This is a genomic window from Streptomyces sp. NPDC006365 (assembly GCF_042870755.1).
Taxonomy (GTDB): Bacteria; Actinomycetota; Actinomycetes; order Streptomycetales; family Streptomycetaceae; genus Streptomyces; species Streptomyces xiangluensis.
Map to the genome: position 1 here is coordinate 57672 of NZ_JBIAHS010000020.1, position 57671 is coordinate 115342.

At 68.9% G+C, this 57671-nt stretch carries 47 protein-coding genes, 1 other RNA gene and 2 pseudogenes (2 of these 50 cut by a window edge); 32 read left to right on the forward strand and 18 right to left on the reverse strand.

All coding sequences use genetic code 11. The annotated features are described in order from the left end of the window. The 4 genes from ACFYO0_RS37495 to ACFYO0_RS37510 form a co-directional block, all read left to right on the forward strand. Positions 1-1004 carry the 3' portion of a serine/threonine-protein kinase gene (locus tag ACFYO0_RS37495; protein ID WP_388685343.1) on the forward strand. Its footprint begins 676 nt before the window's first position, so the window shows 1004 of its 1680 coding nt (coding positions 677-1680); its start codon lies off the left edge, out of view; it ends in the stop codon at positions 1002-1004. Between the two features lie 265 nt (positions 1005-1269). Next, the gene (locus ACFYO0_RS37500; protein WP_388685346.1) at positions 1270-2502 is read left to right on the forward strand and encodes a serine/threonine-protein kinase; all 1233 of its coding nucleotides are present in this window, start codon (positions 1270-1272) and stop codon (positions 2500-2502) included. A 259-nt stretch (positions 2503-2761) separates the two neighbouring features. Continuing rightward, a complete protein-coding gene (prfB, locus tag ACFYO0_RS37505) occupies positions 2762-3868 on the forward strand; it encodes a peptide chain release factor 2 (RefSeq protein ID WP_388685348.1) in 1107 nt (368 codons plus the stop codon). Positions 3869-4172: 304 nt separating this feature from the next. Next, complete coding sequence (locus tag ACFYO0_RS37510) at positions 4173-4826, forward strand: hypothetical protein (protein WP_388685351.1); 654 nt, start codon at positions 4173-4175, stop codon at positions 4824-4826. Positions 4827-4962: 136 nt separating this feature from the next. On the opposite strand, the gene ACFYO0_RS37515 is transcribed toward ACFYO0_RS37510, so the two are convergent. Beyond that, complete coding sequence (locus ACFYO0_RS37515) at positions 4963-5154, reverse strand: hypothetical protein (protein WP_033328281.1); 192 nt, start codon at positions 5152-5154, stop codon at positions 4963-4965. A 259-nt stretch (positions 5155-5413) separates the two neighbouring features. Here ACFYO0_RS37515 and ftsE point away from each other — a divergent pair, with 259 nt between their 5' ends. From ftsE to ssrA, 5 genes are all read left to right on the forward strand, one after another. After that, positions 5414-6103: a cell division ATP-binding protein FtsE gene (ftsE, locus tag ACFYO0_RS37520; protein WP_328771202.1), complete on the forward strand. Its 690-nt coding sequence runs from the start codon at positions 5414-5416 to the stop codon at positions 6101-6103. A gap of 45 nt (positions 6104-6148) precedes the next feature. Further along, on the forward strand, positions 6149-7066 hold the full coding sequence (gene ftsX, locus ACFYO0_RS37525; protein WP_388685355.1) for a permease-like cell division protein FtsX: 918 nt from the start codon (positions 6149-6151) through the stop codon (positions 7064-7066). Between the two features lie 68 nt (positions 7067-7134). Then, positions 7135-8328, forward strand: coding sequence for a S41 family peptidase (locus tag ACFYO0_RS37530; RefSeq protein ID WP_388685357.1), 1194 nt, complete (start codon positions 7135-7137; stop codon positions 8326-8328). Between the two features lie 18 nt (positions 8329-8346). Then, the gene (gene smpB / locus ACFYO0_RS37535) at positions 8347-8826 is read left to right on the forward strand and encodes an SsrA-binding protein SmpB (protein ID WP_344387312.1); all 480 of its coding nucleotides are present in this window, start codon (positions 8347-8349) and stop codon (positions 8824-8826) included. Positions 8827-8942: 116 nt separating this feature from the next. Then, positions 8943-9339, forward strand: a transfer-messenger RNA (tmRNA) gene (gene ssrA, locus ACFYO0_RS37540). 159 nt (positions 9340-9498) lie between these two features. On the opposite strand, the gene ACFYO0_RS37545 is transcribed toward ssrA, so the two are convergent. From ACFYO0_RS37545 to ACFYO0_RS37580, 8 genes are all read right to left on the reverse strand, one after another. Next, positions 9499-10584, reverse strand: coding sequence for a class I SAM-dependent methyltransferase (locus tag ACFYO0_RS37545; RefSeq protein WP_388685360.1), 1086 nt, complete (start codon positions 10582-10584; stop codon positions 9499-9501). Between the two features lie 110 nt (positions 10585-10694). Further along, the gene (locus ACFYO0_RS37550; RefSeq protein WP_388685363.1) at positions 10695-13385 is read right to left on the reverse strand and encodes an ATP-binding protein; all 2691 of its coding nucleotides are present in this window, start codon (positions 13383-13385) and stop codon (positions 10695-10697) included. A gap of 126 nt (positions 13386-13511) precedes the next feature. After that, complete coding sequence (locus ACFYO0_RS37555) at positions 13512-16415, reverse strand: glycoside hydrolase family 3 C-terminal domain-containing protein (RefSeq protein ID WP_388685366.1); 2904 nt, start codon at positions 16413-16415, stop codon at positions 13512-13514. 110 nt (positions 16416-16525) lie between these two features. After that, a complete protein-coding gene (locus ACFYO0_RS37560; protein ID WP_388685368.1) occupies positions 16526-17530 on the reverse strand; it encodes a LacI family DNA-binding transcriptional regulator in 1005 nt (334 codons plus the stop codon). Beyond that, positions 17524-19839: an alpha-xylosidase gene (gene yicI, locus ACFYO0_RS37565; RefSeq protein ID WP_388685370.1), complete on the reverse strand. Its 2316-nt coding sequence runs from the start codon at positions 19837-19839 to the stop codon at positions 17524-17526. Before yicI ends, ACFYO0_RS37560 begins: the two co-directional genes overlap by 7 nt. Before the next feature lie 11 nt (positions 19840-19850). After that, positions 19851-20675 (reverse strand): carbohydrate ABC transporter permease, encoded by an 825-nt coding sequence (locus ACFYO0_RS37570; protein ID WP_388685373.1) that lies wholly within the window; start codon positions 20673-20675, stop codon positions 19851-19853. Positions 20676-20712: 37 nt separating this feature from the next. Beyond that, positions 20713-21678 (reverse strand): carbohydrate ABC transporter permease, encoded by a 966-nt coding sequence (locus ACFYO0_RS37575; RefSeq protein WP_388685376.1) that lies wholly within the window; start codon positions 21676-21678, stop codon positions 20713-20715. Further along, positions 21675-22970, reverse strand: coding sequence for an ABC transporter substrate-binding protein (locus tag ACFYO0_RS37580; RefSeq protein WP_388685379.1), 1296 nt, complete (start codon positions 22968-22970; stop codon positions 21675-21677). The genes ACFYO0_RS37575 and ACFYO0_RS37580 overlap by 4 nt, the downstream gene beginning before the upstream one ends. A 341-nt stretch (positions 22971-23311) precedes the next feature. Between ACFYO0_RS37580 and ACFYO0_RS37585 the strand changes: the two genes are divergently transcribed. Next, positions 23312-24172 (forward strand): calcium-binding protein, encoded by an 861-nt coding sequence (locus ACFYO0_RS37585; RefSeq protein ID WP_388685382.1) that lies wholly within the window; start codon positions 23312-23314, stop codon positions 24170-24172. 79 nt (positions 24173-24251) lie between these two features. On the opposite strand, the gene ACFYO0_RS37590 is transcribed toward ACFYO0_RS37585, so the two are convergent. Further along, positions 24252-24764 carry a GNAT family N-acetyltransferase gene (locus tag ACFYO0_RS37590; RefSeq protein ID WP_388685384.1) on the reverse strand — a complete coding sequence of 171 codons (513 nt, stop codon included), beginning with the start codon at positions 24762-24764 and terminating at the stop codon, positions 24252-24254. Between the two features lie 145 nt (positions 24765-24909). Here ACFYO0_RS37590 and ACFYO0_RS37595 point away from each other — a divergent pair, with 145 nt between their 5' ends. Continuing rightward, positions 24910-26346, forward strand: coding sequence for a cytochrome P450 (locus ACFYO0_RS37595; protein ID WP_388685387.1), 1437 nt, complete (start codon positions 24910-24912; stop codon positions 26344-26346). Between the two features lie 34 nt (positions 26347-26380). Here ACFYO0_RS37595 and ACFYO0_RS37600 read toward each other — a convergent pair whose 3' ends face one another. Next, positions 26381-26770, reverse strand: a complete 390-nt coding sequence (locus ACFYO0_RS37600; RefSeq protein ID WP_388685390.1) for an alpha/beta hydrolase — start codon at positions 26768-26770, stop codon at positions 26381-26383. Positions 26771-26862: 92 nt separating this feature from the next. After that, the gene (locus tag ACFYO0_RS37605) at positions 26863-28215 is read right to left on the reverse strand and encodes an MFS transporter (RefSeq protein WP_388685392.1); all 1353 of its coding nucleotides are present in this window, start codon (positions 28213-28215) and stop codon (positions 26863-26865) included. Between the two features lie 83 nt (positions 28216-28298). Between ACFYO0_RS37605 and ACFYO0_RS37610 the strand changes: the two genes are divergently transcribed. The 5 genes and pseudogenes from ACFYO0_RS37610 to ACFYO0_RS37630 form a co-directional block, all read left to right on the forward strand. Further along, positions 28299-29291: a LysR family transcriptional regulator gene (locus tag ACFYO0_RS37610; protein ID WP_388685395.1), complete on the forward strand. Its 993-nt coding sequence runs from the start codon at positions 28299-28301 to the stop codon at positions 29289-29291. Between the two features lie 294 nt (positions 29292-29585). Further along, positions 29586-30527, forward strand: coding sequence for a hypothetical protein (locus tag ACFYO0_RS37615; RefSeq protein ID WP_388685398.1), 942 nt, complete (start codon positions 29586-29588; stop codon positions 30525-30527). Continuing rightward, a complete protein-coding gene (locus ACFYO0_RS37620) occupies positions 30527-32740 on the forward strand; it encodes a glycosyltransferase (RefSeq protein WP_388685401.1) in 2214 nt (737 codons plus the stop codon). Before ACFYO0_RS37615 ends, ACFYO0_RS37620 begins: the two co-directional genes overlap by 1 nt. Then, on the forward strand, positions 32737-34245 hold the full coding sequence (locus ACFYO0_RS37625; RefSeq protein ID WP_388685403.1) for an acyltransferase: 1509 nt from the start codon (positions 32737-32739) through the stop codon (positions 34243-34245). The genes ACFYO0_RS37620 and ACFYO0_RS37625 overlap by 4 nt, the downstream gene beginning before the upstream one ends. 105 nt (positions 34246-34350) lie before the next feature. Then, positions 34351-34572: pseudogene (locus tag ACFYO0_RS37630) on the forward strand (alpha/beta hydrolase); the annotation flags it as partial. Between the two features lies 1 nt (position 34573). Here ACFYO0_RS37630 and ACFYO0_RS37635 read toward each other — a convergent pair. Both ACFYO0_RS37635 and ACFYO0_RS37640 read right to left on the reverse strand, forming a co-directional pair. After that, positions 34574-35794: an FAD-dependent monooxygenase gene (locus ACFYO0_RS37635; protein ID WP_388685405.1), complete on the reverse strand. Its 1221-nt coding sequence runs from the start codon at positions 35792-35794 to the stop codon at positions 34574-34576. Next, on the reverse strand, positions 35791-37188 hold the full coding sequence (locus ACFYO0_RS37640; protein ID WP_388685408.1) for an MFS transporter: 1398 nt from the start codon (positions 37186-37188) through the stop codon (positions 35791-35793). Before ACFYO0_RS37640 ends, ACFYO0_RS37635 begins: the two co-directional genes overlap by 4 nt. Positions 37189-37477: 289 nt before the next feature. On the opposite strand from ACFYO0_RS37640, the gene ACFYO0_RS37645 reads away from it, so the two are divergent. The 3 genes from ACFYO0_RS37645 (at position 37478) to ACFYO0_RS37655 (ending at position 40289) form a co-directional block, all read left to right on the forward strand. Next, positions 37478-38110 (forward strand): TetR/AcrR family transcriptional regulator, encoded by a 633-nt coding sequence (locus ACFYO0_RS37645; RefSeq protein WP_388685411.1) that lies wholly within the window; start codon positions 37478-37480, stop codon positions 38108-38110. A gap of 482 nt (positions 38111-38592) precedes the next feature. After that, positions 38593-39255 carry a hypothetical protein gene (locus ACFYO0_RS37650; RefSeq protein WP_388685413.1) on the forward strand — a complete coding sequence of 221 codons (663 nt, stop codon included), beginning with the start codon at positions 38593-38595 and terminating at the stop codon, positions 39253-39255. Next, positions 39252-40289, forward strand: coding sequence for a hypothetical protein (locus ACFYO0_RS37655; RefSeq protein WP_388685416.1), 1038 nt, complete (start codon positions 39252-39254; stop codon positions 40287-40289). The genes ACFYO0_RS37650 and ACFYO0_RS37655 overlap by 4 nt, the downstream gene beginning before the upstream one ends. 223 nt (positions 40290-40512) lie before the next feature. Here the strand turns inward: ACFYO0_RS37655 and ACFYO0_RS37660 are convergent, their stop codons facing one another. Further along, a complete protein-coding gene (locus tag ACFYO0_RS37660) occupies positions 40513-40707 on the reverse strand; it encodes a DUF397 domain-containing protein (RefSeq protein WP_388685418.1) in 195 nt (64 codons plus the stop codon). Positions 40708-40720: 13 nt separating this feature from the next. Beyond that, complete coding sequence (locus tag ACFYO0_RS37665) at positions 40721-41575, reverse strand: helix-turn-helix domain-containing protein (RefSeq protein ID WP_388685421.1); 855 nt, start codon at positions 41573-41575, stop codon at positions 40721-40723. A 233-nt stretch (positions 41576-41808) separates the two neighbouring features. Here ACFYO0_RS37665 and ACFYO0_RS37670 point away from each other — a divergent pair, with 233 nt between their 5' ends. The 3 genes and pseudogenes from ACFYO0_RS37670 to ACFYO0_RS37680 all read left to right on the forward strand — a co-directional run. Next, positions 41809-42264 (forward strand): ATP-binding protein, encoded by a 456-nt coding sequence (locus ACFYO0_RS37670; RefSeq protein ID WP_388685423.1) that lies wholly within the window; start codon positions 41809-41811, stop codon positions 42262-42264. Positions 42265-42366: 102 nt separating this feature from the next. Then, entirely contained in the window at positions 42367-43368 is a 1002-nt protein-coding gene (locus ACFYO0_RS37675; protein ID WP_388685426.1) for a hypothetical protein, read from the forward strand. A 46-nt stretch (positions 43369-43414) separates the two neighbouring features. Beyond that, a pseudogene (locus ACFYO0_RS37680) lies at positions 43415-43513 on the forward strand (IS5/IS1182 family transposase); the annotation flags it as partial. A gap of 126 nt (positions 43514-43639) precedes the next feature. Here the strand turns inward: ACFYO0_RS37680 and ACFYO0_RS37685 are convergent. Beyond that, positions 43640-44236, reverse strand: a complete 597-nt coding sequence (locus tag ACFYO0_RS37685; RefSeq protein ID WP_388685428.1) for a TetR/AcrR family transcriptional regulator — start codon at positions 44234-44236, stop codon at positions 43640-43642. Positions 44237-44323: 87 nt separating this feature from the next. Between ACFYO0_RS37685 and ACFYO0_RS37690 the strand changes: the two genes are divergently transcribed. The 9 genes from ACFYO0_RS37690 (at position 44324) to ACFYO0_RS37730 (ending at position 55769) form a co-directional block, all read left to right on the forward strand. Further along, entirely contained in the window at positions 44324-45055 is a 732-nt protein-coding gene (locus tag ACFYO0_RS37690) for an SDR family NAD(P)-dependent oxidoreductase (RefSeq protein ID WP_388685430.1), read from the forward strand. 331 nt (positions 45056-45386) lie between these two features. After that, the gene (locus ACFYO0_RS37695; protein ID WP_388685432.1) at positions 45387-46769 is read left to right on the forward strand and encodes a nitrate/nitrite transporter; all 1383 of its coding nucleotides are present in this window, start codon (positions 45387-45389) and stop codon (positions 46767-46769) included. A gap of 135 nt (positions 46770-46904) precedes the next feature. Beyond that, on the forward strand, positions 46905-48065 hold the full coding sequence (locus ACFYO0_RS37700) for a uroporphyrinogen-III synthase (protein ID WP_388685434.1): 1161 nt from the start codon (positions 46905-46907) through the stop codon (positions 48063-48065). Positions 48066-48184: 119 nt separating this feature from the next. After that, positions 48185-48787: a CGNR zinc finger domain-containing protein gene (locus tag ACFYO0_RS37705; protein WP_388685436.1), complete on the forward strand. Its 603-nt coding sequence runs from the start codon at positions 48185-48187 to the stop codon at positions 48785-48787. A gap of 452 nt (positions 48788-49239) precedes the next feature. Next, positions 49240-49761, forward strand: a complete 522-nt coding sequence (locus ACFYO0_RS37710) for a sigma-70 family RNA polymerase sigma factor (protein ID WP_037675339.1) — start codon at positions 49240-49242, stop codon at positions 49759-49761. Positions 49762-49799: 38 nt separating this feature from the next. Further along, the gene (locus ACFYO0_RS37715) at positions 49800-50576 is read left to right on the forward strand and encodes an anti-sigma factor family protein (RefSeq protein ID WP_388685438.1); all 777 of its coding nucleotides are present in this window, start codon (positions 49800-49802) and stop codon (positions 50574-50576) included. A gap of 91 nt (positions 50577-50667) precedes the next feature. Continuing rightward, positions 50668-53235, forward strand: coding sequence for a HelD family protein (locus tag ACFYO0_RS37720; protein WP_388685439.1), 2568 nt, complete (start codon positions 50668-50670; stop codon positions 53233-53235). 396 nt (positions 53236-53631) lie between these two features. Next, positions 53632-55065, forward strand: coding sequence for an NAD-dependent malic enzyme (locus tag ACFYO0_RS37725; protein ID WP_388685441.1), 1434 nt, complete (start codon positions 53632-53634; stop codon positions 55063-55065). A 422-nt stretch (positions 55066-55487) separates the two neighbouring features. After that, positions 55488-55769 (forward strand): HU family DNA-binding protein, encoded by a 282-nt coding sequence (locus ACFYO0_RS37730; protein WP_054220032.1) that lies wholly within the window; start codon positions 55488-55490, stop codon positions 55767-55769. A 172-nt stretch (positions 55770-55941) separates the two neighbouring features. On the opposite strand, the gene murA is transcribed toward ACFYO0_RS37730, so the two are convergent. Beyond that, positions 55942-57288 carry a UDP-N-acetylglucosamine 1-carboxyvinyltransferase gene (gene murA / locus ACFYO0_RS37735; RefSeq protein WP_388685444.1) on the reverse strand — a complete coding sequence of 449 codons (1347 nt, stop codon included), beginning with the start codon at positions 57286-57288 and terminating at the stop codon, positions 55942-55944. 291 nt (positions 57289-57579) lie between these two features. On the opposite strand from murA, the gene ACFYO0_RS37740 reads away from it, so the two are divergent. Continuing rightward, on the forward strand, positions 57580-57671 hold the 5' end (the start) of the coding sequence (locus ACFYO0_RS37740; RefSeq protein WP_344387269.1) for a YqgE/AlgH family protein. The gene runs 481 nt beyond the window's last position; the window shows 92 of its 573 coding nt (coding positions 1-92); it begins with the start codon at positions 57580-57582; the stop codon falls past the right edge of the window.

The window sequence follows — 57671 nt, forward strand, 5'->3', positions numbered from 1 at the left end:
CACTCGAGGTGCTCCACCAACACCTGAACGCCGAACCGCGCCGCCCCTCCACGATCCCCGACCCCCTGTGGACGGTCATCGAGCGCTGCCTGCGCAAGAACCCGGACGAACGGCCCAGCGCCGAGAACCTCGCCCGCGGCCTGCGCACGGTCGCCGAGGGCGTCGGCGTGCACGCGACCTCCGCGCAGATCGCCGCCGCCGAGGGCGTGGCCGCGCTGCTCGCCCCGGATCCGGCACCCGCCACCGTGCCGGGCGAATCCTGGGCCGCCGACCCCACGCAGGTGCTGCAGCACGGCGCCGGCTCCTACGACCCGAACGGCGCGACCAGCGTCCTGCCGCACACCGGCACCGGTGACGCCGACCCCACCTCCGTACTGCCCCACCGCGGCGCCTCCGACCCCACCTCGGTGATGCCGCCGGTGCCGCCGAACCAGCCGCCCTCCGGCGGCCCGGAAGACCCGCACCCCTGGCAGAACCAACTGCGTGCGGCCCGCGACCGCAACGAGCAGACGCAGGTCCAGTCGTATCTCGACCCCGGCGAGGACCCGCTCAGGCGACGTCCTCAGCGACAGGTCGCACGCCCGCAGCAGCAGCCGCGACAGCGGCCCCAGCAGCGACCGCAGCAGGGCTATCCGCCCCAGGGCCAGCCGCAGCAGTACGCGCCTCAGCGCCAGCCCCAGCAACAGCCGCAGCGATACGCTCCCGCGCCGCCTCCGCCGCAGCAGCCGGCGGCGCGGCCGCCTCGCGAGCCCCGGCCGCCGCGTGAGCCGCGCCAGCGCAGCGCCAACCCGATGAAGATCCCTGGGCTCGGGTGCCTCAAGGGGTGCCTGTTCACGATCATCATTCTCGTTGTGGCGGGGTGGCTGATCTGGGAACTGAGCCCGCTCCAGGACTGGATCGGGACGACCAAGGGGTACTGGGAGCAGCTCACGGACTGGTTCCAGACGGCGACGGACTGGGTGGGGGAACTGAACTCGGGATCGGGTTCTGGTTCCGGCCAGTAGGCCCGTCTACCTCTCTTCGTCCCTCCTTGTCTCTTCCCTGTGCCGTTAGATCACTTGAGATCCGTTTGAGCCTGTCCGGGACTATTCGGGCCCGTTGGGCACCTTCATGCCTGTACTGGCCTCCTCGGCTCTCCTCCGAATCCCCAGAACCGCGGTGCGGTTCTGGGGATTTGTCGACACCTGGCGGGTGATTTCTGTCTCCGGAGTGAAGGTTGGGTCTGCGGGCGCGTAGCTTTAGCGACAACACGCGTCCGTAGGAGCAGTCTTGGCACGGAAGATCGGAAGCCGGTACACCGCGCACCAGATTCTGGGGCGGGGCAGCGCCGGGACGGTGTGGCTGGGCGAGGGGCCGGAGGGGCCCGTCGCCATCAAGCTGTTGCGTGAGGACCTCGCCTCCGACCAGGAGCTCGTGGGTCGCTTCGTTCAGGAGCGGACGGCGCTGCTCGGGCTCGATCATCCGCATGTCGTCTCCGTGCGTGACCTGGTGGTCGACGGCAACGACCTCGCGCTCGTCATGGATCTCGTACGAGGGACGGATCTGCGTACCCGTCTCGACCGCGAGCGGCGGCTGGCTCCCGAGGCCGCGGTCGCGATCGTCGCGGACGTCGCGGACGGGCTCGCTGCCGCGCACGCGGCCGGTGTCGTCCACCGGGACGTCAAGCCGGAGAACGTACTGCTCGACATGCAGGGACCACTCGGGCCCGGCGGCTCGCATCCGGCGCTCCTGACGGACTTCGGTGTGGCCAAGCTCATCGACTCGCCGCGGCGGACCCGGGCGACGAAGATCATCGGTACGCCGGACTATCTGGCGCCCGAGATCATCGAGGGGCTGCCCCCTCGGGCGGCCGTCGACATCTACGCGCTGGCGACCGTGCTGTACGAGCTGCTCGCCGGGTTCACGCCGTTCGGCGGCGGTCACCCCGGAGCGGTGCTTCGGCGGCATGTCACGGAGACGGTGGTCCCGCTTCCCGGGATTCCCGACGAGTTGTGGCAGCTGCTCGTGCAGTGTCTGGCGAAGGCGCCGGCGTCGAGGCTGCGGGCGTCCGAGCTGGGGGCGCGGCTGCGGGAGCAGCTGCCCGAACTGGCGGGGATGCCGCCGCTGGATGTGGACGAGCCGGAGCCGGAGTCCGACGCGGCTCCTGCGGAGCCGGAGGCTCCGCGCGACGTCGAGCGGGTGCGGCGGGGTGCTGTGCCGCTGGTGCCGGGGCGCGCCGCGCCGGACTCGAACCGTGACACGCATACGAGCATGCGCGTGCCGGGGCCGGACGAGCTGGCGGGCGGCGCCAGGGGCACCGCCCGCGCGCCCCGCGCCGCCGGTGCCCCGCGGCCCGGCTCCGCCCGCAACCGTGCCGCGGCCCGGCGCCGACGCCTCACGCTCAGCGCGGTGGCCGTCGCCCTCGCGGCAGCGGTCGGCATCGGCACGTGGCTCGCCACGACGGGCGACAACGCGGACGCGAAGCCGCAGGGTCCGGGGGCGTCTGCTCCGGCTACGCCGTAACCGTCGCCCCCCGGCGGGGTGCCCCGTCAGGGGCGCGGGGAACTGCGCGAGCAACCCAAGACAACCCGTAGCCGACACACGACCTGCGAAGGGGGCAGGGGCCGCAGCCCTCAGTTTTCGGTAAGGGACGGGGCTGGGGAAAAGAGCGCCTGCACGCCGGCCTCCACCCGCCCGCGGCCGCAAAACCGACCGCCCCCCACCACCACAGGCGCCCCGCTCATCCGGCGGAGCCACTTGGCGGAGCCGTTACGCTGGGGGTGTGGCAGTTGTCGATGTATCCGAAGAGCTCAAATCCCTCTCTGCGACCATGGAGTCGATCGAGGCCGTCCTGGACCTCGACACGCTGAGGGCAGATATCGCCGTGCTCGAGGAGCAGGCGGCAGCGCCGTCCCTGTGGGACGACCCGGAAGCGGCGCAGAAGATCACCAGCAAGCTGAGCCACCTCCAGGCGGAGGTCCGCAAGGCGGAAGCCCTGCGCAGCCGGATCGACGATCTGGGCGTGCTCTTCGAGATGGCCGAGGAGGAGGACGACCCGGACACCCGCGCCGAGGCCGAGACGGAGCTCACCGCGGTCAGGAAGGCCTTGGACGAGATGGAGGTCCGGACGCTGCTGTCGGGGGAGTACGACTCCCGCGAGGCGCTCGTCAACATCCGCGCGGAAGCCGGCGGCGTCGACGCCGCCGACTTCGCCGAGAAGCTCCAGCGCATGTACCTGCGCTGGGCCGAACAGCAGGGCTACAAGACCGAGGTCTACGAAACCTCGTACGCGGAAGAGGCCGGCATCAAGTCGACCACCTTCGCCGTCCAGGTGCCGTACGCCTACGGGACGCTGTCGGTGGAGCAGGGCACGCACCGGCTCGTCAGGATCTCGCCGTTCGACAACCAGGGGCGCCGGCAGACCTCGTTCGCGGGCGTGGAAGTGCTGCCCGTCGTCGAGAAGACCGACCACATAGAGATCGACGAGTCCGAGCTGCGGGTGGATGTGTACCGCTCGTCCGGTCCCGGCGGCCAGGGCGTCAACACCACTGACTCCGCGGTGCGGTTGACCCACCTCCCCACGGGAATCGTCGTCTCCTGTCAGAACGAGCGGTCGCAGATCCAGAACAAGGCGACCGCCATGAACGTACTGCAGGCGAAGCTGCTGGAGCGGCGCCGGCAGGAGGAGCAGGCCAAGATGGACGCCCTCAAGGGCGATGGCGGCAACTCCTGGGGCAACCAGATGCGTTCGTACGTCCTGCATCCGTACCAGATGGTCAAGGATCTGCGCACGGAGTACGAGGTGGGCAACCCGGAGGCCGTGTTCAATGGCGAGATCGATGGCTTTCTGGAGGCCGGAATTCGCTGGCGCAAGCAGCAGGCGAAGTAAGCGACTTTCGTAGACGTCGTTTTGTCGACAGGGCAACTGCCGTCTTATGGGCGGCAGTTGCCCTTTCTGCAGTCCAATGTCTGGGTTTTACGTCACACTCACATTGAGTATCGGCCGTCATATGACCTTGATCTGGACATCACGGTCGCAACGACCTTGACGATGCTTTGAAGAACAGGAAGGCTGACGCGCGGCATGCGTATCTCTGGGGCGCATGTGAACCGGGGGGCTTCGAGAGCGTCCCTGATGTCGTCGCCCCAGGCGCTGCTCCATTCACGATGAGCTATCTGGGGGTAGCAGGCAGATGACCAAGAAGACGCGGATCCGTGTCGCGCGGGTGGCCGCCGGTGCGGTGATCGCCGCCGGTGCTTCGCTGACCGCCGCGGGTGCCGCTTCGGCCCTTGACGTCGGCGTCGAGGTGGGCGGTCTGAGCGTCGGTGCCAGCGCCGACGAGAACGGTGTTGGTGTCGGCCTCGGTGTCGAGGACCCGTCCGACCCGCCTACGGAGATCCCGACCGACGAGCCGCCCACCGACGAGCCGCCGACCGACGAGCCTCCGACCGACGAGCCGCCCACGGACGAGCCGCCCACGGACGAGCCTCCGACGGACGAGCCGCCCACGGACGAGCCCACCGAGGACCCGACCAACCCGGGTAACGGTAACGGCAACGGCGGTGGCAACGGCGGTGGCGGCAACGACACCGACCCCGACGGCGGCTCGCAGCCCGTCGAGCAGAGTGAGGGCAAGGAGAGCCTGACCGAAACCGGCAGCGGTACGGGTACGGGTACGGGTGCCTCGGACACCTCCGCCCAGGGCACCGGCGGTGGCGGTGAGCTCGCCGAGACCGGCGCCGCCGAGACCACCTTCCTGCTGGTCGGTGCGGCCACGATGATCGCCGGCGGTATCGGCTTCCGTCTGCTGCCCCGCCTCATGAACGGCCGCGGCGCCGCCGCCTGACGCATGTCAGAGGCTGACCTGCCGTAGGCGTACGAACGCGAGAAGGGCCCGGAGTCCAGTCCAGGACTCCGGGCCCTTCTCGTCGTACACGTAACGCCTCTTGCTGGGCTTGCTGTGCGAAATGCCTCGCCGCTCGCTACGCGGTCTGGTGCGCCAGCAGGGCCACGGCCGCGATCAGCACGGCCAGCAGCGCGATCAGCGCCATGGGGTTCAGGCCCGCGAACGGGCTCTCCTGCTGCAGTCGCTCCCTGTTCGCACGGCAGACGGGGCAGCGGCCTTCATTCACGGGCGCGGCACAGTTCGCGCACACCAACCGGTCGTACGTCATGCGCTCGCCCTCCTTGCACCGGTTCCACGTAGACAACGCTCTCAACGCTCTCAGGAACGAGAACGTTCCCCCTCCACTGTGCCAGGTTCCCCGGATTTAGGCTCGCGTCCCCTTATCCTTCGCGGTCCTGGCGCATTCGAGCCCTTCCCATGTGCGACAAAACGTGCAACCCTCGCGCAACCCCGACCGGCGACTGCGCCCGCCCACCGGGTTCGCGTATGGTCACGCTCACCTACCCCCGCTGACTCGTGGTGCATCCGTGATCCGATTCGACAACGTCTCCAAGGTCTACCCAAAGCAGACCCGCCCCGCACTCAGGGATGTCTCCCTGGAGGTCGAGCGCGGCGAGTTCGTGTTCCTGGTGGGCTCCTCCGGCTCCGGAAAGTCCACCTTCCTGCGGCTGATCCTGCGCGAGGAGCGCGTCAGCCACGGCCAGGTCCACGTCCTGGGCAAGGACCTCGCGCGCCTGTCCAACTGGAAAGTGCCGCACATGCGCCGCCAGTTGGGGACGGTGTTCCAGGACTTCCGGCTGCTGCCGAACAAGACGGTCGGCGAGAACGTCGCGTTCGCGCAGGAGGTCATCGGCAAGTCCCGCGGCGAGATCCGCAAGTCCGTGCCCCAGGTGCTCGACCTCGTCGGGCTCGGCGGCAAGGAGGACCGGATGCCGGGCGAACTCTCCGGTGGAGAGCAGCAGCGTGTCGCCATCGCGCGCGCCTTCGTCAACCGGCCGAAGCTGCTCATCGCCGACGAGCCGACCGGAAACCTCGACCCGCAGACCTCCGTCGGCATCATGAAGCTGCTCGACCGCATCAACCGGACGGGCACCACCGTCCTGATGGCGACCCACGACCAGAACATCGTGGACCAGATGCGCAAGCGCGTCATCGAGCTGGAGCAGGGCCGCCTCGTCCGCGACCAGGCACGCGGCGTCTACGGCTACCAGCACTGACCGCCCCCGCCCGCAGCTGTCCATGGAAAGGCCTGAGTAGACGCCATGCGCGCCCAGTTCGTCCTGTCGGAGATCGGCGTCGGTCTCCGCCGCAATCTGACGATGACCTTCGCGGTCATCGTCTCCGTAGCCCTCTCCCTCGCCCTGTTCGGCGGCTCGCTCCTGATGAGCGATCAGGTCAGCACGATGAAGGGCTACTGGTACGACAAGGTCAACGTCTCGATCTTCCTCTGCAACAAGAGCGACGCGGAGTCCGACCCCAACTGCGCCAGGGGAGCGGTCACCACCGAACAGAAGAAGCAGATCGAGACCGACCTCGAGAAGATGTCCGTCGTCGACACCGTCGCACACGAGTCGTCGGACCAGGCGTACAAACACTACAAGGAGCAGTTCGGCGACTCCCCGCTGGCCAGCTCGCTCACCCCGGACCAGATGCAGGAGTCCTTCCGCGTCAAGCTGACGGACCCGGAGAAGTACCAGGTCATCGCCACCGCCTTCGACGGCCGTGACGGGGTGCAGTCCGTGCAGGACCAGAAGGGCATCCTGGACAACCTCTTCGAGCTGCTCAACGGCATGAACTGGGCGGCCCGCGCGCTGATGGCGATGATGCTCGTCGTCGCGCTGATGCTGATCGTCAACACGGTGCGCGTCTCGGCGTTCAGCCGCCGCAGGGAGACCGGCATCATGCGTCTCGTGGGCGCTTCCGGCTTCTACATCCAGGCGCCGTTCATCATGGAGGCCGCCGTCGCCGGACTCATCGGCGGAACGGTCGCGTGCGGGTTCCTGGTGGTCGCCAGATACTTCATCATCGATCACGGACTCGCCCTGTCGGAGAAGCTGACTCTGATCAACTTCATCGGCTGGGACGCGGTGTTGAAGTATCTGCCGCTCATCCTCGCCACAAGTCTGCTGATGCCGGCGCTGGCCGCGTTCTTCGCGTTGCGCAAGTACCTGAAGGTGTGACGCATGCCAATGGGGGCCGTACTGCCAACGAGGCGTACGGCCCCTTGCCTTGTCCTAGACTCACCGGCATGTCAGGCCGAGACCTGTTCTGTCCGCCCCGCCGTATCCGCCGCGGGGCGGCCCTGACGTTGGTCTTCGCGAGCGTCCTCGCCACCGGTGCCGCGACCGGCTCTTTCAGCGCGTCCGACGAGAAAGCCGCTTCCCAGAGCGCCCGAACCGCGACGGTCGGGTCCGCCGACTCCGCCGACTCCGGCGGCCGCCAGGAGGACGTGTCCGAGGCCGCCGCCGAGGCGATGGCCGACGGCAAGTCGCCCGTGGAGGCGGCCGAGCGCGCGGTGAGCCGCAGCGGCGACCGCTGGGGCGCGATCTACTCCGAGGGCGAGTACGAGGAGTTCGAGGAGGCCCTCGACGGCGCCTACACAGGCGTCGGCCTGTGGGCCCGGCGCGAGCACGACGGACGTATCGCGGTGGCCCGCGTGCGGGACGGCTCGCCCGCGGAAGCCGCCGGGATCCGCAAGGGCGACCGACTGCGCAGCGTCGACGGCAAGCGCGTCGACGGCCGGCCGGTGACCGAGGTCGTCGCGTTACTCCGCGGCGACGCCATCGGCGCCGCCGCCGGTACGGCCGTCTCCCTGGGCCTGGAGCGCGGCACGCGCGCGTGGACCGAGACGGTGCGCCGGGCGAGGCTGTCCACGGAGCCCGTGACGGTACGCGAACTCGCCGGCGACGTCACCGTGATCGGGGTCGCCGCCTTCACCAAGGGCTCCGGCGAACTCGTACGGGCCGCCGTGGCCGGGACCCCTGCCGGCGCCCGGATCGTCCTCGACCTGCGCGGCAACTCCGGTGGCCTGGTCACCGAGGCCGTCACCGCCGCCGCCGCCTTCCTCGACGGCGGCCTGGTGGCGACGTACGACGTACGCGGCGATCAGCGCGCCCTGCACGCCGAGCCGGGCGGCGACACCTCCAGACCCCTGGTCGCGCTCGTCGACGGCGGCACGATGAGCGCGGCCGAACTCCTCACGGGCGCCCTGCAGGACCGTGGACGCGCGGTCGTCGTGGGCTCCAGGACCTTCGGCAAGGGCTCGGTCCAGATGCCGAGCCGCCTCCCCGACGGTTCCGTCGCCGAGCTGACCGTCGGGCACTACCGCACTCCTTCCGGGCGCAGCGTCGACGGCAGGGGCATCAGCCCCGACCTGGAGGTCGAGGAAGGCGTCCTGGAACGGGCCGAGATGGTATTGAGTGGCCTCGGGGACCCCTCGTAGTGCGAAAATGGCCGCACTATGGCTAAGGAAAAAGGGCGCAAGCTGATCGCGCAGAACAAGAAGGCGCGGCACGACTACCACATCCTCGACACCTACGAGGCCGGTCTGGTCCTCATGGGAACCGAGGTGAAGTCCCTGCGCCAGGGCCGGGCGTCGCTGGTCGACGGGTTCGTGTCCCTGGAGGGGCACGAGGCGTGGCTCTACAACGTGCACGTCCCCGAGTACAGCCAGGGCACGTGGACCAACCACAGCGCCCGGCGCAAGCGCAAGCTCCTGATGCACCGCGAGGAGATCGACAAGCTGGAGCAGAAGTCCCAGGAGACGGGCCACACCATCGTGCCCCTCGCGCTGTACTTCAAGGACGGCCGAGCCAAGATCGAGATCGCGCTGGCGAAGGGCAAGAAGGAGTACGACAAGCGCCAGACCCTGCGAGAGAAGCAGGACCGGCGCGAGACGGAGCGCGCGGTGTCGGCGGTACGGCGCCGGCAGCAGGCGTAGGGGTTCCCGGATCCCGGGGAATAGGTTGGCACCGACCTGCGTTGGTCACGTACGATGGCGGCTGCACCCCACAGCGGGTGCGGGCCCCTCTCCGGAGGGGATTGAAAAATCAACATGGGGATGATCGGTTTCGACAGCGGATGTCGAAGCAGGGGAAGCGTGTCGAGGAAGCGGCCATGATCTCGTAAACCACAGGCCGAAAAAAATAATCGCCAATTCTAAGAGCGATTCTCCCCAGGCTTTCGCCCTCGCTGCCTGATTCAAGTAGCGAAACGAAGCCTCTCTGATGGGAGTGTCAGCCCGGGCTCGTTCCCGACCCGGATCCTGGCATCAGCTAGGGAACTAAACCTCTAAGCCCGGTCACGGGGCGTAGAGGGAAATCAAACAGTGACTGGGCCCGTCGGCGACTTGTTCGCGTGATCGCCGGGGCCGAGAAAAGCGCAGCGAACTGCACACGGAGAAGCCCTGGTTCTGCACCGTTGGACGCGGGTTCGATTCCCGCCATCTCCACGAGCTGGAGGGTGGACTGTGCTTGCGGACAGCGCGAGCACAGTCCACCTCGTTTGTATCTCTGGGGGCATGCCCCCAGACCGCCCTCATCCCATGTGAGACGAAGGCCCGGTGGTCATGACGACCACCGGGCCTTCGTCGTTTCCGGTCACACCACTCTGGTCACACCCGTGCTTGAAGGACCATGTTGAGCGGGGTTTCGGCGGCGGTGCGTACGTCGCTGAAGCCCGCCTCGGACAGCAGGCCGCGCAGGGTCCTTCCGCCCGCCTGGGCGCCGAGCGCGTCGCCGCCCTGGGAGATCGCGTTCGGAACGCACATGTAGGTGGAGGCGGCGTAGTACATCCGGCCGACGGGGTTCAGGTTCTCCGCCAGGGTGTCGCCGGACTGCGGTTCGACGATCATCCAGCTGCCGCCGGGTACCAGGCACTCGCGGACCCGGCGGGCGGCGGCCACAGGCTGCCCGTAGTCGTGCAGGGCGTCGAACGTGCAGATCAGGTCGTAGCCGAGCGCCGGGAACTGCGTGGCGTCGCACACCTCGAAATGGGCACGGTCCGCTACGCCTGCCTCGGCCGCCGCCGCCCGGGCCCGCTCGATCGATCCGGTGTCGTAGTCGAATCCGTGGAAGGTGGAGGCGGGGAAACGCTGCGCCATGAGGATCGTGGTGACCCCGTACCCGCAGCCGACGTCGGCGACGCGGGCGCCCGCGGAGAGGCGCTCGGGCACGCCCTCCAGCGCGGGGATCCAGTCGTCGAGCAGGTAGGCGCCGTAGGCGGCGCGGAAGACCTCCGCGATCCCGTGGATCACGCCGTGGTCCTGCTCGCTGTAGCCGATGCCGCGTCCGGACCGCATGACCCTCTCCAGGCGGTCGAGCCCGCGCAGTGCGCTGACCGCAAGACCGAACAACGCACCCGCGTTCACCGGGCCGTCGGGGTCGAAGGCGAGCGCCTGCTCCGGCGCGAGGCCGAAGCGGTCGTCGGCGGCCGAGGTGCCCGGGTGGTGGGTCAGGTAGCCGCCCGCGGCCTGCGAGCGGGCCCACTCCCGTACGTACCGCTCGTGGGTGCCGGTGCGTGCGGCGAGTTCGGCCGAGGTGAGCGGGCCGTCAGCGAGTGCTTCGTAGAGGCCGAGCCGGCCGCCGAGCACGACGAGGCCCGCGGCCATCGTCGCGCCGTAGTCGCTGATCGCGGCGCCCAGCAGCTGATCGAGGCGGGCGGTGTCGATGGCGGTGCCGGTGTCTGTCGTGGTGGTCATGGTGGGTCTTCCCGTCGGGTGCTTGCTCTGTCACCCGAGAAGGCGTGAGATGCCGTCGTACGCCGGAAGATCGGCCCTTACGGGGTTCGGTGAAGGTGGCCTTACGCGTCTTACGTGCCCCAGCGGACCGGGGCGTCCGGCCGGTAGGCACACCAGGTACCCGTGCTGACGGCGGCCCGGAGATGCCGTGCCAGCGCGGGGTGCAGCGCGTCGAGCCGCCGCAGGACCGCGCGGATGCGCTGGGTGACGGCGGAGCGGGCGCGGTCTGCGTTGCCGCCGCCTCGGCGGTCGCGGCCGCCGAGGCCGGTGGCGGCGGTGAGTTCCGCGAGCAGGAACTCCATTTCGGTACGTGCCGCCTCGACGCGACCGGTGTCGCCGAACTCCTCGGCCTCCTTCAGGTCAGCCTGGAGCTCGACGATCCTGGCCTCGTACTCCCGCCGAGCCTGCGAGTCGATCACCGGACCCGTGTCGGACTGCTCGACGGCCGCCCCCATCAGTTCCGTGCAGTGCACCTCGCGGCCCGGACGGGAGAGCAGTACGGACAGGTCGTGCAACCCCTTCGCGTCGGGCAGGCGCACTGTGACACCGTCGAAGGCGGCGGTCCACACCGAGCCTTCCAACCGGAAGACGTTCCTGGCGCGCTCCGGGGGCGTGGGCTCGGTGCGGCTCACGCGTCCCGCATCTGCCGGGCCTGCGGCAGCCGACCCCGAGGTGATCGCGGCGAGCTCGGCCCGCGCCCGCGCCACCGCGGCCGACAGGGGCAGCGGGGGTGCGTCGGTCGCCGTGAGACGGGTGTCCACCTCCGGCGGGCCGAGCACGTCATCGACGATGTCGCCGCGTTCCGACCCGGTCGAGTGCCACAGTGTGGCCGCGGCCCGCTCCCGGCCGGTCAGGTGGGTGAGCCGGGCGATCCAGCGCAGGGTGAGCGCGGTCTCGGACACGTAGCCGAAGCCGAGGAAGGCGTCGAGGGCCCGGCTCAGGTACTCGGCGGATCGCGGGAAATCGCCTGCCAGCGCGGCGAGTGCGCCGAGCGTGCGCAGGCTGATCCCGGCGCCGATCGGGTAGTCGATCTCCTCGCAGTACTGCGCCGCGTGCGCGCACATCGCCCGCCCGGCGACCGGGTCGCGCAGCGCGATGAGGCTGCCCTGGATCGCGACGGCCCAGGCCTCCAGGGCAGGGCTGCCGATTCCCGAGGCGATCCGATGGGCGGCGCCGGCCTGGTCGATCGCCTCCTCGACCCGGCCGAGCGAGGCCAGCGCGAGCGCGCGGAACGTGAGCAGCTCGTTGTGCCACGGCGTCATGTCGTGCGCGACGGCGATGTCGATGGCCTCGTCGATCCAGCGCAGTGACACCTCGTGCCGCCCGGCCCTGCGCTCGTGGAAGTACAGCGCGCGCCGGGCGTTGACGGCGGCGAGTCCCGACGAGGTGCCGTCGATGGCCTGCCGGGCGAGCGCGACGCCCCGCTCTCCCGAGCCGCGCAGGACGTGCGCGACCGACGCGGCGGCCGCGACCTCCGCCCAGGTTTCGTGCCGGGGCTCGGGCCACCGGTCCAGGACGAGATCGCCGAGCTCGGCGATCGGCATCGCCCTGCGGCTCTTGAGAAGCCCGCAGAGCGGGATGAACAGCGGGCGCGCCCGGTCGGGGACGTCGTCGTGCGCCACGCACCAGCGCAGCGCGTCGGCCACGTCGAGATGGGTGTTCTGCAGCGTGATCATCAGGTCGACCGGCCACGCCCGGAGCATGCGGTCGCGTACATCGACCGCCGTACCGACGAACGAGTCCACCCAGCGACCCTCGACCCGCTGCAGTTCACCGCGCTCGGCCAGCCGCTCCCGGGCGTAGCCGCGCAGCGTCCGCAGCATCCCGTACCAGCTCCGGCTGCCCTGCCGGCGGACCGTCACGAGCGACTGCGCGACCAACTGGTCGAGTTGCTCCACCGTGGCGAGCAGGTCGTCGCCCGGCTCGCCCGCGACCGCCTGCGCGTGCTGGGCGGTGAACCGTCCCGAGAACACCGAGAGGCGCTCGAACACCCGCTTCGCCGGGTCCGACAGCCGCTCGTACGACCAGTCGATCGCCGCCTCCAGGCTGCGGTGGCGCTCCGGGCCGCGGTCCCGGCCGCGGCTGAGCAGGTCGAGCCGGTCGTCGAGGTGGCCGAGCACCTCGCGTGGCGTCAGGCTGCGCAGCCGGGCCGCCGCCAGCTCGATGGCCAGGGGCAGCCCGTCGAGACGGCGGCACAGGGCGACGACCGCCTCCGGGTCGGCCACGAGATCCACGTCCGCACCTGCAGCCGCCGCCCTCTCAAGGAGAAGACGCACCGCAGGCGACCGCATCGCGTCCTCGGCGGTGGCGCCGGACGCCGGGAGCGCCAGTGGGCCGAGGGGCAGTACGTGCTCGCCGGCGATGCCGAGCGCCTCCCGGCTCGTGGCCAGCACACACACGCCGTGGCAGCGGTCCACCAACCGGGAGACGGCGTCGGCCGCCGCGTCGAGCAAGTGCTCGCAGTTGTCGACGAGGAGTACGCGGATCGCCTCACCGAGACCGATGAGCGCGGCGTCCAGCGATGGGAAACCCAGCGCGTCGGCCACAGCGAATTCCACGGCCGCCGGTTCGTCGACGGCTCCGAGGTCGCACATCACCACCGGCCGCACCACTTCGGAGGCGGCCACGGCCTGCACAAGTCGTGTCTTGCCGACGCCGCCGACCCCCGTGACCGTGACCACCGGGCTCCTGGCGAGCAGCGCGCGCACGGCGTCCAGCTCAGTCTCGCGGCCGAGCAGCTCCCGCGCCGTTCGTAGCACCATGCCGCACCCCTCAGACCGTGCCGGTCCGCCCCTTCAACAGTATGGCCGGTGCGAGCGCCGTGCAGGAGGGGCCGTGAGAGTGCGGCTCGGGGCAGCCGTCAGGTGCTGCCCCGAGCCGCACGCAGGTCAGCGCAGGGAGAAGGTGGACAGGCGAAGGCCGTTGTCGAGTACGAGGTACACGTCCTGGCGACCCTTCGCCGCGTTCGAGAGGGAGGCGGTCACCGTCTCGTAGGTGTACGGCGAGCGCGTGCCGCCGAACTGGGCCGTGCCCACCAGCTCTCCGGTCGGCGACCCCAGTCGGATCTCCACCTTCCCGGCCGCTCCGGCCACCCTCGCGCTGAAGTTCGGGACGCGCGAACCCAGTTGGGAGTCGGCGAACTTCAGCCACGCGCCGTCATCAGCGGCTCCCGCAGCGGTGCCGCGTGCCTTCGACTCGTCCACCAGCCGTACGCCCGCGTAGTCGTCGAAGTTCTCCGCCCGTGTCACCCGTGAAAGGTCCCGCGCGGGAATCGTCTCGCCGCGCACCTTCAGCGCCGTACGCGCGCGGACGTCCTCGGAGGAAGCGCCCACGAGAACGTCGTAAGTCCCGCTCTCCACCACCCACTTGGACCGCGTGACATCCCAGTGCGCGAGATCGTCCACCGAGAGCTTCAGCTTGACCGTCCTCGTCTGGCCGGGCTTCAGCGACACCCGCTGGAACGCCTCCAGCTGCTTCAGCGGCTGCTTGTCGCGCGAGGTCCGCTGGTGGGTGTAGAGCTGCACGACCTCGTCCCCGGACCGCCGCCCGGTGTTGGTGACGGCGACCTCGTAACCGCCGTCGACGCGCTTCAACTGCCCGTAGCGGAAAGAGGTGTACGAGAGCCCGTGGCCGAACTCGTACAGCGGATCGCCCTTGAAGTACTGGTAGGTGCGGTCGTGCTTGATGTTGTCGTACTCCAGGATCGACGGCAGGTCGGACTCCGACCGATACCAGGTCTGGGTGAGACGGCCCGCCGGGTTCACGTCGCCGAAGAGGACGTCGGCGAGGGCGTTGCCGGTCTCCTGGCCCGCGTGGGTGGTCCAGAGGAGGGCCGGGACGTTCTTCTGGAGGTCGCCGAGGGTGGTCGGGTAGCTGTTCTCCACGATCACGACGGTGTTCGGGTTGGCCTTGCGTACCGCCTTGACCAGGGCTTCCTGGGACGGTGCCAGGCTCATGTCCTCACGGTCGTCGTTCTCGCGGCCGTTGATCGCGGGCATGGACCCGACCACCACGACCGCCGTGTCCTTGCCCTTCACCGCCGCCACGGCCTCTTCGGTGCCGCTGCGGACGACGTCCTTGGTGTAGCGCGCGGCCTCCTCCTTGGTCACCAGACCGAGGGTCCCGTCGTCGCCGGTCGGGCCGAGGTAGACCGGGTTCGACCACCAGGGCTCACGGGTCTCGTACCCGGCGTAGCGGAGGAGATACGTGCCGTCCGTCTGCTCCTCCAGCGCGAACTGCTGCTGCACGAACCAGCCACCAGGCTGTACCTGGTCGTTGACGAAGCCCGACCCCTTGGCGCCGACGTACTCGCCGTTCGCCGCCGACCTCAGGGTCACGATGCCGGCGCCCCAGTCGAATACGTCGAACTGGACCGCCGTACCGGACGAGGTGCCGCTCTCCTTCAGCGGCTCGCCGTCGGCGTCCGAACCGGCTGTCACGTACGCGCCGGTCGAGACGTTCTTCAGCGCGATGCGGTCCACGCCCTCGCTGCTGGTCACGGAGGTGCCGAGCTTCGCGGCGATGCCTTCCTTCGGGGTGATCCCGTAGGGAAGCGTGCCCGAGTACCAGTCGGTGTAGAGGGTGTCGGCGAGCGGGCCGACCACGGCCACGTTCTTCGCCGAGGTCTTCAGGGGCAGGGCGCCGCCCGAGTTCTTCAGCAGTACGGCCGCATCGGCCGCCGCCTTCCGGGCGAGCTTCTGATGCGCCGGGCTGTTCACCACCGATTTGTCGATGGAGCCGTACTTGCCGCCGCCCGGGTCGAATTCGCCGAGCCGGACGCGGATGCTCAGGATGTGCCCGACGGCCGTGTCGACGTCCGACTCCTTCAACTGGCCTGCGGCTACTGCCGACTTGATGGCCGTGGTCGTCGGTGCGGAGTTCGCGTCGTCCGTCGTGAAGCTGTCGATGCCCGCCTTGAGCGCTGCCGCGTTCCCCTCGGCGAGGGTGTCGTAGTACTTCTGGCTGCCGGTGGCGATCAGGTTGTTGGGCGCGTAGGCGTCGGTGACGTTCAGCAGGTCGTACGAGGACCAGGTGCGGACCTCGTCGTCGAGGGCCGGATTGACCGTCGCCGGGCGGCCGTTGACCAGGTTGTACGAGGACATCACGCCCGTTGCCGCGTCCGCCTCGATCGCCGGCTTGAACGCCTGCTCCTCGTACTCCTTGAGGACGCGCGGGCGCAGGTCGGACGATGTGGTCGTGCGATCGACCTCGTTGTTGTTGCCGAGGTAGTGCTTCAGTGTCGGGGCCGTCTTGAGGTGGTCGGGGTCGCCGCCGGTCAGGCCCGTGCCGTACGCGATGGCCATCTCGCTCGTCAGATACGGGTCCTCGGAGTAGCCCTCCTCGTTGCGGCCCCAGCGCGGGTCGCGCAGCGGGTTCACCACGGGCGCCCAGAGGTTGAGGCCCCAGCCGGGCGGGCGTTCCTGCTGGAAGCCGCGCGTCTCGTCGCCGACCGCTGAGCCCACGCGCTCGATCAGTTGTGGGTCCCAGGTCGAGGCGAGCCCGACGGCCTGCGGGAAGACGGTGGCCTCGCCGAGCCAGGCGACTCCGTGCAGGGCCTCGGTGCCGGTCTTGAAGGGCTTGATGCCGAGGCGGGGGATCGCGGGCTGGTACTGGTGGAGCAGGGAGATCTTTTCGTCGAGGGTGAGCCGGGTGAGGAGGTCGTCCACGCGCCGGTCGACGGAGAGTTTCGGGTTGCGGAAGGCGTAGGCGGGGTCCGCGGCGGCCGTTCCGGTGGCGGTGACGCCGAGTCCGGCGATCAATGTCAGTGCCAGGACGGGGACGGCCCGTCTCACGGTGGGTCTCTGTCTTCTCTTGCCTTTCATGACACGGCTCCTTCGACTAAGGCCTTGCACTTGAGGCTTGGAGAGTTCACTTCCGTGGGAAGAGCCTGTGCTCGGGGGCGTCAGGGCCGCCGCGCCGTGCTGTCCCGCACAGTCAGCCGTGGCGGCAACAGCGTCGCCTCCGGTACGGACGCGCCGCCCAGCTTCTTCATCAGCAGTTCGACCGCTCCTGCGCCCACCTCGGCGGACGGTATGGCGACCGACGTGACGGGGACGCGGACGCGGGCGGCCAGCTCGTCCGGGCAGATCGCGGTGACGGAGAGGTCGCCGGGGACGCGCAGGCCGAGCTGCTCGAAGGCGTCGATGAGGGGTTCGACGATCGGCTCGTTGTGGACGACGACACCCGTCAACGCCGGGCATTCGCGAAGGAGCTGCTCGGCGACCTGGCGGGCCGCCGCGGGCTCCGCCTCGCACGGGTGCACCGAGGAGGACAGCCCGTGCCGGTCCGCTGCCGCGGTGAAGCCCCGTACGACCCGCTGGGCGAAGCCCGTCTCCCGTACGTACACCTCGGGCGGCGAGCCCACGAGTGCGATCACCCGGTGGCCGAGGCCCGCCAGATGCTCGACGCACACCTCGCCCGCCGCCTGGAAGTCCAGGTCGATGCAGGTGAGCCCGTCGGGCTCGGCCGGGAACCCGATCAGTACCGAGGGCCGGTCCAGGGCGCGCAGCAACGGCAGCCGCCCGTCGTGGAGCTGGACGTCCATCACGATGAGCGCGTCCACGAGCGCCGTGTCCGCGACCCGCCGCAGCCCGTCCTCGCCCTCCTCCTGGGTGAGCAGCAGTACGTCGTGATCGTGCCGGCGCGCCGTCGTCACCACGGACACCGCGAACTGCATCACCACCGGTACATGGATGCCCGCCCTTAACGGCACCACCAGCGCGAGCACATTGGACCGGCTGCTGGCCAGCGCCCGTGCGCCCGCGTGCGGCCGGTAGCCCAGCTCGCGGATGCTGTCCTCGATCCGCTGCCGGGTCTCCTCCGAGATCGGGCGCTTGCCGCTCAGCGCGTACGACACGGTGCTGGGGGAGACCCCAGCGTGCCGCGCCACGTCGGTGATCTTCACCATGCTCCGTCCTGATTCTGTTCCTGCTCCGGAGAGGCCGCTTCCGCGGAGAGCGCCTCCTGCGAGCCGAGTTCCAGCGACACGAATCCGGTCCCGGCCTTGGCCCGTACCGTCCGTCCGCCGGCGGACAGTCCCCAGGGCGCCGAGGGATCGCTTGACGAGGCCCGCAGCGTGTCCCCTTCGCGTACGACCGTGAAGGTCACGCCGTCCACCGGCACCGTGACCTGTGCGCCGCGTTCCAGGCCGTACGCGTGCAGGGTGACCCCGTCCGCGTACGGATAGTCGGGCCGGTCCTCGACGGCGCCGACCGGAATCACCGCACCCGGCCTGACCAGCAACGGAACGCTCGAGAACCCGTGCTTCTCGCGCACCCAGCGCGGTCCGGTGACCGTCTGCCCGCTGAGGAAGTGCGTCCAGGTGCCCTCGGGGACGTAGTACGACACCTCGCCCTCGTCGGAGAACACGGGCGCGACCAGCAGATCGGAACCGAGCATGTACTGCCGCTCCAGATGCGCGCACCCGGGATCGTCCGGGAACTCCAGGACCATCGCCCGCATCATCGGCACCCCCTCCGCGTGGGCGGCGCGGGCAGCCTCGTACAGATACGGCATGAGGCGGAGCTTGAGCCTGGTGAACAGCCGCAGCACATCGACGGCTTCCTCGTCGAACAGCCACGGCACGCGATACGACGACGAGCCGTGCAGTCTGCTGTGCGAGGACAGCAGTCCGAAGGCGATCCACCGCTTGAACAGGGCGGGCGTCGGCGTGCCCTCGAAGCCGCCGATGTCGTGGCTCCAGTAGCCGAAGCCGGACAGGCCGAGGGACAGCCCGCCGCGCAGCGACTCCGCCATCGACTCGTACGTGGCCTCGCAGTCGCCGCCCCAGTGCACCGGGAACTTCTGGCTGCCGGCCGTCGCCGACCGCGCGAAGACCACTGCCTCCTGCTCGCCGCGGTGCTCGCGCAGCACGTCGAAGACGGTGCGGTTGTAGAGGTACGTGTAGTAGTTGTGCATCCGCTCCGGGTCGCCGCCGTCCGCGTACGCCACGTCCACCGGGACCCGCTCGCCGAAGTCGGTCTTGAAGCAGTCGACGCCCTGTGCGAGCAGTGCCTGAAGTTTCGACGCGTACCAGTCGCGGGCGGCCGGGCTCGTGAAGTCGACCAGCGCCATCCCCGGCTGCCACAGATCCCACTGCCAGACGCTGCCGTCCGGCTTCTTGAGCAGATGCCCGAGGGCCCGCCCCTCCGCGAACAGCGGGGAACGCTGCGCGATGTAGGGATTGATCCACACGCTGATGTTCAGTCCGCGTTCCTTGAGCCGCTTGAGCATGCCCTCCGGGTCGGGGAAGACCCGCGGATCCCACTGGAAGTCGCACCAGTTGAACTCGCGCATCCAGAAGCAGTCGAAGTGGAAGACGGACAGCGGCAGTTCGCGCTCCTTCATGCCCTCGATGAAGGAGGTGACGGTGGCCTCGTCGTACGAGGTGGTGAAGGACGTCGACAGCCACAGCCCGAACGACCAGGCGGGCGGCAGAGCCGGCCGGCCGGTGAGCGCCGTGTACTTGCGCAGGATGTCCTTGGGCGTCGGCCCGTAGATGACGTAGTACGTCAAATGCTGTGTCTCGGCGCTGAACTGGACCCGCGAGACCGTCTCCGAGCCGACCTCGAACGACACCCGTCCTGGATGGTCGACGAAGACGCCGTAGCCCGCGTTCGTCAGATAGAACGGAACGTTCTTGTAGGCCTGTTCCGTGGCCGTGCCGCCGTCGGCGTTCCACATGTCGACGACCTGGCCGTTCTTGACCAGCGGCCCGAAGCGCTCGCCGAGGCCGAAGACGTTCGTGCCCACGCCGAGGTTCAGCTGCTCCCGCAGATAGTGGCCCCCCTCGGCGTCCCGCATGATGCCCATGCCCTTGCGGCCACTGCTCGTGAGGGTGCGGCCGTCGGCGAGGAAGTCGATGTGCCAGGGGCCGTCGCGGGAGACCTTCACGGACAGGGCGCCCGCGGTGAGGGTCGCGTACTCGTCGTCGTACGTGGCGGTAGCCGTGAACTCCTCCTGTGCGACCTCGAATTCGGGTCCGCGTGGCTCCTCGCCCTCGAAGTGCGTGAACGTCACGCCGATGACGTCGGGCATCGGCGCATGCGCGCTGATCGTCACGACCGGTCCCTTCAGCAGGTCGCCGCGGTGGCGGATGGGCTGGGTCGGCGCGTGGATCTCCAACGTGCCCTGCGCGGCGGTGACATCGAGGACCTCGACTGGATGGGCCGCGGTCACGCCCTCGCGCAGCAGCCAGTAGCCGTCGCTGAACTTCACCGGCACACCCCTTACTTGACGGCACCCACGGCGATACCGCGGGTGAGTGTCCGCTGGAAGACGAGGAAGAAGACGATGGCGGGCAGTACGCCGAGGAGGGCGGCCGCGTTCGTCATCGTGGCGTCCATCAGGCGCTGGCCCTGCAGCACACCGAGCGCCACCGACACCGTCTGGTTGTCGTTCGAGATCAGCATGACCAGTGGCAACAGGAACTCGTTCCAGGTCCAGATGAAGAAGAGGACCAGCAGCACTCCGATGGTCGGCCGGCTGACGGGGACCACGATCCGCCACAGCACCTGCCACTTGTTCGCCCCGTCGATCCGGGCGGCCTCGATGATCTCGCGCGGGAACTGCCCGAGAATGGACGACAGCAGATACGTACCGAAGGCCGCCTGGATCACCGTGAACACGATGATCACGCTCAGCCGGGTGTCGTAGATGCCGACTTCCTTGCTCAGGTAGTAGATCGGGTAGACCAGCGCCTCCTGCGGCAGCATGTTCGCCAGCACGAAGAACGCCAGCACCCAGGTACGGCCCTTGATCCGGCCGATGCCGATCGCGTACGCGTTGAGTACGGAGAGCACGGCGGCCCCTACGGCCACACTGCCGCTGATCAGGATCGAGTTGATGAGCTTCTGCCCGAAGTCGACGCGCTCCCAGAAGTCCTTCAGGCCGTCGAGATAGAGGCCGTCGGGAAGGCTGAGGGGGCCGCTCGCCGAGTACTCGGCCGGGGACTTCACCGCGTTGACCGCGACGATCAAGAACGGCAGCACCATGAAGGCGGCGGCGATGACGAGGGCGACGAGGACGGGATAGCGGCGTATGGCTGTCGTCATCTGCGGAGCCCCTCCTCGGCCATGAGCCCTGCCTCGGTCATTTGATGAGCCCTTCCTCGGCGTCCTCCGCGCGGGTCTGGAGCTTGAGGCCGACCAGGGCCAGCGCCAGGATGATCACGGTCAGTACGGTCGAGATCGCGGCGCCGTAGCCGACCTGCGTCTTCTCGAAGAACGTGGTGAAGGAGAAGTACGAGGGCACATTGGTCGCCCCGCCGGGCCCGCCCTTGGTGAGCACGTACACCGCGCCGAACACCTTGAGCGCGGCGATCGTGCACCACAGGAGGACCACGTAGATCTCCGGGCGGATCTGCGGCAGCGTGATGTGCCAGAACCGCCGCCACCATCCCGCGCCGTCCAGCTCGGCGGCCTCGTACAGCTGTGGGTCCACACGCTGGAGTCCGGACATGAAGACGACCAGCGGGAAGCCGATCTGCACCCAGACCATGACGCCCATGACGCTGTAGAGCGCGAAGTCGGGGTCACCGAGCCAGTCCTGCTGGAAGCTCTCGAGACCGATGGCCTTCAGCAGCTCGTTCAGCGAGCCGTTCTCCGGCGCCAGGATCCAGCTCCACACGATGCCCGCGACGGCGATCGGCAGCACCTGCGGAAGATAGAAGCAGGCGCGCAGCACGGCGGCCGTCCTCGTCCCGAAGTGCTTGCCGACGAAGTCGAACAGGGCGGCGGCGAGGACGAGTCCGATGACCGTCGGTACGGCCGCCATGGCGACGACCATGAAGAGGCTGTGCCGGAAGGAGGCCCAGAACTCGCTGTCGTCCATCAGCTCGCGGTAGTTGGCGAGCCCGGACCACTCCGGGGAGCCCACGCCCTGCCAGTCGGTGAAGCTCACCCCCGTGTTCATCAGGAACGGCACGACGACGACCGCGAGGAAGGCGAGCACTCCGGGGAGCAGGAACAGGGCGTACGAGTCACGGGGGCGGCGCGGGAGCCTGGTCCCGGAGTGCTTCTCGACGACCCGCCCGCCCCGTTCGACGGTCACCGTCATTGCTTCGGTACGTCCTTGTCGTACGCCTCCTGAAGTGCCGTGAGGTAGTCGTCCGGCGATCCGCTCCCGGTGATCAGCTTCTGCGTCTCGGAGACGAGGACGTCATAGAAGCCGGGGACGGGCCAGTCGGGATAGAAGGCCAGGCCGTCCCTCTCCGAGAGGGTGTTGAAGTCGCCGATCAGCTTCTTGGCCTTCGGTTCCGTGATGGCCGACGCGTCGGCGGCCACCGGCACTCCGCCCTTGTTGCCCAGCAGGTTCTGGATCCTCTCCGACATGGTGATGTCGATGAAGTCGTACGCCAGCTCCTTGTTCTTGGCGCCCTTGGGGACGACCCAGAGGTTGCCGCCGGAGCCGAGGGTCATGTCCGACCCGGGCCAGAGGAACGTGCCCCAGTCGAACTTGTTCTCCTCGGCGAAGCGGCCGTACCACCAGCTGCCGGAGAACAGGATGGGGTTCTCACCGGAGATGAACGCCGTGCCGGCGTCCTCCGCCTTCGTTCCGCTGGACTTCTTGCTGATGTACCCCTTCTTCACCCAGTCGGCGAAGGTCTCCGCGCCATACGTCCAGGCCTCGTCGTGGAAGTCCGTCTTGCCCTTGTAGAGCTCGTACTTGTCCACCCAGGCGCGGTCGGCCTTGGTGAGTGCGAGCTGGTAGAGGTACTGATGGGCCACGTACTCGGCCCCCGCGTTGGCGAACGGGGTGACACCCTTGTCGACGAACTTGTCCATGGCGGCGGTGAGTTCGTCGAACGTGGTGGGCTCGGTGATCCCGTGCTTCTTGAAGAGGTCCTTGTTGTAGAAGACCATCGCGTACTCGGCGTAGTTGGGGATCCCGTACCAGTTGCCGGAACCCATCACGCCCTCGGCGCTGTACTGGCTGGTGGTGCGCACGCCGGAGCTGAGCTTCTTGTCCCAGCCGCGCTTGGTGGCTTCGCCGGTGAGGTCGGTGAGGAGTCCCTGCTTGGAGAGGAGTCCGGCCGTGGCGTTGCCCTTGTTGTACTCCATGAGGTCGGGCGCGTCGCTGGAGTTGAGGACCATCGGGGCCGTTTTCTGGATCTGTTCGAAGCCCTTCTCCTCGAACTTCACCTTCACGCCCGGATGCGTCTTCTCGAACTCCTTGATGGCTTCGTTCCAGGCCACGCCCATCGCGCTGTTGGGCGCTTCGTAGTGCCATAGCCGCAGCGTCTTCCCATCGGAGGACCCGCTGTCCGAGTCGCCGCAGGAGGCCAGGAGCAGGGCTCCGCTCAGAGCCGCCGCGGCCACCGCCACCACACGCCTTTGTGCCGTCAACATCCTGTGCCTCCAGGGGAGTCGGATGGGTATGGGGACATCACGCAGCTCATCGAATCGATTCGACGCGTGATGTCGAAGCGCTTCGACGGGGGAAGGTATGTGGGGGTTGGGGGGTGCGTCAATGAGGTGGGCAAGGTGGGCTTGGATTGGCACGAAGTGGGGGTGAAGGTTTCGGTCGTGTGGGGTCGGTCGGTCTCCGGTGAACGGGGTCTCAACGGATCTTGAATTTCTGTGCCGTGGGCAACTAAATGGAGGGCCCCATGGGTCACACGAGGTTGTTGGGCCTTGTTGGACAACTACTGATCAGTGGATGACCAGAACTGACTCACGGAGGTCATGAAATGTTGCGTTCTCACCTCGTCAGCCGCCGCGTGTTACGCACCGCCACGACGATGACGTTGGCTCTCGGTGCGGGGCTGGCCCTGCCGACCGCCCTGGCCGCCACAGCCGGTGCCGCGGAGCCGTCGGCCACCGCCGTGGTCAGCGACAACGGCCGCGAGCTCGCCTACACGGCCGCCGCCGGCCAGTTCAACAACGTGCTCGTCGACGAATCGTTCACCGACGGCTCGAAGGACACCATCACCTATGTGATCGAGGACATCGTCCCGATCAGCGCGGGGAACGGCTGCGTCCACCCTGACCCCGCGGACCGGGCCAAGGTCTCCTGTACGGTCGCCGCCCTGGACAGCCAGTCCCCCTACACCACCATGCGGATGGACCTCGGCGACATCGCTGACAGCGTTGCCATCACCAACTCCACCGACCAGGCCTTCCACACCAACGCGTTCGACCTGGGCGGCGGCAACGACCGGCTGACCCACACCGGCAGCGTCGACGGCAATGCCGTCCGGGCCGGAGCGGGCGACGACATCATCACGGCGGGTGTGGCCGCGATGGTCTTCGGCGACGACGGCAACGACACGATCACCACCAGCGGCGACATCACGGAAGGCGGCGCGGGCAACGACGTGATCCAGGGCGGCCCTGACACCCAGATCCTGCGCGGCGACGACGGCAACGACACGCTCCGCGGCGGGGACGGCGACGACTTGCTGTACGGCGGCAGGGGTGACGACATCCTGCACGGCAACAGCGGCTTCGACCAGCTCTGGGGCAACACCGGCAACGACGAGCTGTACGGCGGGCCGGACGCGGACACGCTCTCCGGGGGCGCGGGCACGAACATCATCGTGCAGGACTGACGGTGTTGAATGCCCGGGGGAACTGCCGGGTCATCCGCGCAGTTCCCCGGGCGGTTCGCCGACTCATCCGTCACCCCCGTCAGCCTCTGCCGAGATCCACCCGCCAGTCGTTCGACATGATCCAGTGGCCCCTCGGGTACTCGAACTCGACCTCACCCAGCAGCTCGAACCCGGCCCCGCGGCACACCGCGTTCGACGCGGGATGGTCCACCCTCGGAAACGCATGAAGGTACCGGTGCTCTCCGGCAGCCCGCGCCGCCTCCACCACCGCACGAGCAGCCTTCACCGCGAGCCCCCGTCCCTGGAACTCGGGCAACACACCCCACCCCGTCTCCCATGCCGCCCGGTCCCGCCACACGCGCTCCCAGAAGCCGATCGAGCCCACCGTCTCGCCGGTGTCCGCCAGCGTGACCCGGTACATCTGCCCCCGCTCGATGCCGAGGTAGCGCTGGTGTCGTGAGGCGAGCTTCTCTTCGCTCTCGGGGCCGCCCAAGTGCTCCGTCATCTCAGGGCTGTTGGTCCGCTGGAGCAGCCAGAAGTCGCCTTCCGCCCAGGGCTCCAGTCTCACCTGCCGCGCCTCCGTGATGTCCATGTCGGTCACTCTAGGAGGGGGGTCTGACAACGGCAGGGCGCGCTTGACCGTGGCGAGTTCGACGACTGGAGACACCTCAACTTGCCTTGCCCGTAAGGCTATTGTGGTTCGGACATGCGTACGGATCTACGGGAGGCGGCGGATCATGGCGACGTTGACCGCGAGCGCACAGGCGCCGATCGTGGCGGGAACGCCACTGTTCGGTTCGATGAGCGAGCTGCTGAACGATCCGCTGGCGGCGTATCTGCGGGCGCGGAGCGAGTACGGCGACGTGGTGCGCTTCCGCGCCGGGCCGCCGGGGCTGCGTGTGGAGACCTACTCGGTGTTCTCGGCCGAGGGCGCGCAGCAGATTCTGGCCACGCAGGCCGCCAACTTCCGCAAGGACACCGTCTTCTACGAGGAGCTGCGGGAGTCCGTCGGCAACGGGCTGCTCACCAGCCAGGACGACGTCTACCTCCGCCAGCGTCGCCTCATCCAGCCGTTGTTCACCCGTCGCCGGGTGGACGGCTACGCGCATCAGGTCGCCGACGAGGCTGCCGCCCTGGCCGAAGCCTGGCGCCAAGCCCCCGGTGGAGAACTCGAACTGGTCGGTGAAATGCGCCGGTTCGCACTCCGTATGGTCGGCCGGATCCTGTTCGGGACGGACGGGGAGAAGGCGTTCGAGGTGATCGAGCGCACGATGCCCCTGCTCCAGGAGTACTCCGTGAAGCGGGCCCTCTCACCCGTCAAGCTGCCTCGTACATGGCCCACGCCCGCCAACCGCCGCGCCGGGCGCCACCAGGCCGAGTTGTTCGCGCTCTGCGACACGATCATCGAGAGTCGCCGCGGCGGACGGGGCAACGGCTCGCGGGACGGCACCGAAGACGGTGGTACCGAAAGCGACGGCACCGAAGACCTTGTCACCCTCCTCGTCCGTGCCGAGAACGCCGAGGACGGCAGCCTCGACGCCGCCGAACTCCGCGAGCAGGTACTGATCTTCCTGCTGGCCGGCCACGAGACCACCGCCACCGCGCTCGCCTTCGCCCTGCACCTCCTCGCCCGCCACCCCGAGCACCACAAGCGCGTACGGGACGAGGTGGATCGCGTGCTCGGCGGCCCCGGCGGGCGGGCGCCCACGGCGGCGGACATGGCGGAGCTGCCGTATCTGACGATGGTGCTGAAGGAAGCGATGCGGCTGTATCCGTCTGCGCCCGTCGTCGGCCGCCGCGCGGTAGCGGACGCGGAGATCGACGGCGTACGCATACCGGCCGGCGCCGACGTCTTCGTCAGCCCGTGGGTCACCCAGCGCCACCCCGACTACTGGCCCGATCCGGAGCGCTTCGACCCCGAGCGCTTCACCCCGGAGGCGGAGGCGGGCCGCCCCCGCTACGCCTGGTTCCCGTTCGGGGGCGGACCGCGCGCCTGCATCGGACAGCATCTGTCGATGCTGGAGTCGGTGCTGGGGCTCGCGGTGCTGCTCCAGGCCTACGAGTTCAAGCCCGCGGACGACCAAGAGGTGCCGCTCGGCGCAGGGATCACCCTGATGGCCAAAGGACCTGTCCGCTGCCGGATCACGCCTCGGTCACCGGCGTACTCAGCCTGACGACCGGGGCGCTGACGGACGCGCTGACGGCCGTTCAGCCTGACGACTCGGACCGACGGACGCTCAGGGGATACGGATACTGCGGAGATCGGGCGTACCGCGGCGCGTGGCTTCCGTCCTCCGGCACCTTCAGCTCCGCGAGGTAGTCGTCCACCGCGCCGCGTGTGCAGTCGCTGCGGCCGTAGACGCTGTGCCCCGCGCCCTCGTACGTCAGCAGGGCGGTCGTCCCGCGGGTCGCAAGAATCAGGTGAACCTTTCGACATCGGCGTGCAGTTGGAAGGACTGACGGGGTCCGCCCGGCCCTGGTCTGCGACGCCCTCGCCCCGCAGTACGAGTTCGTCCGCTCGGGCGGCGGTATCGCCCTCGTCGGCGACCTCGGCGACCTCGGCGACCTGGAACGGAACGGCCGCACCGAGGGCGTCACCCACGTCCATATCGACCACCCGGTCTTCCGTCAGCGCGAGGCCCTGATCCAGACGATGCCGAGCCGCCGGCAGTCCTGGGCGGCCACGCAGTTCACCGAGCTGCTGGTCTCGCTGTTGCAAGGGCGATCAGCAGAGCGACCGCGGCCGTGGTGACCGGGACGCCGTACCCGGCGGCGGCCGACACTTGCTCCACGACCCACCCGCCGACGGCCGACCCGCACGCGATCCCGCCCAGCAACCCCGTCACCGCCAGCGTCATCCCCTCGTTCAACCGGCCCTCGGGTGTGCGGCCTTGGATCAGCGTCATGGCCGTGACCATCGTCGGGGCCGTCGCCATCCCGGCCACCAGCAGCGCACCGGCGAGTACCACCAGCGAGCCCGTGAGCATGGCGGCCAGCAGGGGGCCCGACATGAGGACGGCCATCGCGGCGAGGCTCCACGGGTAGCGTCGCTCGGCCGGTCCCGGCGGCTTCAGCGCCCCGTACAGCAGACCGGCCGCGCCCGAACCGGCCGCCTGGAGCGCGAGTATCACACCCGCCGCCGATCTGTGTCCCTGTGCGTCCGCGAACGCGATCGTGACCACCTCCAGCGACCCGAAGACGGCGCCGGTGGCGAGGAATCCGATGAGGAGAGGGGGCATGCCGAGTGCGCGTAGGAGGGATTTCGAGGCCGTACGGGGACGACCCCGCACCGGTGGCTCCGTGGCACGCTGGGCCGCGAAGAGCAGTACGCCTGTCAGCATCAGCACCGCGCCGGCCAACGTGCCCGCCTCCGGGAAGAACGTCCCGCACAGGAACGCGGCCAGCACCGGACCGAGCATGAAGCACAGCTCGTCCGCGGCCTGTTCGAAGGAGTTCGCGGTGTGCAGGCCCGCCGGATCGCCCTTCAGCAGGTGGGCCCAGCGTGCCCGGGACATGCCCCCGGTGTTGGGGGTCGTGGCCGTCGCGGCGTAGGCGACGAAGAGCGTCCAGTCGGGCGCCCCGTAACGCACGCAGAGCAGCAGCGCGAGCGAGCCCAGCGCCGCGGTCGCCGTCGCGGGCACGGCGATCCGCGCCTGCCCGTAACGGTCGACCAGCCGCGCCGTCCAGGGCGCGACGACCGCCGTCGTCGCCAGCCCGGTCGCCGTGACGGCGCCGGCGAGAGCGTACGAGTCCCGCGCTCCCGCGATCATGATGACGGCGCTGATACTGAACATGCCCATGGGGAGCCGGGCGATCAGATTCCCGATGGTGAAGGCGAGGGTGCCCGGGATCGTGAAAAGGCGGCGGTAGGGGGTGCCCGCGCCGGACTTGCGCCTGTGGCCGGGCGCCTTCCGCCGGGGGCCGAAGTCTGCGGCCACCAGGCTGTCGGCGGTGACGGTGAGGACGGTCGTACGGCGATCTGGCGCACGGCGATTCGGCGTGCTGCGGTCTGTCGTACGGCGATCAGGAGACTGCTGCGGCATGGAGCAACCGTCGTCGGTGCCCTGACCAGGGGTCCAACACTTACTCCGTACCGATTCACGCACCTGGGTTGTAAGTTCGCCGGATGCCGTCCTCTCCTGGTCCCGGTGCGGTCGATCCCCGCCTCCTTCGCGCCTTCCTCACCGTTGCCGAGGAGCTCCACTTCACCCGCGCCGCCGCCCGGCTGTACGTGGCCCAGCAAGCCCTGAGCCGCGATATCCGGCGTCTGGAACGGGACTTGAAGGCGGACCTCTTCGTACGCAATACCCGGCGGGTCGCGCTCACGGCCGACGGCGAACGGCTGCTCCCGTACGCGCGTCGCGTGCTGGAGGCGCAGGACGCGCTGCTGGCCGAGTTCGGGCGGGCCGCGGACGACGGGCAGCGTCCTCTGCTCGTGGATGTGAACAGCCCGGGCCTGGTCGGTGAGCGCATCCTGCCCCGGGCCCGTGAACTCGCCCCCGACTGCGAGCTGATGGCCCGCTTCGAGAGCGGCCTCACCGGAGCCGCGGCCGAACTGCTGGCAGGCCGGCTCGACGCGTCCTTCGGCCGGTTCGCGGGACTGGACCCGGCGATCCGTGCGCGCCTGGAGCAGCAGCCCGTACGGTACGAGCCGATGGCGATCCTGCTGCCCGAGGACCATCCGCTGGCTGACCTGGACGTCGTGCCGCTGGACGCGCTGGCGGGCGAGTCCGTGTACGCCGGCGCCGGGAACCCCCGTACGCCGGAGTGGACCGACCTGGCCCGGCAGCTCTTCGAGGGGCGCGGCATCGAGATCGCGCCGCCTGCGCCACTCGCCGTGGGGACCCGGGAGTTCCAGCGGATCATGGCCAAGACGCGGAATCCCGTCCTCGCCGCGGTCGATTTTCCGGCCATGCCCAAATCGATATGTAAGCCACTCGTCGACCCCGTGCCCCTGTCGCCGGTGTCACTGGTGTGGAGAAGAGGTCTGGTACATCCAGGTATGGAGGCACTCCGTGCCGCCGCCGCGGAGCTGGCGGAGGCAGAGGGATGGCTTCGGCGTCCCGCCGGTGCATGGATTCCGGCCACCGATGAGCTCATCATGTCGCAATGCACCTGACACGTGGCACACACACAACTCCTACGTGCGCTACATTCGAGGGCCGGGTGCAGTGTGGTAATAGGGGGGCGCCTGGATCGGGTGGGGGCCCGATCCGGACAAAATAGTACGTAGTGCCCGGACTCGTACGCGCCCAATCAGTCCCGTGGGGGGATGTGCGTGCGCGTGGAGAAGTGGCGAGAAGACGCCCAAGCGGCTGGGGGGTATACCGACCGGCCGGAAAGAGGCGGAACCTATCCGTCGACCCGTCGAGATGCGGGGGATTCGTTTCATGGTGGTTCTGGCGATATATCCATGCCCAAACAGCGAAACAGCCGAGACGGCGACGACAATGAGCAGCACATAGGCGGCGAGCAGCAAGCGGACGCCGGTCGGCGCATGGGCGAGACGCAGCGATTCGCCCTGCCGGAGACCGAGCACCACCATGACCCGGACGAGGTCACGGTCCAACTCGACGTCGCCGGCGCGCACCTGGAGGACTGGCTGGTCCAGCAGGCCAAGGGGCCCCGGGGTGGTCAGAGCGTCGAGGGTTCGGACGGACCGGTCTTCGTAGACGAGACGGGCCGTCGCAGCCGCAGATACCGCCGTATCGGCATGGCCGTCGGCCTCACCTGCGCGGTGTACGCCGTCGTCATCATCGCCACGCTGCTGTCGGGCAACTCCAGCGCGCCCTGGCTCCCGGTGCCGGGCAAGGAGGACGACAAGCCGGCCAGCAAGGTCGACTCCCCGACGCTGCCGCCCGCGTCCGCGGACCCGTCCGCCACGGCGAACCCCTCGTCCGGGCTGAGCCCGTCGGTCGATCCCGGTAGGACGTTGGCGCCGGGCGCCGATCCCTCGCCGAGCAAGTCGGTCAAGCCCACGGAGTCGGACGGGCCGACCAAGCCCGCGCCGACGGACCCTGCCACGAAGCCGGGCCCGAGCGACGACCCGACCGGGTCCGACCCCACCAACGATCCGACCGACGAGCCCACGACGCCGACGCAGGACCCGGATCCGGACCCGACGCAGGACCCCACGGTCGATCCCCCGGCGGACGGTGCCGACCCGGTCGCCGCCCCGCCGCCGGCGGGTGACACTACGCCCGTAGACCCGATCGCCGTCATCGACCCGATCGGCGTCATCGACCCGATCGGCGTCATCGGCCCGATCGGCGACGTCGGCCCGATCGGCGTCATCGGCCCGATCGGCCTCATCGAGCAGCCCGCCGCCCCGTCTTCTCCGGAGTACGTCCTCTGATGGCATCCAGCTCCCGCCGTCGCGGCAAGGCCTCCGGCGCAGTACGTCGTCGTCGCCTGCCCATGCGCTACCTGCTGCCCTCCCTCGTCCTCGTCGCCCTGATGGCGATGCTGATGCTGCGCGGCTTCGTCCACAGCGAGATCCTCGCGGACTACCGCATCAATACCCCCACGGCCAACGACCGGGTCCCCCAGGAGGTCCTGAAGGGCGGCCCGGTCATCGATACGCGCCGCGGCGGCACCGACAGCCGGGACGACGTACCGGACCGCCGTATCGTCCTCACCTTCGACGACGGGCCGCATCCCGAGTGGACCCCCAAGGTCCTCGACGTACTGAAGAAGCACGACGCGCACGCGGTCTTCTTCATCACCGGCACCATGGCCTCGCGCTATCCGGACCTCGTCCAGCGCATGGTCGACGAAGGCCATGAGATCGGCCTGCACACCTTCAATCACCCCGACCTCTCCCTCCAGGCCAAGCGCCGCATCAACTGGGAGCTCTCCCAGAACCAGCTGGCGCTCGTGGGCGCGGCGGGCATCCGTTCGTCGCTCTTCCGGCCGCCGTACTCCTCCTTCGCCGACGCCATGGACAACAAGTCCTGGCCGGTCACCGAGTACATCGGCAGCCAGGGCTACATCACCATCGTCAACAACACCGACAGCGAGGACTGGCGCAGGCCGGGCGTCGACGAGATCATCCGCCGCGCCACGCCCAAGGGCGACAAGGGCGCGATCGTCCTGATGCACGACTCCGGCGGCGACCGCTCGCAGACCGTTGCGGCGCTCGACAGGTTCGTGCCCCAGATGAAGGAACGCGACTACGAGTTCGAGAACCTCACCGAGGCTCTCGGCGCGCAGAGCGCCCACACCAAGGTCACCGGCCTCGAGCTGTGGAAGGGCAAGGCTTGGGTGTACGCGGTCCAGGCCTCCGAGAAGACGACCGGCGTCCTGGTCGTCGGCCTTGCGATCATCGGCGTCCTCGTCTTCGCCCGCTTCGGCCTGATGCTGCTGCTCTCCGCCGTCCATGCCCACCGCGTACGCCGCAAGGGCTTCCGCTGGGGTGGCCGCGGACCGATCACCGAACCGGTATCGGTGCTGGTTCCCGCGTACAACGAAGCCAAGTGCATCGAGAACACGGTGCGTTCGCTGATGGCCAGCGAGCATCCCATCGAGGTCATCGTCATCGACGACGGTTCGAGCGACGGCACGGCCCGCATCGTGGAGGGCCTGCGCCTGCCGAACGTACGCGTCGTGCGCCAGCTCAACGCGGGCAAGCCCGCCGCGCTCAACCGCGGCATAGCGAACGCCCGTTACAACCTCATCGTGATGATGGACGGTGACACGGTCTTCGAACCGGCCACCGTCCGCGAACTCGTCCAGCCCTTCGCCGACCCGAGCGTCGGCGCGGTGGCCGGCAACGCGAAGGTCGGCAACAAGAGCTCCCTCATCGGCGCCTGGCAGCACATCGAGTACGTGATGGGCTTCAACCTCGACCGCCGTATGTACGACATCCTGCGGTGCATGCCGACGATCCCGGGTGCGGTCGGGGCCTTCCGCCGCTCCGCCCTGGAACGCGTCGGCGGCATGAGTGACGACACGCTCGCCGAGGACACCGACATCACGATGGCGATGCACCGCGACGGCTGGCGCGTCGTCTACGCGGAGGACGCCCGCGCCTGGACCGAAGCCCCTGAGTCCGTCCAGCAGTTGTGGTCCCAGCGCTACCGCTGGTCGTACGGCACGATGCAGGCGATCTGGAAGCACCGCCGCGCGATCATCGAAAAGGGCCCCTCGGGCCGTTTCGGCCGCGTGGGCCTGCCGCTGGTCTCCCTGTTCATGGTGGTGGCGCCGCTGCTGGCCCCCCTGATCGACGTGTTCCTTCTGTACGGGCTCATCTTCGGCCCCACCGGAAAGACGATCGTCGCCTGGCTGGGCGTCCTGGCCATCCAGGCGATCTGCGCGGCGTACGCCTTCCGCCTGGACCGCGAACGCATGACCCATCTCATCTCGCTGCCGTTGCAGCAACTCCTCTACCGCCAGCTGATGTACGTAGTCCTGCTGCAGTCCTGGATCACGGCTCTCACCGGTGGCCGGCTGCGGTGGCAGAAGCTGCGGCGCACGGGGGTTGTGGGGTCGGCGCCAGGTGGTTCGGTTCCTGGGGCGGTGCCCGGGCAGCGGGTGGCGCGTGGGGATGAGCGGAGGCCCGTGGGATGACGCAGGGGTATGCGGAGGGGGCGGAGGAGGGCACGGGGGCCGGTGCGTCGCCGTACGAGAACTCGTACTGGACGTCGTATGAGGAGACGTACGGGCAGCCGTACGGGCAGTCGCACGAGGGGGCGTACGGGCAGTCGTACGGGAATGGGCACATCCCGCAGGCCCCGCACGCTCCGCAGGCCCCGCAGGCGAATCCCCAGCAGAGGTGGAACGAGACGCAGCTGCTGCCGGAGGTGCCGGAGGTGCCGGAGCAGCTGGTGCCCGAGGCCGCTTCTCATGGACCGGCCGCCGGGGCCCCGTCCGATACCAAGACCAAGCCCTCCCCTTCCCGCCCCGGCCGTGACCGCTATCTCGACCTCCTGCGCTCCATAGCCCTGGTCCGCGTGGTCGTCTACCACATCTTCGGCTGGGCATGGCTGACGGTCCTCTTCCCGTCCATGGGCGTGATGTTCGCGCTTGCGGGCGCCCTGATGGCGCGCTCGCTGAGCCGCCCGGCGTGGGGCGTGATCCGCGGCCGTATCCGCCGACTCCTGCCTCCGCTCTGGGCCTTCAGCGCGGTCGTACTCGCGATGATGTTCGTGGGCGGCTGGAACCCGTCCAAGGACGACGGCGGCCTGGGCTGGCTGGGCCTGGTCAACTACATCATCCCGATCGGCGCCCCGCCCTATCCCTGGCAGATCGGCTCCAAGTCGGGCCTGCTGGAACAGACTTGGGCGGTCCAGGCGGCGGGCCCGCTCTGGTACCTGCGCGCGTACCTCTGGTTCGTGATCGCCTCCCCCCTGCTGCTGTGGGCGTTCCGCCGAGTCCCGTGGGCAACGCTGCTGGCCCCGCTGGCGCTGACAGCGGTGGTAGGCACGGGAATCGTGAAGATCCCCGGCGAAACGGGCAACGCGGTAACGGACTTCGCGGTCTACGGCAGCTGCTGGATCCTGGGCATGGCCCACCAGGAGGGCGTACTGAAGAAGATCCCGCGCTACGCGGTGGTCTCCGTCGCCTCCCTCCTGATGACCTTCGGCCTGTGGTGGGCCTCCGGCCACCTGGGCCCCGACGGCTGGGACCTGAACGACATCCCCCTGGCCCAGGCCGCCTGGTCCCTGGGCTTCGTGGCGATCCTGCTTCAGTACTCCCCTTCCTGGCAGGAACTCCCAGGTCGCCTGGCGCGCTGGGACAAACTGGTCACCCTGTCGAACAACCGCGCCGTAACGATCTACCTCTGGCACAACTTGCTGATCATGGCGACGGTCCCGCTCCTGGACATCCTCTACCGACTCCCGTTCATGGACGACCGCTTGTCCAACGCCCTGACCACGACGTACACCCTCTGGATGTTCGTCCTGGTATGGCCCCTGATCGGTCTGATGATCGTGAGCGTGGGATGGGTCGAGGACTTGGCGGCCAAGCGGGGGCCTCGGCTGTGGCCGGACGGGGCGAAGAAGGGCGGGAGTCGGGGCCGGTCGCGGTCCGGGTCAGGGTCAGGGTCGCGGGGGCGGGCTCGGGCGCGGTAGCTGCCAGACCTTGCGGCCCCACCGTGCGCGGACGCACGCCGGACGGAGACGACAAGGGCGGTCGTCCGGGAGCGCCGTTCAAGAGCACTCCCGAAAGGCACGACCGTGCAATTCACTTCTGAGGAGCACCTCGACGACGGCGTCCTCGAGCGCGAATTCACCCTCGGCGAGATTCCCGGCACCCTGTGGACGCCCGGGTCCGCACCGGCCCCGCTGGTCCTGATGGCCCACAACAACGGCCTGCCCAAGGCGGAACCCCGGCTGGTGGCCCGGGCCCGGTACACCGCGGCGCGCGGCTACGCGGTGGCCACGGTTCGCGTGCCTGGAGTTACGTCATGGGCAGGAATTCGGGCAGAGTGAGGGCCGAGTGGGCCGGTCGCCCTTCCGCGGAGGGCATGGTGCTGAGTTTGCGCAGCATGTCGTTGCGCTGCTCCAGGGCCCGGGCCGTGGTGGGGAAGAGTGTGGCGCCGCCCTCGCCGACCTGTTCCTGGTTCACGGTCACAAACTCACGGGTGTTGTGTTCGTAGGCGGCGAAGCCCGAGGCGTGGTCCCGGTCGGCCAGGGAAGCGGCGAGCATGTACGCGCCGACGAGCGCGAGGCTGGAGCCCTGTCCGGTGAGGAACGAGGGCGCGTACGCGGCGTCACCCACCAGCGCGACCCGTCCGCTCGACCAGCGGGGCATCCGGATCTGGCTGACCCCGTCGAAGAACAGGTCATCCGCGTCGCGCATGGCGGCAATCATGCCCGGGACCTCCCATCCCGCGTCGGCGAAGACCGCGGCGACCAGGTCCCGTTGGGCTTCCGGGTTCCGGAACGCGTCGAACGGCGGTTCCGGGTGGGCGAAGTTCAGGAAGGCGTGCACTTCGTCGTTGTCCCCCACGGCGTAGAGTGCCGCGGCTCTGCCCGGGGTGTTCCACATCATGGTCTCGTGGGAGAGCCCGAGGGTGTTGCGCATGGTGAACACGGCGAAGCAGTAGCCGAGGTACCGGTGGAACCGCTCTTCGGGGCCGAACAGCAACTCGCGGGTACGTGAGTGCAGTCCGTCCGCACCGACCACCATGTCGAACGTACGCCTGCTGCCCCCGCGGAAGGTGACGTCGACCCCGTGGCCGGACTGGTCGAGGGTCTCGATGGAGTCGTTGAACAAGAACTCCACGTCGTCACGGACCGCCGCGTAGAGAGCGCCGGTGAGATCCCCGCGCCGCACCTCCAGGTCCTGTCCCGCGACACCGCCGGTGACGGCGTGCGGGTTGACCGAGGCCACCTCGCTGCCGTCCCCGTCGAGGAAGGTCAGCCGGCGCAGATCGATGTGCGCGTCCTGGAGTCGCGGCAGGATTCCCATCCTCCGGACGACCTCGAGTGCGGTGCCACGCACGTCGATGGGGTAACCACCGTCACGAGGTGTGCCCGCCTTCTCGACCACCGTGACCGCGAATCCGTAGCGGTTCAGCCAGAACGCGAGGGCGGGCCCCGCGACGCCGGCCCCGGATATCAGGACCTTGCGCCTAGGCGTGGTATGGACACCCCTCGACAGATCGGTGCGGGTCATTCCTTGACTCCTTTGCTCATGGTCCGGGCGACAAGCAAGGACAGCGCCGTGACGGCGCCGGCTATGACGAAGCCGGTGACGAAGGCCGATTCGGCCGGGACATCCGACCCGGAAGGGGTCCCGGCGGCGAGGAGCGCAGCACCAACCTGCGAACCCACGGCCATGCCGAGCACGCGAGTCACCAGGACCAGGCTGGTGGCGATGCCGGTGTCACTTTGATCGACGGATGTGGCGGTGCTGGTCACCATTGCCGTGATGCACAGGCCGTTGGCAAGCGCGATCATCATTTTGCCGATGACGAGGTGCCAGACCTCGGTGTGCACGGCTGCCAGTGCGATCAGGGCGGTGGCCATGATGACGATCCCGGCGGTGGCCACGGCACGCGAGCCGAAACGCCGAGCCCCGATCCCACTGATCGGCCCGGCGAGCGACGCGGCCACTGTGCCGGGCAGCAGGTAGAAGCCGATCTCGGTGGCGCTGGCCCCGAAGCCGTACTCGTCGGCGGGCACATCGAACAGCTGCGGGACGAGATAGACCGCCATCGCGGTACCGAGGCACATCACGAACGTCAGCACGCACGACTTCCATATCGCAGGCCGTGCCAGCATGCGCAGATCGATCATCGGCGAGGCCGCACGACGCTCAACGGCTATCCATCCGGTCACGAAGGCGGCCAGAAGCACGATGAGGGCGCCGAACACGAGTGGCTGCGAGCCGGCGTCGGCCGCCAGCCCGAGTACGAGCATGAGCGTGACCAGCGTCCCGCTCAAGAGACCCAGGCCGGGCCAGTCGACCCCGGCGTCGTCCGACCGGCGCGGCGCATCATGCGGCATCAGCCCGTTCACAAGCAGGGTGGACCCGATGACCGCGATCGTCGGCAGCGCGAACATCCAGTGTCGGGACAGCTGCTCCGCCACGGGCCCGGCCGACAGTATTCCCGCCATCCCGCCCGCCACGAACAACCCGCTGACCACCCCGATGGCCACCTTCGAATCTCCCTCGGGGAGGTGTTCGCGCACCAGGATGAACGACAGGGGCAGCGCGCCCACCATCGCCCCTTGCAGTACCTGGCCGAGCAGCAGCACGGGCAGGTTCGGCGCCAGCGCTGACACCAGGCCTCCGGCCGAGACCACCGCCATCAGCCGGATCAGGACTCGTTTTCCGCCATAGCGGTCGCCGAACTTGCCTGCGACCGGTGTGATGAGCGCGCCGGTGATGGCGAGCACGATGCTGAGTAACCCCCCTTCGGCTCGACTCATATCCAGCTCGCGTTGCAGGAGCGGGAGCGTCGGCGCCAACACCCCCTCCAAGGCACCGGTGGAGACCGCCAGCAGGCCGAGGGCCCAGACAGCGGCCTTCTGGATGCGGACCGGGGGAGCCAGAGTTGCGGTCATGGACGTCCTTTCCGTGATTGCCGGGCGAGTAAGGGGGCGGCCGTACGCGTAGCGCTGCCGCCTTGCCGGGCCCGGCGCGGACCGCAGCGGCCATTCACGCGGGGCGCAGTGTGCTTGGTGCTTGGTGGACAGGGCCGAGGCCGTCCGGCGGGGCGAACCCGGGGAAGCGGCACCCGAGGTGGCGCATGCACGGCTCCGCCGGGCGGAGCGGGTGTACGGGTACGGCACGCGCCACCATGAGCTGGATATTACACTACACCGTGCAGTGTAGGACGGTTAAGATGTGCCCATGCCGACCACGAAGACACTGCGCGAGGGGTCCGCGCGGAAGCGGGCCGCCATCCTCTCGGCGGCCCGGGAACTGTTCCTCGCCGACGGCTTCGACCGGTCCAGCGTCGACGCGGTCGCCGCCCGGGCCGAGGTGTCCAAGCGGACGGTCTACGACTACTTCGGCGACAAGCGGACGCTGCTGCAAGCAGTCGTCGACGCCGTCGGCCAGTCACTGATCACCACGATCCGGCGCACCCTCGACGACACCCTCACCGACGTCGCCGAGGCCGCCGAGCTCGAGGACGCCCTGGTCACGTTCTCGATGCGCATCGCGACCGACATGCTCGGCTCGGCGGAGTACGCGACGCTGCAACGCCTGGTCCGGGCGGAGTCCGGCCACCTGCCGCACCGGGGTGAAAACCCCCTGGCCGACACCCCCGACGAGGCAATTGCCGAGCGGTTCGCCGCCTTCGCCGCGGCCGGGCTGCTCGACGTCCCCGACCCCCGACTCGCGGCCGACCAGTTCCTCGCGCTGACCTTCGGCGTCGCGCTGGACAGGCTCGGTTCCGCGAATGCCGCGGAGGACACCCGCGTCCGGCCACTCGTCGTCGAGGGAGTGCGGACCTTTCTCCGGGCATACCGAACCATGTAGGGCTGGGGCAACACGGAGGAACAGTGCGCCGTCGGCCCACGTTTCCTCCCTCTGCTCCTCCCTCTTCGCGAGTATGAGTTCGTCTGAGACGGCGAGTGGTGGTTGCTGGTCACCGGCATCAGGGCGCCCGCGTCCGGGACGCCTGAACGACCGTCAACAAATCGGAGGGAACGAGGAGTCGGCATCGCGAAGTGTCAGCCCGGAGGCCAACTGGACGCCGTCTGTTACGGAGCTGTGTCCGCTTCGTTGAAGATGGAGCCAGGTGGACGACGCCATCCGACGGTTTGCACTGGCCAAGGCGGCAGTTGTGCCGCTTCCCGCGGATCACTCAATAGAAGCCCCCCGACTGCTATTTGGTGAGCTTATGGGTGCTTTGGGGTTCGTGCGGACCTGTCCTCGGGGCAGTTCGCTCTGGTGTCCCCACCGCCGCGTCGATAGCGTTACTCCGCTCATATAAACCCTCGCCCCACCGGGAGTTGTTAGTGAACCGCCGCCCCACCCTGCTCGCAGCGATCACGCTGACCGCCGCTGCGGCTTTGACGCTGTCCGCCTGTGGCGGCGGCGACAGCGACAGTTCCAAGGACAACGACAAGATCGCGGGCGCTGATGTAGGGGCCGACAAGGAGTCGGCTTCGCCGAGCGCGAGTGCGGCCGCCTCTGCCGAGCGCCCGAAGATCGAGTTGCCGTCGGATCTGACACACACCTTCACCCCAGAGCAGTCCGATGACGCTGTCCAGAATGCGGTCCTCAAGGACAACGCCGAGCTCGTGCGCGCGCTTGACGCGGCCATTGTTGCCCAGAACCCACGGCTGCCCGCCCTGGAGTTCTATACAGAGGGCGAAGCCGCGGTAGCCGCCGAGAAGTGGGTCAAGGCGTACACGGATGCGGGCTGGACGATCACTGGAAGCGTGCGCTACTTCGATCGCCAGGTCACGGTGAGTTCCAAGGACACTGCTTCACTCACCTACTGCGCAGACGAGAGCAAGGCATTCGGCAAGGTCATCAAGACCAAGGAGATCAAGAAAACGAAGGTCACCAAGAAGAGCTACGTCGCTTATGGCGCGCAGGTGGAGAAGAACGATGACGGGGTTTGGGAGCTCATGAAGATCGTCTCTACCCGAGGGGCTGACAGGTGCCAGCCATGAGTCGACTCTTCCGCATCGCGGCGGTTGTGCTGGTCGCGGGCTCTATCGGTACGATTTCGGCCCCCATTGCTAACGCCGAGCCAACCCCTCCAGGGGGAGGGTCATTCGGTGGTGGAACCGGCAACGGTCCATCGGGCGAGGCTGACGGTGACACCATCTCCGCGACCGCTGGCGGCGTCGTCTTCGACCGCTCGAAGAACGGCAGCGGCGACTCGGTGGGTTCCGTTACCTCCACCACGTCCTGGACCCCGCCCCCCTGCTGGTACGCCCCGAAGTACACGCCCGAACAGCTCCAGAAGCAGATGGAACCGATCTGGGAAGCCGGGTCGACCGGCAGCGGATGGGACAGCGAGCAGCGCAACCGATACGTCAACGGCGAGCCGTACAAGGACTTCAACAAGGACAAGACCGGCGAGGGGTATTTCTGGGACTCGTATGTCGACGAGGACTATCCGCCTGGCTGGGACAAGTGCCAGGAACCCCCGTTCTGGGTGGACGAGGGCGACCCTCCGCCGGCCAACATCGAGAACGCCGTCACTCCCGAGATCCTCGCCCAGCTCGCGTACGCCGAAATCCAGGTGCCCGGCACCGAGGTGACGCTGGCACCCGAGGGCACGACCAAGGTCAATCTGCCGACGTGGGCGTGGCTGGACGGCGCCGACTTCAAGCCCGTCTCGGTCACCGCGTCCGTACCCGTGATCGGCATCCAGGCGACCACGACCGCCGAGCCTGTCTCTCTCAAGATCGACCCCGGTACCGAGGACGCGGAGACCTACCCCGCCTCTGGCGAGTGCGAGATCAACAACGGCAAGATTGGCGAGCCGTATGCCAAGGGCAAGGCCGACGAGACGCCGCCGTGCGGCGTGAAGTATCTGCGCTCCTCGGGGGACGGCACGTACCCGCTTACGGCCACGGTCACTTGGAAGATCTCTTGGGTCGGCACGGGTATCGATGCGGAACAGCCCCTCCCGGACGGTGAGTTCGGTGCCGAGCAGGACGTGATCGTGCAGGAGATTCAGGCCGTCAATCGCTGACCGCGGTGACGGACCCGTGCCGCGGCCAACTGTCCCCTCTGAGGGGATGGTTGGCTCCGCGATGCCGTGGCCTTCTGCCGACGAGCGCGCGCCCGTTCAGGCTCGTGCCTGACAAGTGGCCTGTCCCGGGGAGAGAAACGGTGCGCCGGCTGAGGGCATCGTTGGGTGATTGGAAGGTTTGGGACACCGGGGCGGTGTTTGGGTGTCCAAACCTTCCAGTCGTTCAGGTGGTGCGCGGGTACGGGTGGGTCTTCAGGGCTCGTATCAGGTCATCTAGACGAGGGCGGGTTGTTATGAGGATGACCTCGGGTTCGTCGCTTTCGCGGAGGTGGATGGCTCCGGTGGAGGTGGCAGCGACGTAGACGCAGTTCGAGCCGTCGCCGCTGTACGTGGACTTCTGCCAGTCGGTGGTGTGCACAGTCGGTCCCCTCTCACGTTTCCCGGATGAGGCGGTGGATGAAGTCGCGTGATTTGGCGGGGCTGAGGGCGCACGACTCCATGCGGTCCAGCACGGAACGGTACTTACTCAACTGCGCCTCCGCGTCGAGGAATTCACAGGCGCCGTGATGGTTGTCCAGCTGGACGGTGTCGAGTTGCGGGACCGGGCCCTCGACGTAGTCGAAGGACTGGCCCGTGGTCGGGAAGTGGTCGGCTCCGAAGGGGACCACCCTGACGGTGACATTGGGCAGTTCGCTCATGCCGATCAGGTGCTTGAGCTGGCCGAGAGTGACGGCAGGGCCGCCGAAGCCCATGCGGAGTGCCGTCTCGTGGATGATCGCCGAGTACGGGGGCGGGTCCTTCCGGTGTAGGACGCCCTGCCGCTTGATGCGCAACGTGAGGCGGTGCTCAATCTCGTACTGGCGCATGGGCGGGGCGACTTGCTGGAAGAGGGTTCGGGCGTGGTCCGTGGTCTGGAGCAGGGCCGGGATATGGACGATGAGTGCCGCCCGTAGCCCGGTGGCGTGGTGCTCGAGTTCGGCGAGGTCGATCAGCGCGGCGGGCAGGTGCTCGCGGTACTCCTCCCACCACCCGCGCGTCCGCCGCCCGGTCATGGCGACGAGGGCATCGATGAGCCGGTCGTCCGAGCAGTCGTACACGTTGGCCATGGAGCGAACCCGGTCGGCGCTGATGGGTGTGCGGCCGGTCTCGATCATGCTGACGCGCGCCTGGTTGACGCCGAGCAGCTCGGCGGCGCCGGTGGCTGTGAGCCCGGCCCGTTCACGGAGTTTGCGCAGCTCGGCGCCGAATCTCCGTTGCCTCAGGGTCGGATTGCTGGTGGGTGGCAAAGCGTTTCCTTCCTGGCCGCGACGCGGTGTCCCTTCTCCCTCACGCGAGTGAAGCTTCGATGCTTCCTGCGCAAAAAGTTAGATCCATCTAACCATTTGCTCTACGGTAGTCACGTACCGCCCAACTGCCCTCGCCTGTAAGCCGGAAGCGCACCACACCCCTGGCAATGCCACCGCCCGGCGCCGCAGTTGTGCGAGCTCAAGTTCCCCTCCCTTCTCTCCCGGAGGCATTCATGGTCACCGTAGCCCCGCCCGACACCTGGTCGTACGCCCTTCGCCTGCCTCATGACCCACGCGCTGCACGCGTCGCACGTATGACCGTGCGGGCTGCGCTCAACGGACACGGAATGTCCGAAGTCCTCGACGTCACCGAGCTGTTGACCTCCGAGTTGGTCACCAACGCCTACCGCCATACCAAAGGGCCGGCCTCCCTCCGGCTGACCGCGCCGGGGGACGGACGGTTGCGGGTCGGCGTATGGGACAGCAGTCCTCAAATCCCCGCGCCCTTCGACGAGCCTCCTGGTGATCGCGTCGCACCGCCTGCCCCGACGGACGCGGAAGGTGGGCGCGGGCTGCTCCTGGTACGGGAGTACGCGAGCTCGTGGGGCGGCTGGCCCCTTGGTGACGAGCTGCTCGGGCCCGGTGCCGGGAAGCTGTTGTGGTTCGAGGTGGGAGGGAGCGGGAGGTAGTAGTCAGTAGCCGTCCGCGGCAGCCCCTGTGCCCCAACTCCCGTGGCCTATAGGGTGCGAGTGCAAACAGACGGTCACAGATGGCAACGGGGAAGGTTTGGCGTGAGTCAGCGGCAGGTGCAGAAGATGTTTCGGCTCATGGCTGGTGGGGATGCCGTTGAGCTCACCAGTGCCATGGCGTCCGTGAAGAAGCTGGCTCGGCTTGCCTTCATTGCGGAGCAGTTCGGGTATCAGTACGCCGATGTTCGGCAGGGTGGGCAGGGCAATTCGCTGAAGATGCTCATCGTGCCCGATCCCAGTCCGCAGGCTCAGACTCGTGCCGCGCAGAACTGGGCCCAATATCCGCAAGCCGGGGACGGGACGTCTCTGCCGCCCTTCGTACCTGATGCGCTGGAGCTGCTGAAGGCTCGGATCAACTTCGATCTCACCGGCAAGAGTGCCGAGAAGCGGATGGGGTTCGGGGCCATCGGGGTCACCGTCGGTATGGCCATCGGGGTCGCACGGGCCAGTGGGGACGGGGTCACCTTCGTCATTGGGATGTGGGTGCTCCTTATGGCGATCCTGGGTGTCGGGTTCGTCGTCACGCGGAAGCGGAACGCCAAGTTCGCGGCGCGGTTGCAGGCCGCCGGGTTCACGCCCGTTGCGGATGAGACGGGGAGGGTGCGGTATCTGCCTCCGGGGGCGCAGCTTCCGGGGCACGCGAATCCGTTCGCCGGTCAGCAGCACATACAGGCGGGGCAGGGCAATCCGTTCGCCGGCCAGCAGCAGGGTCAGCCGGCGCAGACATACGGCCGGCAGCAGGGTCAGCCGGGACAGCCGTACGGCCAGCCGCAGCAGCCCTACGCACCCCAGCAGCCGTACGCGCCCCAGCAGCCCTTCGCACCCCAGCAGCCCTTCGCACCCCAGCAGCCCTACGCGGCCCCGCAGGCCCAGGCTCCCGCCCCCGGACCGTACGGCGGTCAGCAAGCCCCCGCCCCCGGACCGTACGGCAGCCAGCCGGGCCAAGCAGGCCAGCCGGCCCCCGGCCCCTACGCCCAGCCCCAGCCTCAGCCGTACGCCCAACCCGACAACCCCTACGGCCAGCCCCAACCCCCTCAGCACTGAACAGCCGAGCATTGAGCTTCTTCAGCGGTGCCGTTCCAGGGTGGATGGGGATGCCCTGGCGTGCTCCCCTGCACTGCCGGGCCGTGCCCACGACCTGACCGTCGCCCGTACCCACCGGATCAGCAGGGTAGATGATCAACGAGGCCCCTGGGCTGCTTGGTTGAGACGTCATGAGACGTCATGAGACGTCAGACATCTCCACCGACAACCCGGGGCCTCGTCTGTCACGCACCCTCGGCCATCCCCCGAGCGGTGGCCGGACTGAAGAAGCTCAGTGAGCGGGGCGGGGCAGTACAGCAAGGGCTGTCGAGGCTATATCGGTCAGCGTCTCCTCGCTCGCTCCGGCCTTGCCCAGCGCTTCAATGCCGCGCAGTACGGCGAGCACCAGCGCAGCCAGCTTTCCCGGATCCGCGTCCGCGGCAATATCGCCATTGCGCTGACAGGCTGCGATGTCGCCCTCCAGTAGCGCCTGCAGCGCCTCGATGGCCGCGCGCGCCCGCTTGGCCACCGTCTCGTCGTGTTCGGCCAGCTCGGCGGCGCCCTTGGCCAGCAGGCATCCGCGGCGGGCGGTGTCTGCGGCAGTCGCCGCCGCCACCGCGTACACGTGGGCGGACAGCCGCGCGTAGGCGTCCGCGTCGTTGCCGCGCAGCTGCCGGCTCACAGCATCGACGGCGGAGCCGCAGTAATCGTCGAACACGCGGTGGAACAGTTCCTGCTTTCCGCCGAACGCGCCGTACAGGCTGCCTTTGCCGAGCCCCGTCGCCTCGGCGATGTCCTCCATTCGCGTGGCGGCGTACCCACCCGACCAGAACCGCTCCCGGGCAGTGTCCAGCACCTGCTGCTCGTCGAACTTCCTGGGTCGTGCCATGAGGACAGCTTAGCCATTCTTGACTGGTTCGTCCATAACAGTCTAGCGTTATGGACGAACCAGTCAAGAACTGAGGAGTGGGCCGTCATGACGGAAGTACTCGCAGGCAAGGTGGCAGTGGTCACCGGAGCCAACAGCGGCATTGGGCTCGCCATCGCCAGGCGGTTCGCCGCCGAGGGGGCGCGGGTGTTCCTGGCCGGTCGCCGTCAGGAGCCGCTCGACGCGGCCGTCGCTGAGATCGGGCCGGCGGCCACCGGTGTGAGGACCGATGTTTCGGTACAGACGGACCTCGATGACCTTTACTCGGTCGTGCGCGAGCAGGCGGGCCGCATCGACGTGCTCGTCGCCAACGCCGGCAGCGCTGTCCCCCAGCGTCTCGGTGAGATCACAGAGGAAGCCATCGACGCCACCTTCGGTACGAACCTGAAGGGCACGATCTTCACCGTGCAGAAGGCGCTGCCCCTGCTGTCGGACGGCGCCTCCATCGTAGTGACGGGATCGACCAGCGCCCTCGTCCCCGAACCGGGCCTGGAAATCTACGGCGCGTCGAAGGCGGCGGTGCGCAACCTGGTGCGCAGCTGGGCGCTCAGCGCGCAGGAACGGAAGTTCCGGGTGAACGCGCTGAGCCCCGGCCCGACCGAGACCCCGGGCCTGATCGGCGCCGTAGGCCCGGACCACCAGCTCGCCTCGCAGGTGCCGCTCGGCAGGATCGGCCGCCCGGACGAGATCGCCGCCGTGGCGACGTTCCTGGCCTCGGACGCTTCCAGCTTCGTCAACGGCGCCGACTGGTTCGTCGACGGAGGCCAGGCGCAGGTCTGATCGTGCCCCTCATGCGGTGGGCATACCGGGTGAACCGACGCCCCGCCCCACAGGCGGGGCGTCTTCGCTTGTTGAACGCGGTCACCCCCGAGCCACGTACTCTCCCTCAGTAACGCAATCAGCTCCGTACGATCCCCACCCGGCGCACCCCGAACCCACGCGGTCCCCCCTCGCGACCTCACCGCCGCCCCCGCCCCCTCGTGAGAGCAACGTTCCCCGGCGGTCACTCACAGGCACAGACCGGAAACGCGCCATCCCTACCTTCGGGACTCATCAACCCAAGTACGGACCCCACGTACGACACCTGAGCCCGGAGAACCGTGGAGGCGTCATGACAGCCCCTAGTACAGCCCCCGCATCGAGCAAGGGAGGCCGCTGGATCGAGCACTGGGATCCGGAGAACGAGACCTTCTGGAAAGAGACCGGCGAGAAGGTCGCCCGGCGGAACCTTTGGTTCTCCGTGCTCTCGGAGCACATCGGGTTCTCGATCTGGACCCTCTGGTCGGTGATGGTGCTCTTCATGGGCCCCGAGTACGGGCTCACCCCCGCCGACAAGTTCTTCCTCGTCGCCATGGGGACCCTGGTCGGCTCGATCGTGCGTGTGCCGTACACCTTCGCCGTCGCCCGCTTCGGCGGCCGCAACTGGACGATCTTCTCGGCGAGTGCGCTGCTCGCCCCGACCATCGCCGCGTACATCGTGATGGAGCCGGGCACCTCGTACTCCACGTTCATGGCCTGCGCGGTGCTCGCGGGCATCGGCGGTGGCAACTTCGCCTCCTCCATGACCAACATCAACAGCTTCTTCCCGCTGCGGAAGAAGGGCTGGGCGCTCGGTCTCAACGCGGGCGGCGGCAACATCGGTGTACCGGTGGTGCAGCTGGTCGGGCTCGCGGTCATCGGGGCGAGCGGCGGGCCGCGACTGCTGCTGGGCCTCTACATCCCGTTCATCATCATCTCCGCCGTCTGTGCCGCCGTCTTCATGAACAACATCTCGTCGGTGAAGAACGACACCGGCGCGGCCGTCGACGCGGTGAAGGACGGACACACCTGGATCATGTCCTTCCTCTACATCGGCACCTTCGGCTCCTTCATCGGCTACAGCTTCGCCTTCGGCCTCGTGCTGCAGACGCAGTTCGGCCGTACGCCGCTGCAGGCGGCCTCGATCACCTTCATCGGCCCGCTGCTCGGCTCGCTGATCCGGCCCCTGGGCGGCTGGCTCGCCGACCGCTTCGGCGGCGCGAAGATCACCCTGTGGAACTTCGCGGCCATGATGGTGGCCACCGGCGCGATCGTCGCGGCCTCTGTGGAGGAGTCGCTGCCGCTGTTCAGCGTGGCGTTCATCGCGCTGTTCGTCCTGACCGGGCTCGGCAACGGCTCGACGTACAAGATGATCCCCGGCATCTTCCAGACCAAGGCTGTCGCCATGGGGCTGGATGGTGAGGCGGCCGCCGCGTACGGGCGCCGTCTGTCCGGTGCCTCCATGGGTCTCATCGGGGCCGTGGGCGCGCTCGGTGGGCTCGGCATCAACCTCGCCTTCCGCCAGTCCTTCCTCTCCGCGGGCACCGGAACCGGCGCCTTCGTCGCCTTCCTCGCCTTCTACGCGGTCTGCTTCGTGGTCACCTGGGCCGTATACCTTCGCCGCCCGGCGCCCGCCAAGGGCGAGGCCACCACAGCCTCTGAGGCAAAGCCGCAGCTCAGCTACGCGGAGGTGTGACGTAACACTGCCGACATCAAGCGGAACCGAGCCTGTCACGAGCCGTTGACAGGCTCGGTCGACCGCTGATGTACGGCGGGCACGACCGGTACGTACAGACCGGTGCGGGATGAATCAACATCGGGACGACAGCTGATGCACGACGAACTGCAGCGACCAGACCGACACGAACACGGACCCCTCGCGGGATTCACCGTCGGCGTGACGGCGGCCCGCCGTGCCGACGAACTCGGTGCACTGCTCCAGCGGCGTGGTGCCGCCGTTCTGCACGCTCCGGCCCTGCGCATCGTGCCCCTCTCCGACGACAGCGAACTGCTCGCGGCGACCAAGGAACTCATCGACCAGGCGCCGGACGTCGTCGTTGCCACCACGGCGATCGGGTTCCGGGGGTGGGTCGAGGCCGCCGACGGCTGGGGGCTCGGCGAGGCCCTGCTCGACCGGCTGCGCGGTGTCGAACTGCTCGCCCGCGGCCCCAAGGTCAAAGGCGCGATCCGGGCCCAGGGGCTGACCGAGGAGTGGTCCCCGTCCTCCGAGTCCATGGCCGAGGTGCTCGACAGGTTGCTGGACGAGGGGGTCGACGGGCGCCGGATCGCGATCCAGCTGCACGGCGAGCCGCTGCCCGGCTTCGTCGAGGCGCTGCGGGATTCGGGCGCGGAGGTCGTCGGCGTACCCGTCTACCGGTGGATGCCGCCGGAGGACATCGCCCCCGTCGACCGACTGCTCGACGCCACGGTCTGCCGCGGCCTGGACGCGCTGACCTTCACCAGCGCGCCGGCCGCCGCCTCGCTGCTGGGCCGCGCGGAGGACCGTGGGCTGCTGCCCGAGCTGCTCGCCGCCCTCAACCACGACGTGCTGGCGGCCTGCGTCGGCCCGGTCACCGCGCTGCCGTTGCAGGCCCGGGGCATCGACACGGTCCAGCCGGAGCGCTTCCGGCTCGGCCCCCTCGTGCAGGTGCTGTGTCAGGAACTGCCTTCGCGGGCGCGCACGTTGCCGATCTCGGGCCATCGGGTGGAGATCCGCGGGCACGCGGTACTGGTGGACGGCGCGCTGCGGCCCGTACCGCCGGCCGGGATGTCCCTGCTGCGCGCGCTGTCCCGGCGGCCGGGCTGGGTCGTGTCCCGCGCCGAACTGCTGCGGGCGCTGCCCGGTGCGGGGCGGGACGAACACGCCGTCGAGACGGCGATGGCCCGGCTGCGTACGGCACTGGGGGTGCCGAAGCTGATCCAGACCGTGGTCAAGCGGGGTTACCGGCTCGCCCTCGACCCGGCGGCGGACTCGAAGTACGCGGACGTGTGACGCTTCCTCGGCTGCGCGTCAGCCGCCCTGGGGGTTCCGGCCGCGCTCGCGGGCAGGCACTGTAGGGGTACGACCCTCACCGACCCCTATGGCGGTAACCCCAAGGCGGTGACAGGAACATGGCATTGGGTACAGCCGCGGCCACGGCCTCGTACGAGCAGCGGTTCGACTCCGGGCGGATCTGTCTGGATCTGTTGGCGACCACGCATCCCGAGGAACGGCTTGACGCGGTCGAGCCGTTGCGGGCCTGGATCAGTGGATCGGGGCTTGTTCCTGCGGGTACGCCGCTGGTTGCGGCCGACGCGTCCTGGCTGGTGGGCTTTCGCGAACTGCGCGGGCATATCGGGCGTTTGGTGCGCGGCGAGCCCTCGCGGGACTCCCGGCCCTTCGGCATCGCGCTGGCACGCGTCAATGAACTGGCCCGTGTCGCGCCGCCGCCGGCTCCGCGCGCGGTGTGGGACGACGAGGGTTCGCTCGTACGGGCCCTCGACGGCGCCCCTTCGTGCGCCGCGCTCCTTGCCGCTGTGGCCCGCGATGCCGTGGAGCTGATCACCGATCCCGTTGCCCGGGCGGGCATCCGGCAGTGCGAGGGGGACAACTGCCCCATCGTGTACCTCGATACGTCTCGGGGGCGGCGGCGCCGGTGGTGTTCCAGTGAGACGTGTGGGAACCGGGAGAGGGTTGCTCGGCATCGGCGGCGGGCGGCGCTTGCCCGGGCGTGAGGGTTTCTTCCCCGGCCCCGCCCCTTCCCGAAATTGGGGGCGCGCCCCCAACCTCCGCCAGGGGGCTGACAGGTCGTGTTCTGACCGCGGGTTCGTTGTGGCTTGTCGCGCAGTTCCCCGCGCCCCTATGGGGTGCTGTCCTGTACGTCCCATTTGCGCTCGCTGTTTTCTAGTGACATTGGCAACAACGTGTTTCCTCCTGTCGCCGTCGGGGCAACGGCGCGATCTTGCCAGTGTGGCGGAAATGTAAAGCCCGAGTGACGGGAATGTGCTGCCATGTCCGGCTGGTCCCGGGTGGTCGAAGAAACTTGGGTCACACGTTGAACAGCCCAACTCCTGTGTGCGTACCCGGTGTAGAGCGACCGACTCGGGGGAACCCCCGGACACCGGAGGTAGGCGTGCGCAAGGATTCCGCCGTGGCCGATGAACGACCGCCGAGGGCCCGACATCGCATGTCCCAGCCCTCGGAGCCCGACGAGGAGCTGATGCGTGCGCTGTACAGGGAACACGCGGGGCCCCTGCTCGCCTATGTGCTGCGGCTGGTCGCGGGGGACCGGCAGCGCGCGGAGGACGTTGTGCAGGAGACGCTCATCCGCGCCTGGAAGAACGCCGGTCAGCTCAACCGAGCTACCGGTTCGGTACGCCCCTGGCTGGTGACGGTTGCCCGGCGCATCGTCATCGACGGCCACCGCAGCCGGCAGGCCCGGCCTCAGGAGGTGGACCCGTCGCCGCTGGAGGTCATCCCCGCGGAGGACGAGATCGACAAGGCGTTGTGGCTGATGACACTGTCGGACGCGTTGGACGACCTGACCCCTGCTCACCGGGAGGTCCTGGTCGAGACGTACTTCAAGGGACGTACCGTCAATGAGGCGGCCCAGACGCTGGGCATACCCAGCGGCACCGTGCGCTCCCGGGTGTTCTATGCCTTGCGTTCGATGAAGCTGGCGCTGGAAGAGCGTGGGGTGACGGCATGAGCACATACGGGGGATACGGAACGGGTACTCCTGGACCTATGCAAACTCCGCAGGGTCAGGGTGATGTGCACGAAACCGTGGGGGCGTACGCCCTCGGCATCCTCGACGACGCCGAGGCGACCGCCTTCGAGGCCCACCTCGCGACCTGCGACTGGTGCGCGCAGCAGCTGGACGAGCTCGCCGGCATGGAGCCGATGCTCGCCGCCCTCGCGGATCTGCCGGAATCCCAGGGAACCCCGGCCATAGGCGAATCGCTGTCCGCCAAGCCGAGCCCACGTCTGGTCAACCGGCTGGTCGACGAGGTCGCGGAGCGCCATGCCCAGAAGCGACGGCGCGGCATGTACATGGTCGCGGCGGCAGCGGCGCTGATCATCGGCGGCCCGGTCACCGCGATCGGGGTCACAGGCGACGGCGAGAGCAACAAGGTGGAGGCGGCGCCGCGCTCCACGAGCCCCGCCGAGGACGCCTTCTTCCACGACATGAAGGACAAGGTCTCCGCCACCGACCCGACCACCAAGGTCAGCGCCACGGTCGGCATGGAGGACAAGGCCTGGGGTACCCACGCGGTCCTGGAACTGAAGAACCTCAAGGGCCCGGAGAAGTGCTCCCTCGTCGCCGTCGGCAAGAACGGCGAGCGCGAGACGGTGAGCTCCTGGTCCGTCCCCAAGTGGGGTTACGGCATCGAGAGCAGCACCAACGAGAAGGCGAAGAAACCGCTGTACGTCCACGGCGGAGCAGCCATGACACCGAACGAGATCGACCACTTCGAGGTCGTCACGTTCGAGGGCACGCGTCTGGTGCAGGTGGACGCGTGACGGAACTGCGCGAGCCGCGAGCGCATACGTAGCTTCCGGGGCCCCCTTCGCGTACGGTTGACGGCTGCCATGCACGTCAGAAGGGGGCCCGGTGGCCGCTCAGGTTCAGCAGGAAGCCGCGCTCGGTTCGGTCGACACATCTGCCCACGACTCCGTTCGGGAACGGGAGATCGGGGTCGAACAGGAACACCTTGACCGGGTGTACCGACGCCTCGAGGAGAAGATCCACGAGGCGGAGTTCCTGATGAACGACGCGGCCAAGCGCGGTCAGGTCGGCACGCCGGGCGCGCTGGCCGAGCGGGACGCTCAGGTGTTCCGTGCGGGGATCCACCTCAACCGCCTGAACAACGAGTTCGAGGACTTCCTCTTCGGACGGATCGACCTGCTGGCCGGCAAGGACGGCAAGAAGGGTCCGGACGGCGCCTACACGGCGGTCGAGCCCGCCGAGGGGGCCATACGGTCCGACAACACAGCGGACATCGCGGAAACGTTGCACATCGGGCGGATCGGCGTCCTCGACGCGGACTACTCCCCGCTGGTCATCGACTGGCGGGCGCCGGCCGCCGCGCCCTTCTACCGCTCGACACCGGTCGATCCGGGACGGGTCGTACGCCGCCGGGTCATCCGCTCCAAGGGCCGTCGCGTACTGGGTGTCGAGGACGACCTGATGCGACCCGAGCTGGCCGCCTTCCTCGACGGGCACGAGCTGCCCGTCGTGGGCGACGGCGCGCTGATGGCCGCGCTCGGCCAGGCCCGCGGCCACACCATGCGGGACATCGTCGCCTCCATCCAGGCCGAGCAGGACCAGGTCATCCGGGCGCCCGCCGCTTCGGTGACGTACGTGGAGGGCGGCCCCGGCACCGGCAAGACCGCCGTGGCCCTGCACCGGGCCGCGTACCTCCTCTACCAGGACCGCCGCCGGTACGCGGGCGGCATCCTGATCGTCTCGCCCACGCCGCTGCTGGTGGCGTACACCGAGGGCGTCCTGCCGTCCCTCGGCGAGGAGGGGCAGGTCGCCATCCGCGCGGTCGGCTCCCTCGTCGACGGGGCCGAGGCCACGCTGTACGACTCACCGGCGGTGGCCCGCGCCAAGGGCTCGTACAGGATGCTGAAGGTGCTGCGGAAGGCGGCGCGGGGGGCGCTGGAGACGGCGGGTGAGGCGGGCCCCGCTGCTGAGTCCGGCGGGCGCGGCGACGCGTTCTCGCGCTCCGCACGGGACGGAAACGGCGCGGCTTCGCGGGCACGCGGCCAGGGACGCGTGAACCAGCGCGCGCCCGGCACGGGTGGCGCGCCCGGACGCTCGCGGAACGCCGACGCGGAACAGCTTGCCTTCGGCGACGACTTCGGCGATGGCGACTTCGGTGACGACGGGGCGCAGGCCCCCGCCCTCCCGACCACCCGCCTCCGCGTCGTCGCCTTCGGGCGCCGCCTCGAACTGGAGGCCGACGAGCTCGACCGCATCCGGCGTACCGCCCTGTCCGGCACCGCGCCCGTGAACCTGCTGCGTCCGCGCGCCCGCAAACTGCTGCTCGACGCCTTGTGGGAGCAGTCCGGCGCCGGATCCCGGCACAGCGACCCGGAGCTGGCCGCCGAGCTGCGGTCGTCGTTCGACGAGGACATCAGCTCCGAGGACAGCTTCATCGCGTTTCTGGACGCCTGGTGGCCCGAGCTGACACCGCGCGCCGTACTGGCCGCGATGGCCGACGAGAAGCGGCTCGGACGCTGGGCCCGGCGGATCCTCAACCCCGGTGAGGTGCGCCGCGTCGCCCGCTCGCTCGGGCGCGACGGGCTCTCCGTGCACGACGTGGCGATGCTCGACGAACTCCAGGCGATCCTCGGCACACCGGCCCGCCCCCGCAAGAAGCGCGAGGTGGACCCGCTCGACCAGCTCACCGGCCTGGAGGAGCTGATGCCGGCCCGCGAGGAGTCACAGCGCGAGCGCGCCGAACGGCTGGCCCAGGAACGTACCGAGTACGCACACGTCATCGTTGACGAGGCGCAGGACCTGACCCCCATGCAGTGGCGCATGATCGGCCGCCGCGGCCGGCACGCCACCTGGACGGTCGTGGGCGACCCCGCCCAGTCCTCGTGGTCGGACCCGGACGAGGCCGCCGAGGCCCGAGACGAGGCCCTCGGCACCCGCCCACGCCGCCGCTTCACGCTCACGGTCAACTACCGCAACCCGGCCGAGATCGCCGAACTGGCCGCGCGCGTGCTGGCGCTGGCCATGCCCGGCTCGTCGTCCCCGTCCGCCGTTCGGTCGACGGGCGTGGAGCCACGTTTTGTGACGACGAACAATGGACGCAGCACCGTCGCACGGGACGGGCTCGCGCGGACCGTCCGGGAGGAGGCCGCGCGGCTGCTCGACCGGGTCGACGGCACGGTCGGCGTAGTCGTCGCCATGAACCGGCGCGCGGAAGCCGCCCGGTGGCTGGCCGGGCTCGGCGATCGCGTCGTGGCCCTCGGGAGCCTGGAGGCCAAGGGACTGGAGTACGACGCGACCGTCGTCGTCTCGCCCGCGGAGATCGCCGACGAGTCGCCGGCCGGACTGCGCGTGCTGTACGTCGCCCTGACCCGGGCCACCCAGCAGCTCACCGTCGTCTCACAGGACCGCGACGAGCACGACGCGAACGGAGTGCCCGACCTACTGCGCGACTGACGGGTCCGACCCCGCGGCATTTCCCGTGGCCCGGAAATGAACTCTCGGGACGGGAATTGCCTTGAGGGGATCCTTTGTTACGGTGGATGAGGCACCGACCCGATCCAAGCCCCCGGGCCCAACCTTCGTCGCTTCGAGCGACCACTTGCCGCGAGGCGAGCATGGCGGGTCGGTGCCATTGAATGTGTGAGAGGTACAAGGGGCCTGTGTCACCTGGTGACACAGGCCCCTTTTCCTGTCCCAAGTACGCCGGAATTTCCCTGGCACCCCGTGCCACCTGCGCGAACAAAACGTTCGCAACCCGGGGTGGCTACCGTGTACTCCGCGGTAGGTGCGACGATCGGACGGCATACGAGCGACACACAGCGAACACGGTGAAAGCAGAGGAAGTCGGCCATGGCAACGGCGCCCAGCGTCTCCTACTCGATGACGGTCCGGCTGGAGGTGCCCGCGAGCGGAACCGCGGTCTCCCAGCTCACCGGAGCCGTCGAGTCCCACGGAGGCTCGGTGACCGGCCTCGACGTCACGGCGTCCGGCCACGAGAAGCTCCGGATCGACGTCACCATCGCGGCGACGTCGACGGCGCACGCGGACGAGATCGTCGAGCAGCTGCGCGGCATCGAGGGAGTCACGCTCGGCAAGGTGTCCGACCGTACGTTCCTGATGCACCTCGGCGGCAAGATCGAGATGCAGTCCAAGCACCCGATCCGCAACCGTGACGACCTCTCGATGATCTATACGCCGGGTGTGGCCCGCGTCTGCATGGCGATCGCCGAGAACCCCGAGGACGCCCGCCGACTGACCATCAAGCGCAACTCGGTCGCGGTGGTGACGGACGGTTCGGCGGTGCTGGGCCTCGGCAACATAGGGCCCAAGGCGGCCCTGCCCGTGATGGAGGGCAAGGCGGCCCTCTTCAAACGCTTCGCCGGCATCGACGCCTGGCCGCTGTGCCTGGACACCCAGGACACGGACGCGATCGTCGAGATCGTCAAGGCCATCGCGCCGGGCTTCGCGGGCATCAACCTCGAGGACATCTCGGCTCCGCGCTGCTTCGAGATCGAGGCCCGCCTGCGCGAGGCCCTCGACATCCCCGTCTTCCACGACGACCAGCACGGCACCGCCATCGTCGTACTCGCCGCCCTGACGAACGCGCTGCGCGTCGCGGGCAAGGCGATCGGCGACATCCGCGTCGTCATGTCCGGCGCGGGGGCGGCCGGTACGGCCATCCTCAAGCTGCTGATCGCGGCGGGCGTCAAGCACGCCGTCGTCGCCGACATCCACGGTGTCGTCCACGCAGGCCGCGAGGACCTGATGCAGGCCGCGCCCGATTCGCCACTGCGATGGATCGCCGACAACACCAACCCCGAGGGTGTCACGGGCACGTTGAAGGAAGCCGTGCGCGGATCCGACGTGTTCATCGGTGTATCGGCGCCCAATGTGCTGGACGGCGACGACGTGGCGGCGATGGCCGAGGGTGCGATCGTGTTCGCGCTCGCGAACCCCGACCCCGAGGTCGACCCGGCGGTCGCCCGCCAGACGGCGGCGGTCGTGGCCACGGGCCGCTCCGACTTCCCGAACCAGATCAACAACGTGCTGGTCTTCCCGGGCGTCTTCCGCGGCCTCCTGGACGCCCAGTCCCGCACGGTCAACACGGAGATGATGCTGGCCGCCGCGACGGCCCTCGCGGACGTGGTGACCGAGGACGAGCTGAACCCGAACTACATCATCCCGAGCGTCTTCAACGACAAGGTCGCCGGGGCGGTCGCGGGAGCGGTGCGCAACGCGGCGAAGGCGGCGGGCGCGGCGGTCACGGGCAGCACGACGGCCTGAGCCGCCGTGACCCAAGCCGAACACAGGCTGACCCGAGCGGATTGGCCCGGTCCGGCTGCGTCGTACGCTGTGATGGTCGCCACGGCGGCCCGGATACGGCGCGTCGTGGGACCCGCTGTCCCTGGCCGCCCCTAGGGTTGCGGCCAGGCTCAGGCCTTGCAGGCCCTGCGATCTGCTGCCGGGAGCAGACGGAGCGTCGCCGTTTCGCGGCTGTGGCGCTTTTCGTGTGACTCCCAGGGGCGCCGGATTGGCTTTCCCGCCGCAGGTGCGGGCAGGATGCGTCTCTGGGCGCGAGGGTCTGGCTTTGGACCCGGGTCCGGGGACCGACCGAGGACCCTGGCAGCATCGGCTCCGCTGGTGCTCATCATGCGGCTCCGCCGCGTGGCACGCCTCAACGGCAAGAAGAACACGGGAGTAACAACATGAACCGCAGTGAGCTGGTGGCCGCGCTGGCCGACCGCGCCGAGGTGACCCGCAAGGACGCCGACGCCGTTCTGGCCGCGTTCGCCGAGACCGTCGGCGAGATTGTCGCGAAGGGCGACGAGAAGGTCACCATCCCCGGCTTCCTGACCTTCGAGCGCACCCACCGTGCCGCTCGCACCGCGCGCAACCCGCAGACCGGCGACCCGATCCAGATCCCGGCCGGCTACAGCGTGAAGGTCTCCGCTGGAAGCAAGCTGAAGGAAGCCGCAAAGGGCCAGTGACCTTGCCGTCTACACCGTCATGGACGGTGTATGGCGCCTAGGCAATGCGAATGGGGCGGCACCCGGAAGTCCGGGTGCCGCCCCATCGTCGTCGCGCGCTCACAAGTGGCCTCGAACTCCCCCACTCTCGGCTTCGCTCGAGCGGGGGACCCCCATGCCGGGCTGCTTTTGGCTAGCCGAGCGCCTTGCCCGGCAGTTCCACCTTCGCGCCCAGGTCCCCCAGCTTCTCCATGAAGTTCTCGTAACCGCGGTTGATCAGGTCGATGCCGTGGACCCGGGACGTGCCCTGGGCCGCCAGGGCCGCGATGAGGTACGAGAAGCCGCCGCGGAGGTCGGGGATGACCAGGTCGGCGCCCTGGAGCTTCGTCGGGCCCGAGACGACCGCGGAGTGCAGGAAGTTGCGCTGGCCGAAGCGGCAGTTGGAGCCGCCGAGGCACTCGCGGTAGAGCTGGATGTGCGCGCCCATCTGGTTCAGGGCGGAGGTGAAGCCGAGGCGGGACTCGTACACCGTCTCGTGGACGATCGACAGGCCCGTCGCCTGCGTCAGGGCGACGACGAGCGGCTGCTGCCAGTCGGTCTGGAAGCCGGGGGCCACGTCCGTCTCCAGCGCGATGGACTTCAGCTGGCCGCCGGGGTGCCAGAAGCGGATGCCCTCGTCGTCGATCTCAAACGCGCCACCGACCTTCCGGTAGGTGTTCAGGAACGACATCATCGAGCGCTGCTGGGCACCGCGGACGTAGATGTTGCCTTCGGTCGCCAGGGCCGCGGAAGCCCACGAGGCGGCCTCCAGGCGGTCCGGAAGGGCCGCGTGGGTGTAGCCGCCGAGCTTGTCCACGCCCGTGACGCGGATGGTGCGGTCGGTGTCCATCGCGATGATGGCGCCCATTTTCTGCAGGACGCAGATGAGGTCCTCGATCTCCGGCTCCACGGCCGCGTTCGAGAGCTCCGTGACGCCCTCCGCGAGGACGGCCGTCAGCAGCACCTGCTCGGTCGCGCCCACGGACGGGTACGGCAGCGTGATCTTCGTGCCGCGCAGCCGCTGCGGAGCCTCCAGGTACTGGCCGTCCGCCCGCTTCTCGATCTTCGCGCCGAACTGCCGCAGCACCTCGAAGTGGAAGTCGATCGGCCGGCCGCCGATGTCACAGCCGCCCAGGCCCGGGATGAACGCGTGGCCGAGACGGTGCAGCAGCGGTCCGCAGAACAGGATCGGGATGCGAGAGGAGCCCGCGTGCGCGTCGATGTCCGCGACGTTCGCGCTCTCCACGTGCGAGGGGTCCAGGATCAGCTCGCCCGGTTCCTCTCCCGGCCGGACCGTCACTCCGTGCAGCTGCAGCAGCCCGCGTACGACGCGTACGTCGCGGATGTCGGGCACATTGCGCAGCCGACTCGGAGCGCTGCCGAGCAGGGCGGCGACCATGGCCTTCGGTACGAGGTTCTTCGCACCACGAACACGGATCTCACCCTCCAGCGGGGTTCCGCCGTGGACAAGCAGGACGTCGTCTGAACCGTTGACGGTCATGTATCTCGCGTTCCGATGAAGTTGGACAGGGGCAGGTTCACAGGGACAGGTTCGCTGGGCGGCCGGTGAACCGGAGAAGCAAGCGTAATGGCCGCCTACCCCGGTATCGGTAGCCCAAGTGCGGCTCAGCTCCGTCATAGCTTTGCCACAACACGAACGGTTCTCCGGCGGGTACGCGGGGTCACTGGCGCGGCCGTGCGCTCTGCTTGCTTCTGTACGCCCTGAGCTGCCTTCACCTCTGCATTGGCAATGCCTCCCCTCCCAGAGGGAAGATGCGGGATCATGTCTGGCATGACCGAGGTGTCCTCGCTCACAGGGCGGCTGCTCGTGGCCACTCCCGCCCTGGCGGACCCGAACTTCGACCGCGCTGTGGTGCTGCTCCT

Coding starts and splice junctions, on each gene's coding strand:
- ACFYO0_RS37510 (WP_388685351.1), top strand. CDS start 4,173: ATGACCAAGAAGACGCGGATCCGTGTCGCGCGGGTGGCCGCCGGTGCG.
- ACFYO0_RS37515 (WP_033328281.1), bottom strand. CDS start 5,154: ATGACGTACGACCGGTTGGTGTGCGCGAACTGTGCCGCGCCCGTGAAT.
- ftsX (WP_388685355.1), top strand. CDS start 6,149: ATGCGCGCCCAGTTCGTCCTGTCGGAGATCGGCGTCGGTCTCCGCCGC.
- ACFYO0_RS37530 (WP_388685357.1), top strand. CDS start 7,135: ATGTCAGGCCGAGACCTGTTCTGTCCGCCCCGCCGTATCCGCCGCGGG.
- smpB (WP_344387312.1), top strand. CDS start 8,347: ATGGCTAAGGAAAAAGGGCGCAAGCTGATCGCGCAGAACAAGAAGGCG.
- ACFYO0_RS37545 (WP_388685360.1), bottom strand. CDS start 10,584: ATGACCACCACGACAGACACCGGCACCGCCATCGACACCGCCCGCCTC.
- ACFYO0_RS37550 (WP_388685363.1), bottom strand. CDS start 13,385: ATGGTGCTACGAACGGCGCGGGAGCTGCTCGGCCGCGAGACTGAGCTG.
- ACFYO0_RS37560 (WP_388685368.1), bottom strand. CDS start 17,530: ATGGTGAAGATCACCGACGTGGCGCGGCACGCTGGGGTCTCCCCCAGC.
- ACFYO0_RS37570 (WP_388685373.1), bottom strand. CDS start 20,675: ATGACGACAGCCATACGCCGCTATCCCGTCCTCGTCGCCCTCGTCATC.
- ACFYO0_RS37575 (WP_388685376.1), bottom strand. CDS start 21,678: ATGACGGTGACCGTCGAACGGGGCGGGCGGGTCGTCGAGAAGCACTCC.
- ACFYO0_RS37580 (WP_388685379.1), bottom strand. CDS start 22,970: ATGTTGACGGCACAAAGGCGTGTGGTGGCGGTGGCCGCGGCGGCTCTG.
- ACFYO0_RS37585 (WP_388685382.1), top strand. CDS start 23,312: ATGTTGCGTTCTCACCTCGTCAGCCGCCGCGTGTTACGCACCGCCACG.
- ACFYO0_RS37590 (WP_388685384.1), bottom strand. CDS start 24,764: ATGGACATCACGGAGGCGCGGCAGGTGAGACTGGAGCCCTGGGCGGAA.
- ACFYO0_RS37595 (WP_388685387.1), top strand. CDS start 24,910: ATGGCGACGTTGACCGCGAGCGCACAGGCGCCGATCGTGGCGGGAACG.
- ACFYO0_RS37605 (WP_388685392.1), bottom strand. CDS start 28,215: ATGCCGCAGCAGTCTCCTGATCGCCGTACGACAGACCGCAGCACGCCG.
- ACFYO0_RS37610 (WP_388685395.1), top strand. CDS start 28,299: ATGCCGTCCTCTCCTGGTCCCGGTGCGGTCGATCCCCGCCTCCTTCGC.
- ACFYO0_RS37615 (WP_388685398.1), top strand. CDS start 29,586: ATGCCCAAACAGCGAAACAGCCGAGACGGCGACGACAATGAGCAGCAC.
- ACFYO0_RS37620 (WP_388685401.1), top strand. CDS start 30,527: ATGGCATCCAGCTCCCGCCGTCGCGGCAAGGCCTCCGGCGCAGTACGT.
- ACFYO0_RS37625 (WP_388685403.1), top strand. CDS start 32,737: ATGACGCAGGGGTATGCGGAGGGGGCGGAGGAGGGCACGGGGGCCGGT.
- ACFYO0_RS37635 (WP_388685405.1), bottom strand. CDS start 35,794: ATGACCCGCACCGATCTGTCGAGGGGTGTCCATACCACGCCTAGGCGC.
- ACFYO0_RS37640 (WP_388685408.1), bottom strand. CDS start 37,188: ATGACCGCAACTCTGGCTCCCCCGGTCCGCATCCAGAAGGCCGCTGTC.
- ACFYO0_RS37645 (WP_388685411.1), top strand. CDS start 37,478: ATGCCGACCACGAAGACACTGCGCGAGGGGTCCGCGCGGAAGCGGGCC.
- ACFYO0_RS37655 (WP_388685416.1), top strand. CDS start 39,252: ATGAGTCGACTCTTCCGCATCGCGGCGGTTGTGCTGGTCGCGGGCTCT.
- ACFYO0_RS37670 (WP_388685423.1), top strand. CDS start 41,809: ATGGTCACCGTAGCCCCGCCCGACACCTGGTCGTACGCCCTTCGCCTG.
- ACFYO0_RS37685 (WP_388685428.1), bottom strand. CDS start 44,236: ATGGCACGACCCAGGAAGTTCGACGAGCAGCAGGTGCTGGACACTGCC.
- ACFYO0_RS37690 (WP_388685430.1), top strand. CDS start 44,324: ATGACGGAAGTACTCGCAGGCAAGGTGGCAGTGGTCACCGGAGCCAAC.
- ACFYO0_RS37695 (WP_388685432.1), top strand. CDS start 45,387: ATGACAGCCCCTAGTACAGCCCCCGCATCGAGCAAGGGAGGCCGCTGG.
- ACFYO0_RS37700 (WP_388685434.1), top strand. CDS start 46,905: ATGCACGACGAACTGCAGCGACCAGACCGACACGAACACGGACCCCTC.
- ACFYO0_RS37705 (WP_388685436.1), top strand. CDS start 48,185: ATGGCATTGGGTACAGCCGCGGCCACGGCCTCGTACGAGCAGCGGTTC.
- ACFYO0_RS37710 (WP_037675339.1), top strand. CDS start 49,240: ATGTCCCAGCCCTCGGAGCCCGACGAGGAGCTGATGCGTGCGCTGTAC.
- ACFYO0_RS37715 (WP_388685438.1), top strand. CDS start 49,800: ATGCAAACTCCGCAGGGTCAGGGTGATGTGCACGAAACCGTGGGGGCG.
- ACFYO0_RS37725 (WP_388685441.1), top strand. CDS start 53,632: ATGGCAACGGCGCCCAGCGTCTCCTACTCGATGACGGTCCGGCTGGAG.
- ACFYO0_RS37730 (WP_054220032.1), top strand. CDS start 55,488: ATGAACCGCAGTGAGCTGGTGGCCGCGCTGGCCGACCGCGCCGAGGTG.
- murA (WP_388685444.1), bottom strand. CDS start 57,288: ATGACCGTCAACGGTTCAGACGACGTCCTGCTTGTCCACGGCGGAACC.